This window comes from Coleofasciculus sp. LEGE 07092, from assembly GCF_015207375.1.
Lineage (GTDB): Bacteria > Cyanobacteriota > Cyanobacteriia > Cyanobacteriales > Coleofasciculaceae > LEGE-07092.
On record NZ_JADEWY010000008.1, the window covers coordinates 1 to 57671 of the forward strand.

46 protein-coding genes (1 of these 46 running past the window's edge) are annotated in these 57671 nt (G+C 46.4%); 19 read left to right on the top strand and 27 right to left on the bottom strand.

The window, feature by feature from the left end:
- Nucleotides 1-224: 224 nt before the first annotated feature.
- Nucleotides 225-11009, top strand: a complete 10785-nt coding sequence (locus IQ257_RS03275) for a CARDB domain-containing protein (RefSeq protein ID WP_322744164.1) — start codon at nt 225-227, stop codon at nt 11007-11009.
- 127 nt (nt 11010-11136) lie between these two features.
- On the opposite strand, the gene IQ257_RS03280 is transcribed toward IQ257_RS03275, so the two are convergent.
- Nucleotides 11137-13803, bottom strand: coding sequence for a DEAD/DEAH box helicase (locus IQ257_RS03280; RefSeq protein ID WP_193872018.1), 2667 nt, complete (start codon nt 13801-13803; stop codon nt 11137-11139).
- A gap of 435 nt (nt 13804-14238) precedes the next feature.
- Here IQ257_RS03280 and IQ257_RS03285 point away from each other — a divergent pair, with 435 nt between their 5' ends.
- Nucleotides 14239-14382 carry a hypothetical protein gene (locus tag IQ257_RS03285; protein WP_193872020.1) on the top strand — a complete coding sequence of 48 codons (144 nt, stop codon included), beginning with the start codon at nt 14239-14241 and terminating at the stop codon, nt 14380-14382.
- A gap of 127 nt (nt 14383-14509) precedes the next feature.
- Here IQ257_RS03285 and IQ257_RS03290 read toward each other — a convergent pair whose 3' ends face one another.
- A complete protein-coding gene (locus IQ257_RS03290; RefSeq protein ID WP_193872022.1) occupies nt 14510-16195 on the bottom strand; it encodes a vanadium-dependent haloperoxidase in 1686 nt (561 codons plus the stop codon).
- A gap of 393 nt (nt 16196-16588) precedes the next feature.
- Between IQ257_RS03290 and IQ257_RS03295 the strand changes: the two genes are divergently transcribed.
- A complete protein-coding gene (locus IQ257_RS03295; protein WP_193872115.1) occupies nt 16589-17386 on the top strand; it encodes a dienelactone hydrolase family protein in 798 nt (265 codons plus the stop codon).
- Between the two features lie 87 nt (nt 17387-17473).
- Here IQ257_RS03295 and IQ257_RS03300 read toward each other — a convergent pair whose 3' ends face one another.
- The 11 genes from IQ257_RS03300 to crtO form a co-directional block, all read right to left on the bottom strand.
- A complete protein-coding gene (locus IQ257_RS03300) occupies nt 17474-18106 on the bottom strand; it encodes a GTP-binding protein (RefSeq protein WP_193872023.1) in 633 nt (210 codons plus the stop codon).
- A gap of 174 nt (nt 18107-18280) precedes the next feature.
- The gene (locus IQ257_RS03305; protein WP_193872024.1) at nt 18281-18652 is read right to left on the bottom strand and encodes a roadblock/LC7 domain-containing protein; all 372 of its coding nucleotides are present in this window, start codon (nt 18650-18652) and stop codon (nt 18281-18283) included.
- Between the two features lie 57 nt (nt 18653-18709).
- Nucleotides 18710-19258 (bottom strand): protoglobin domain-containing protein, encoded by a 549-nt coding sequence (locus tag IQ257_RS03310; protein WP_193872025.1) that lies wholly within the window; start codon nt 19256-19258, stop codon nt 18710-18712.
- Between the two features lie 701 nt (nt 19259-19959).
- Nucleotides 19960-20424 carry an AAA family ATPase gene (locus IQ257_RS03315; protein ID WP_193872026.1) on the bottom strand — a complete coding sequence of 155 codons (465 nt, stop codon included), beginning with the start codon at nt 20422-20424 and terminating at the stop codon, nt 19960-19962.
- A 156-nt stretch (nt 20425-20580) separates the two neighbouring features.
- The gene (locus IQ257_RS03320; protein ID WP_193872027.1) at nt 20581-20949 is read right to left on the bottom strand and encodes a roadblock/LC7 domain-containing protein; all 369 of its coding nucleotides are present in this window, start codon (nt 20947-20949) and stop codon (nt 20581-20583) included.
- A 128-nt stretch (nt 20950-21077) separates the two neighbouring features.
- Complete coding sequence (locus tag IQ257_RS03325) at nt 21078-21563, bottom strand: hypothetical protein (RefSeq protein ID WP_193872028.1); 486 nt, start codon at nt 21561-21563, stop codon at nt 21078-21080.
- Nucleotides 21564-21865: 302 nt separating this feature from the next.
- Nucleotides 21866-22414 (bottom strand): GTP-binding protein, encoded by a 549-nt coding sequence (locus tag IQ257_RS03330; protein WP_193872029.1) that lies wholly within the window; start codon nt 22412-22414, stop codon nt 21866-21868.
- A gap of 237 nt (nt 22415-22651) precedes the next feature.
- Nucleotides 22652-23023 (bottom strand): roadblock/LC7 domain-containing protein, encoded by a 372-nt coding sequence (locus IQ257_RS03335; RefSeq protein ID WP_193872032.1) that lies wholly within the window; start codon nt 23021-23023, stop codon nt 22652-22654.
- A 164-nt stretch (nt 23024-23187) separates the two neighbouring features.
- Nucleotides 23188-23742: a protoglobin domain-containing protein gene (locus IQ257_RS03340; protein WP_193872034.1), complete on the bottom strand. Its 555-nt coding sequence runs from the start codon at nt 23740-23742 to the stop codon at nt 23188-23190.
- A gap of 791 nt (nt 23743-24533) precedes the next feature.
- Entirely contained in the window at nt 24534-25625 is a 1092-nt protein-coding gene (locus IQ257_RS03345; protein ID WP_193872036.1) for a saccharopine dehydrogenase family protein, read from the bottom strand.
- Between the two features lie 140 nt (nt 25626-25765).
- Nucleotides 25766-27460 carry a beta-carotene ketolase CrtO gene (gene crtO, locus IQ257_RS03350; protein WP_193872037.1) on the bottom strand — a complete coding sequence of 565 codons (1695 nt, stop codon included), beginning with the start codon at nt 27458-27460 and terminating at the stop codon, nt 25766-25768.
- Nucleotides 27461-27967: 507 nt separating this feature from the next.
- Here crtO and IQ257_RS03355 point away from each other — a divergent pair.
- Complete coding sequence (locus IQ257_RS03355) at nt 27968-28294, top strand: STAS domain-containing protein (protein ID WP_193872039.1); 327 nt, start codon at nt 27968-27970, stop codon at nt 28292-28294.
- Between the two features lie 180 nt (nt 28295-28474).
- Here IQ257_RS03355 and IQ257_RS03360 read toward each other — a convergent pair whose 3' ends face one another.
- The gene (locus IQ257_RS03360; protein ID WP_193932926.1) at nt 28475-29491 is read right to left on the bottom strand and encodes a PP2C family protein-serine/threonine phosphatase; all 1017 of its coding nucleotides are present in this window, start codon (nt 29489-29491) and stop codon (nt 28475-28477) included.
- A gap of 184 nt (nt 29492-29675) precedes the next feature.
- Here IQ257_RS03360 and IQ257_RS03365 point away from each other — a divergent pair, with 184 nt between their 5' ends.
- Both IQ257_RS03365 and IQ257_RS03370 read left to right on the top strand, forming a co-directional pair.
- Complete coding sequence (locus IQ257_RS03365) at nt 29676-30158, top strand: ATP-binding protein (RefSeq protein ID WP_322744165.1); 483 nt, start codon at nt 29676-29678, stop codon at nt 30156-30158.
- A 55-nt stretch (nt 30159-30213) separates the two neighbouring features.
- A complete protein-coding gene (locus tag IQ257_RS03370) occupies nt 30214-30510 on the top strand; it encodes a Uma2 family endonuclease (protein WP_228060384.1) in 297 nt (98 codons plus the stop codon).
- A 117-nt stretch (nt 30511-30627) separates the two neighbouring features.
- On the opposite strand, the gene IQ257_RS03375 is transcribed toward IQ257_RS03370, so the two are convergent.
- From IQ257_RS03375 to IQ257_RS03385, 3 genes are all read right to left on the bottom strand, one after another.
- Complete coding sequence (locus IQ257_RS03375; RefSeq protein ID WP_193872041.1) at nt 30628-31242, bottom strand: DedA family protein; 615 nt, start codon at nt 31240-31242, stop codon at nt 30628-30630.
- A 135-nt stretch (nt 31243-31377) separates the two neighbouring features.
- Complete coding sequence (locus IQ257_RS03380) at nt 31378-33348, bottom strand: hypothetical protein (RefSeq protein ID WP_193872043.1); 1971 nt, start codon at nt 33346-33348, stop codon at nt 31378-31380.
- A gap of 189 nt (nt 33349-33537) precedes the next feature.
- Complete coding sequence (locus IQ257_RS03385) at nt 33538-33639, bottom strand: cytochrome b6-f complex subunit PetL (protein ID WP_193872045.1); 102 nt, start codon at nt 33637-33639, stop codon at nt 33538-33540.
- A gap of 91 nt (nt 33640-33730) precedes the next feature.
- Here IQ257_RS03385 and aroB point away from each other — a divergent pair, with 91 nt between their 5' ends.
- Nucleotides 33731-34825 carry a 3-dehydroquinate synthase gene (gene aroB, locus IQ257_RS03390; RefSeq protein ID WP_193872047.1) on the top strand — a complete coding sequence of 365 codons (1095 nt, stop codon included), beginning with the start codon at nt 33731-33733 and terminating at the stop codon, nt 34823-34825.
- Nucleotides 34826-34927: 102 nt separating this feature from the next.
- Here the strand turns inward: aroB and IQ257_RS03395 are convergent, their stop codons facing one another.
- From IQ257_RS03395 to IQ257_RS30625, 3 genes are all read right to left on the bottom strand, one after another.
- A complete protein-coding gene (locus IQ257_RS03395; RefSeq protein ID WP_193872049.1) occupies nt 34928-36358 on the bottom strand; it encodes a protein adenylyltransferase SelO in 1431 nt (476 codons plus the stop codon).
- Nucleotides 36359-36673: 315 nt separating this feature from the next.
- A complete protein-coding gene (locus IQ257_RS03400) occupies nt 36674-38962 on the bottom strand; it encodes a peptidoglycan-binding protein (protein WP_193932928.1) in 2289 nt (762 codons plus the stop codon).
- A 29-nt stretch (nt 38963-38991) separates the two neighbouring features.
- The gene (locus IQ257_RS30625) at nt 38992-39117 is read right to left on the bottom strand and encodes a hypothetical protein (RefSeq protein WP_265584437.1); all 126 of its coding nucleotides are present in this window, start codon (nt 39115-39117) and stop codon (nt 38992-38994) included.
- Between the two features lie 88 nt (nt 39118-39205).
- On the opposite strand from IQ257_RS30625, the gene IQ257_RS03405 reads away from it, so the two are divergent.
- Nucleotides 39206-39613, top strand: a complete 408-nt coding sequence (locus IQ257_RS03405; protein WP_228060385.1) for a phosphate-starvation-inducible PsiE family protein — start codon at nt 39206-39208, stop codon at nt 39611-39613.
- A gap of 211 nt (nt 39614-39824) precedes the next feature.
- Here the strand turns inward: IQ257_RS03405 and IQ257_RS03410 are convergent, their stop codons facing one another.
- Together IQ257_RS03410 and ychF are read right to left on the bottom strand one after the other, a co-directional pair.
- On the bottom strand, nt 39825-40181 hold the full coding sequence (locus IQ257_RS03410; RefSeq protein WP_193872058.1) for a phage holin family protein: 357 nt from the start codon (nt 40179-40181) through the stop codon (nt 39825-39827).
- A gap of 27 nt (nt 40182-40208) precedes the next feature.
- Nucleotides 40209-41300: a redox-regulated ATPase YchF gene (gene ychF, locus IQ257_RS03415; protein ID WP_193872059.1), complete on the bottom strand. Its 1092-nt coding sequence runs from the start codon at nt 41298-41300 to the stop codon at nt 40209-40211.
- 108 nt (nt 41301-41408) lie between these two features.
- On the opposite strand from ychF, the gene IQ257_RS03420 reads away from it, so the two are divergent.
- On the top strand, nt 41409-42755 hold the full coding sequence (locus IQ257_RS03420) for an OB-fold nucleic acid binding domain-containing protein (RefSeq protein WP_193872066.1): 1347 nt from the start codon (nt 41409-41411) through the stop codon (nt 42753-42755).
- Between the two features lie 496 nt (nt 42756-43251).
- Here IQ257_RS03420 and IQ257_RS03425 read toward each other — a convergent pair whose 3' ends face one another.
- From IQ257_RS03425 to IQ257_RS03435, 3 genes are all read right to left on the bottom strand, one after another.
- A complete protein-coding gene (locus IQ257_RS03425) occupies nt 43252-43785 on the bottom strand; it encodes a proprotein convertase P-domain-containing protein (protein ID WP_193872068.1) in 534 nt (177 codons plus the stop codon).
- A 1379-nt stretch (nt 43786-45164) separates the two neighbouring features.
- Complete coding sequence (locus IQ257_RS03430; protein ID WP_193872070.1) at nt 45165-45881, bottom strand: heme oxygenase (biliverdin-producing); 717 nt, start codon at nt 45879-45881, stop codon at nt 45165-45167.
- A gap of 207 nt (nt 45882-46088) precedes the next feature.
- Nucleotides 46089-47330 carry a vWA domain-containing protein gene (locus IQ257_RS03435; protein WP_193872072.1) on the bottom strand — a complete coding sequence of 414 codons (1242 nt, stop codon included), beginning with the start codon at nt 47328-47330 and terminating at the stop codon, nt 46089-46091.
- A gap of 200 nt (nt 47331-47530) precedes the next feature.
- Here IQ257_RS03435 and IQ257_RS03440 point away from each other — a divergent pair, with 200 nt between their 5' ends.
- From IQ257_RS03440 to IQ257_RS03465, 6 genes are all read left to right on the top strand, one after another.
- The gene (locus tag IQ257_RS03440) at nt 47531-48187 is read left to right on the top strand and encodes an ATP-dependent Clp protease proteolytic subunit (protein ID WP_193872074.1); all 657 of its coding nucleotides are present in this window, start codon (nt 47531-47533) and stop codon (nt 48185-48187) included.
- 106 nt (nt 48188-48293) lie between these two features.
- Nucleotides 48294-48890, top strand: coding sequence for an ATP-dependent Clp protease proteolytic subunit (locus IQ257_RS03445; RefSeq protein ID WP_193872076.1), 597 nt, complete (start codon nt 48294-48296; stop codon nt 48888-48890).
- A gap of 68 nt (nt 48891-48958) precedes the next feature.
- A complete protein-coding gene (locus IQ257_RS03450) occupies nt 48959-49567 on the top strand; it encodes a J domain-containing protein (RefSeq protein WP_193872078.1) in 609 nt (202 codons plus the stop codon).
- Nucleotides 49568-49780: 213 nt separating this feature from the next.
- On the top strand, nt 49781-50260 hold the full coding sequence (locus tag IQ257_RS03455) for a hypothetical protein (protein WP_193872080.1): 480 nt from the start codon (nt 49781-49783) through the stop codon (nt 50258-50260).
- Nucleotides 50261-50317: 57 nt separating this feature from the next.
- On the top strand, nt 50318-50893 hold the full coding sequence (locus tag IQ257_RS03460) for a hypothetical protein (RefSeq protein ID WP_193872082.1): 576 nt from the start codon (nt 50318-50320) through the stop codon (nt 50891-50893).
- Nucleotides 50894-51164: 271 nt separating this feature from the next.
- The gene (locus IQ257_RS03465; protein WP_228060386.1) at nt 51165-51998 is read left to right on the top strand and encodes a P pilus assembly protein, chaperone PapD; all 834 of its coding nucleotides are present in this window, start codon (nt 51165-51167) and stop codon (nt 51996-51998) included.
- Between the two features lie 58 nt (nt 51999-52056).
- Here IQ257_RS03465 and IQ257_RS03470 read toward each other — a convergent pair whose 3' ends face one another.
- A complete protein-coding gene (locus IQ257_RS03470; RefSeq protein WP_193872083.1) occupies nt 52057-53502 on the bottom strand; it encodes a serine/threonine-protein kinase in 1446 nt (481 codons plus the stop codon).
- A 245-nt stretch (nt 53503-53747) separates the two neighbouring features.
- Here IQ257_RS03470 and IQ257_RS03475 point away from each other — a divergent pair, with 245 nt between their 5' ends.
- The 4 genes from IQ257_RS03475 to IQ257_RS03490 all read left to right on the top strand — a co-directional run bounded on the left by IQ257_RS03475 (nt 53748) and on the right by IQ257_RS03490 (nt 57135).
- Nucleotides 53748-55082 (top strand): S8 family peptidase, encoded by a 1335-nt coding sequence (locus tag IQ257_RS03475; RefSeq protein ID WP_193872085.1) that lies wholly within the window; start codon nt 53748-53750, stop codon nt 55080-55082.
- Between the two features lie 90 nt (nt 55083-55172).
- Nucleotides 55173-55412: a ketohydroxyglutarate aldolase gene (locus tag IQ257_RS03480; protein WP_193872087.1), complete on the top strand. Its 240-nt coding sequence runs from the start codon at nt 55173-55175 to the stop codon at nt 55410-55412.
- Nucleotides 55413-55551: 139 nt separating this feature from the next.
- Nucleotides 55552-55827, top strand: coding sequence for a hypothetical protein (locus tag IQ257_RS03485; RefSeq protein WP_228060387.1), 276 nt, complete (start codon nt 55552-55554; stop codon nt 55825-55827).
- A gap of 141 nt (nt 55828-55968) precedes the next feature.
- Entirely contained in the window at nt 55969-57135 is a 1167-nt protein-coding gene (locus IQ257_RS03490; RefSeq protein WP_193872089.1) for an NAD(P)/FAD-dependent oxidoreductase, read from the top strand.
- Between the two features lie 501 nt (nt 57136-57636).
- Here the strand turns inward: IQ257_RS03490 and IQ257_RS03495 are convergent.
- Nucleotides 57637-57671 carry the end of a hypothetical protein gene (locus tag IQ257_RS03495; protein WP_193872091.1) on the bottom strand. 199 nt of this gene lie beyond the right edge of the window, so 35 of the gene's 234 nt are visible here — the last part of the coding sequence; its start codon lies off the right edge, out of view; its stop codon occupies nt 57637-57639.

Below are 57671 nucleotides of genomic sequence, written 5' to 3' on the forward strand. Positions count from 1 at the left end.
TCAGTGACTTTTCCGGCTCCACAGAAAATCGTAGTCTGATTACCACCTTAGGGGCTGGCACTTATTGGCTTAACGTTTACACCCACAATAGTGAGCAAAATACTGCCTATACCCTCACCGCCGAATCAACAGCTCTCCCTACAGTTATTCCCGAACCAGGCAATGACTACAACACCGCCCTTGATATTGGTGTTCTAGGGACGCAGCAAACCTTCACCGATGCCGTGGGGAGTCTTGACCGCAAGGACTTCTACCAATTTACCCTCAATCAGAATAGCCAAGTGAGTCTCAACCTAAGTGGGCTCAGTGAGCCGGCTCAAGTGGCGATTATGGCGGATTTGGATGGAGATGGCATCGTAGACTCCAATGAGAGTGTGGAATTCGATACCATCAGTGACTTTTCCGGCTCCACAGAAAATCGTAGTCTGATTACCACCTTAGGGGCTGGCACTTATTGGCTTAACGTTTACACCCACAATAGTGAGCAAAATACTGCCTATACCCTCACCGCCGAATCAACAGCTCTCCCTACAGTTATTCCCGAACCAGGCAATGACTACAACACCGCCCTTGATATTGGTGTTCTAGGGACGCAGCAAACCTTCACCGATGCCGTGGGGAGTCTTGACCGTAATGACTTCTACCAATTCAGCCTCAATCAACCCAATCAGGTTACCCTACAGCTAATTGATTTACAAGAAGATGCTGATTTAGAACTTGCTGTTGATATCAACGCTGACGGCAAAATTAGTTTCAATGAAGTGCTCGACAGTGCAAGATTTAGTGATAATCGCGATCGCACGATTCAAATTGACCTCGCCAGTGGCACTTATTTTGCAAGGGTCTACACGGACTCAGTGAATAGTAACACGAGCTACACCCTTGTTGCATCTGGCTCAGGAACGACTCTCAATGCGCCTAACCTAGTTGTTACGAATGCGACTGCACCCACTACTGGGGGTATTCAAGACACTATAACTGTAGGCTGGACGGTTGAAAATCAAGGAGAGATTCAAGCCTCAGCCAACTGGTACGATGCGGTTTACATCTCTGATGATCAGATTTTAGACCTTTCAGAAGGTAGCTCTGATACCAGGCTGACGACCAAACTGACAGGAGTACACACGCCCTTAGCAGCAGGAGCTAGCTATACCGAAACCATCAATGTCACTCTTCCGGATAGTGGTATAGGCGATCGCTATTTACTCTTTCTAGCCGATAACTATGGCTACCAGGGGGAAACTCACGAAGATGATAACCTCTATGCGCTGCCGATTACGGTTTCAGCACCGAACTTAGTCGTTTCTTCGGCAACCGCACCAGACACAGCGGGTTTAAATCAGAGGATTGATGTAGGTTGGACGGTAGCAAACCAGGGGGGAAACATTGCAACCGCGAATTGGTATGACCAAGTTTATCTGTCTGATGACCTGACGCTGGATGTGTCTGATACTCGACTAGCGTCTACCTGGACGGGAGCGAATACACCGATTGAAGTCGGTGAAAGTTATACGGTTAATCCTAGTGTCTTGATTCCTGGGAATACGGCGGCTGGCGATCGCTATCTACTCTTCGTTGCGGATGGTTCTAGTCATCAAGGCGAGACAGATGAGACCGACAATATTCTAGCTCGACCGATTAGCATTGCAGGTCCTGATCTGATTCTGTCCAATGCTTCGACAGCCACCAGTGCTGTGCCGGGTGAAGTGATTGAGATGAATTGGACGGTGCAGAATCAGGGGGTTGCCACCGCCTTGGCGAACTGGTCGGATTACATTTATCTCTCGACTGATAATGTCCTTGATGCAGCGGATCAACGCATTGCTACGGCAGCAACGGGTAGCGAAACTCCTCTAGCGACAGGAGAGTCCTATACGATTACACGGGATGTTCGCATCCCAGAAACGGTACTGCCAGGAAATTACCATCTCATTTTTGCCGCAGACGGGAGTCGAAACCAGGGGGAATCGAATGAGGCGAATAATCAGTTTGCTCTGCCACTTCAGGTAACGGGTCGAGATTTGACGATTTCCAGTGTAACTGCCCCTAGCACAGGGCAACTCGGTAGTAAGGTATCGGTAAGCTGGACAGTTGCAAACCAAGGCGATGCGGCGGCTATAGCTGGCTGGGTTGATCACATTTATCTGTCGGATAATACAACCTTAGATCAGAGCGATCGCTTAGTCAGCTCTGTGTCAACCGCGAATCAGATGCCCTTGGTGGCTAGCGGTAATTATACCCTGAATGCAGACCTTTATCTGCCCAACGACACCGCTACAGGAAACCGCTACCTGCTGTTTGTTACGGATGGCAACAACAAGGAACGAGAACTGAATGAAAACAATAACATCCTGGCTCAGGGCATTACGCTCAATGGTCCAGACTTAGCCGTGACAGAGGCTACGGCTCCTGAATCCGCCAGTCTGGGGGATGAGGTTGCTCTGAGTTGGACTGTGATTAATTCAGGGAGTCACTCAGCGTCCGCCCCCACTTGGTCTGACCAGATATTCTTATCTAGTGATACCACGCTAGATGCCACTGATACGCTGATTGGGACTCACATCCGTACTAATAACATCACTTTAGGAACAGGTGAAACCTACACCCAGCAGCAGATGGTAACGATTCCCAATACCGTAGCGGCGGGTAGCCAGTATCTTCTTTTTGTCACCGATGGTGGAGATGCTCAAGGCGAAACCAATAGTGGGAATAATGTCCTAGCCCAATCTATTGACCTGGCTGGACCTGATCTGACATTTACAGCTACACAGGCTCCTGCCACGGCTCATCGAGGCGAACTGGTTGACGTTTCTTGGACGGTGGAAAATCAAGGCGCAACAGGACTATTGCCGAATCAGTGGTACGACGCAGTTTATTTGTCCAGTGACGCAGTTTGGAGTAGCAACGACCAGTTTATCACTGCCGAGCCGATTACCCCTTCGGAGACTATTGTCCCTGGAGCGGGTTACACAGTCAATCGCTCTGTGTTTATCCCCACTAATGCGGCGACGGGCGATCGCTACTTGCTCTTTGTCACTGATCAGCAGGGAGTCCAAGGGGAAGCCAGTGAAGGGAATAATGTGACGGCGGTTCCCATTAATATTACGGCGGGGAACCTGACTGAAGACATCACCTGGAGTGGGGTGATTGCCCTTTCTGGATCACTCACAATTCCTGAAGGGGTAACGCTAACCCTAGAACCGGGAACAGTGGTTAAATTTACGGGCGCTTTCGCAGGCTTAAATATTAAAGGGACGCTGGATGCTAAGGGAACGTTAGACAATCCGGTGGTGTTCACTTCCTGGCTGGATGATACAGTGGGTGGGGATAGTAATGGTGATGGCTCCACGAGTTTACCGGAAGCGGGAGACTGGCAGGGGATTACGTTCTCCGGTGGCAATGCAGTGGGGACGTTCAACCACGCAATCGTCCGCTACGCCGATCAAGGGATTCTGGGTATCCAGCAGGGTGTCAGCGTCACCCTAGAGAATTCCCAACTTACCCATAATTATCAGGGAATCTATGTCTACACGCCTCTGATTGAAATTAACGGGGATAATTTGCTGATTGCCCGCAACCGCTATAACGGTATTTTCATGCGGGCTGATTCCAGAGGGGTGTTTCGGAATAGCACCATTGTCGAGAATGGTTTCTATGGGTCGGGCTGGACAGCGGCTGGGATTCATCAGGGGGCAGCCAACCTTACCCTAGAAAATTCTATCGTGGCATTTAACCGCAATGGTTGGGATCACAGTGGTGATGTGCCGCTGACGAATATTAATCATTCAGTTTTCTATAATCCCGGTGGTAAGGAAGTCGTGTGGGATGGAGATCCCGGTGAGCCAGATTTAACAGCAAATGGGAACCGTGTAGCTGATCCGCTTTTTGTGAATCGGTTTGAGGAAAATTATCAACTGCTTCCAGGTTCTCCGGCAATTGATGCTGGGGTAGCGACCGATGCCCCACCCCAGGATTTACTGGGACAGGAGCGGTTTGATGATGTTGGTATTGCCAATCGTGGTACAGGTTCTCTCGACTATATCGACATCGGAGCCTATGAGTATCAGGGTCGCACTAACAGTGCTGATTTGGCGGTTACGACGGTCACGACTCCAACGCCAACAGACGTCAATATCGGAGACACGTTTACCGTCAGTTGGACTGTTGCCAATGAAGGGGAGATAGCCACTAACGCGACCTGGAGCGATCGCGTTTATCTTTCTGCTGATTCGGTGATTAGTCCAGATGATATCTTACTCGCCACTCGACAGCACACCACACCTCTAGCTCCGGGAGAAAGCTACACAGAAACCTTAACCACCACCGTTCCCGTTACAGCCGGACCCCAATATCTCCTAGTGGCAACGGACGTAACGGAGGTTGTCACAGAGTCCGATGAAATTAATAACAGTCGTGTCTCCTCTGAACCCCTAGCTGTGAATGTGCCAGTGCTGGCTGTCGGAACTCCTGCCAATGGAGCCGTGCAGGTGGGAGAGTGGACGTATTTCCAGATTACAGCAGAGCCAGGAAAAACCCTGCGACTGACTCTAGATAGCGCCACAACTGCTGGCACGGTAGCCCTCTATGGTCGTGCAGGTGCGCCACCAACCCTGACCGAGTATGACGCAGTAGCAGCGAACCAGCAACCGGATCAGACCCTGAGCCTACCAGATACTGCTGGGGGAGACTACTACATCGGGGTGTATGGGCAGTCCTTAAACGGGGCAACCCCGTTTTCATTAACAGCGGAGAATCCAGCTCCGGCTCTCTACAGTGTGACCCAATCGACGGTTACGGCGGGGGGACAAACTACCCTGGAGTTGGTTGGGGATAGTTTGACCGCCACAGATACGATTAAGCTGGTGGCTCCAGATGGCGTGACTGAACTGACTCCCGTTTCAGTACAGTATCAGGATTCGACCCGCACCTTTGCGACATTCAATCTGGCTGGGGTGGATTTGGGAGCCTACAGCGTGGTGGTGGAGCCTGGGAATGGGACAGCGCCGTTGCAATTGCCCGATGCTGTTACGGTGAAGTCAATGGCGAGTCTGCAAAGTCAGATCTTTTCAGCGAATCTCTCCGCGCCTAACTATGTGCGACCTGGGCGGGAAGTTACCCTGACCGTAGACTATCAAAACCTCAGCGGTTCTGACTTGCATAGTCCGCTGTTGAGCCTCACCAGCGACCAGGAAATTGAGTGGCAGATTCCGGGTACAGATCAGTGGGTGAGGGACACCTCGATTAGCTTTCTGGGGTTGAGTAATAATGGTCCCACGAATTTCTTGCAAGCTGGAGAAAAAGAAAGCATCAGCTTTAAGATTCGCACCCCCCTGAACACCGAACCGTTGAACTTTGAACTCTATGCCCTGCAAGGGGATGGCAGTGGTAACTCTAGCCAGCTCATTGATTGGGATGAATTGCAAACTCAGAGTCGTCCAGCCGGACTCAGCGATGAAGCGTGGGACGCGATTTGGGGCAATGTGCAGGCTCAAACAGGGTCAACTTGGGCTGATTTTGTGGCAATGCTGGGGGATAATGCCGCGTACCTGGCTAAGTTAGGACGCACCGACTACAACGCCCAGGATTTGCTGGCGTTTGAGGTATTGCAGGCTAATGGTTTGAATCCGGAAACCTATCTGGCGGCTGGGGAGGATGCTTTTACCCCTGCACCGGGTTTAGATGTGCGCTTTGTACGGGTCTATGGGCAGTTCCTCGGATCTCGTTATACCGATGGGCTACTAGGCTATGGCTGGACTCATAATTATGACCTATTTGTAGAAGAAACGGATGATAATCGCGTCCTCGTCCATTGGGCAGATGGCTCCTTCCGTAGCTTTGTCGCGGATGGAGAAGGGGGATATGAGGGCGTACCTGGAGAAGACGGTATTCTTACCCGTAAGAGCAATGGCACGTTCCAACTGCGGGAACCGTCCGGTCTGACCTATGGCTTTGGTGATAATGCTAAGTTGGCATCCATCAGTGACACGAACGGCAATACCATCACCGCTAGCTACGCTGATAATCAATTGACTCAATTGACCCATTCAGCCGGACAAAGCCTCACCTTCAGTTACGCTAATGGCAATCTGACCCAAGTTAGTGACCAAAATGGTCAAACTACCACCTATCAGTACGACAGCACGGGTAACTTCTTAGAACAGGTTACGACTCCCGATAACCAGACTACCACCTACGCCTACGACACAGCCAATCGCGCCCTCACTTCCATCACCAACGCCACGGGAAACACCCTCACCTACAGCTACGATAATCTGGGACGCTTACAGACGGCGGCGCTCAATGGTGGGGCAGAAACGGTATCCTACAGCTATGATTCTGCCGGAACGGTGACGGTTACGGATGCAGCAGGTGCTACCTCCCAACTCTTTTTTGATGAGCGGGGAATTCCCAGTCAGATTCAAGATGCAGAAGGTCGGGTGTATCAGTTTGGTACATCCCCTGATGGGAACTTGATGCGGATTACTCAACCTGATGGTTCCGATGCAGAAATCCGCTACGATGGGGCAGGTTATCCAACGCAGATTGTGGATGCCTCTGGTAATACCATTGCTCTGAAGTTTGACCCAACCTACGGTAACTTGCAATGGATTCTGGATGCCAGGGGTAATACCATGCGCTATGAATACGATAGCGCTGGGAATCTCACACAAATTAAATATCCCGATGGCAGTACGGAAGGGTTTACAGTAGATGCCCAAGGCAATCTGGCAAGCTACATCAACCGTCGGGGAGAAACGATTACCTACAACTATACCGAAGATGGGTTGATTGCCCAGCAAACGAATCCTGGAGAAACTCCAGCTCAATATACCTATGACACAGAAGGCAAGCTGCTTTCTGTCACCGATGCCCAAGGAATGACAACCTTAGACTATGATGCCAATGACCGTCTAGCAACCATTACTTATCCAAATGGTCGTTTCTTGTCCTTTGAGTACGATGCAGTAGGTCGGCGGACGCAACTTACCGGGTCGGATGGGTACTCAGTTAAGTATGCCTATGATACGGCGGGTCGTTTGCAACGGCTAACGGATGGCAGTGATGCGCTGATTGTACAGTACAGCTACGATGCAGTAGGGCGTTTGGCGCGGGAAGATAAGGGTAACGGTACTTACAGTACCTACGAGTATTTTACAGACGGTCAGCTTAAAAGTCTGGTTCACTATGCACCAGATGGGTCAGTTAATTCTCAGTTTGACTACACCTATGATGCTCTGGGACGGCAAAATAGTGCGGTGACATCGGATGGTGTCTGGACGTATGAGTATGATGCTACAGGACAATTGACCCATGCTGTTTTTGTCTCGATTAATCCCCAAATCGCTGACCAGGATTTGACATATATATACGACGCGGCAGGCAACCGGATTCGCACCATTCACAATGGGGTGACAACGGAGTACACAACTAATAATTTGAATCAGTATGAAACGGTTGGGGATGCGACGTATTTATATGACGAGGATGGAAATTTAATTGAGAAAACTGAGCAGGGGCAGACTTGGCAGTATGGCTATAACAGTGAGAATCGGTTGGTAAAGGTTACTGCACCGGATGGGTCGATTACGGAGTATGAATATGATGTTTTAGGTAATCGTACTGCCACGATTCAAGATGGACAGCGCACTGAGTATTTAGTCGATCCGTTTGGTTTGGGTGATGTTGTTGCTGAGTATGGCGGAGGTGGTTTAGCGGCTCAATACACTCACGGTATAGGACTGGAAAGTCAGATTGCGTCAGGGAGTTCTAATTACTACGACTTTAATGCGCTCGGGTCTACAACAGGCTTGACTGGATCAAGCGGAGGTTATCTCAATCGCTATACTTATCTGCCCTTTGGGCAGGATATTTCGGAGACTGAAACTATTGCCAACGCATTCGAGTTTGTTGGGCAATGGGGAGTGATGGAAGAGGCAAATGGTCTTGATTTCATGCGGGCACGTTATTACGCAACTGACCTTGGACGTTTCTTGGCGGAAGATCCACTGAATTTAGAAGGAGGAAATAGTAACTATTATTCGTATGTAGTTAATAGTCCTTTAATAGCAGTTGATCCTCAAGGACTTAAACCTAATTTCGGTGAAATTGTAAGCACAGGTATAGGAGGTGCAGCTGGTGGTATCGCTAGTGATGCACTTGGAGGTAGCTCTGGTGCTGTTGCTACAGGAATTGGTGCTATTGCTGGAAAATTAGGTGGATTCTATGGTGGAAGAGTTGGTCAGCTTGTTGGACTAAATTTAGGACTTGGAGTTGGTTCTCTTTTGGCTCTTCACCCTGTAGTAGCAATGGCTCTAGCGCTATCTTGGGCATATGGTGGAGGGGTTCTTGGAGAAGCAATTGCAGGAGGAATCGCGGGAGGAATCGCAGGGGCGCTGACAGCAAGATTAGGTGAACTCATAGCAACAGAGCGTATCGGTAATATCTTCTCCCTCACCCCCGAAGACAAATTCGGTCCTGCAGGCTACGACGCCCCCGACACCCCCATAGGCGAAGAAAAACGCTACATCTCCCCCGACGAAAACTTCCACTACCGCATCGACTTCTGGAACGACCCCGACGCTACCGTTCCCACCCAAACCGCCATTATCAAAGACCAACTCGACCCCAACCTCGACTGGAGTACCTTTGAATTTACCAACTTCGGCTTCCTCGACTGGAACATCGATGTCCCCGGCGGTCAAACCATCGACACCCGCGTGGATATGCGCCCCCTCTTCAACCTCGCCGTCGATGTCAACGCCACTTTTGACCCCGAAACTGGCGAAATCGAATGGATATTCCAAGCCGTAGACCCCATCACCGGCGAACTTCCCGAAGACCCCTTCGCCGGATTCCTCCCCCCCTTCAACGAAGACACCAAATACGAACTCGGCTGGGTCGAATTCACCGTAGACCCCAAAGACGACCTCCCCACCGGCACCCAAATCGCCAACCAAGCCTTCGTCCAATTCGACCTCGTTAATAACTTCAATCCTGCCCCCAAAGAAGGTCCCTGGATTAACACCATTGACGCTGACGCCCCCAGTAGCACCGTCAATCTCTTACCCGCAACCACCACCAGCGAAGAATTCCTCGTTACCTGGTCGGGTACTGATAACGGTAGCGGCATTGCAGGCTACACTGTCTACGTCTCCAAAAACGGCGAACCCTTTACCCCCTGGCTAGAAAACACCCCCCTAACCGAAGCCACTTACATGGGTGAAATCGGTAACACCTACGAGTTTTATTCAGTCGCCCTTGATAACACTGGTAATGAACAAAACATCCCCACCGCAGCACAAACCATCATCACCCTAGAAGAACCGCCAGTCGTACAAGAAACCATTGGAGAATATGGAACCCTCACCAATCTTGATCACAATTGGCAAACCATTATCCTCAATCAGAACTACATTAACCCCGTCGTCATCGTTTCCGACCCCACCTTCAATGGGCCCGATCCAGCAACCGTCCGCTTACGGAATGTCACCGGAAACTCCTTTGAACTGAGAATTCAAGAAACCAACTACAAAGATAATATTCATACAACAGAAATTGTCTCTTACTTAGTGGTAGAAGCCGGAGACTGGGAACTGAGTGATGGCACCCGAATTTCAGCTCGAACCCAACACTCGAACTTACTCTCCTCTCAAGGATTTGAAACAATTCCTCTCTATGGGTTTAACCAAACACCAACGCTTCTAACCCAAGTCCAAACCTATAATGGCATCGACTGGGTAACTACCCGTACTCAAAACATTACGGCTAATAGTTTTGAGTTTACCATGCAGGAAGAAGAAGCCTTGAATGGCGGAGCTCATTTAACAGAAACGATTGGTTGGTTAGCCATCGACCAAGGAACAGGTGAAGACAGTCAGACCCTCTTCCAAAGTGGTTTAACCAATATCAGTTATGATCACAATCCCCAAAATACACCCTTTGAACCAGGTTTCTTCACTACCACACCTACCCTCTTAGCCAAATTAGGCTCCTATCAAGGACCTGACCCGGCTAATCTCCGTTTAGACCATACCATAACTAACTCAGGATTTACAGCCAGAGTTTATGAAGACCAATCCTTTGATTCAGAAATCACTCACGTTAATGAACAAATTGCCTTCTTAGCTTTAGAAAACTCCGAAACTAGTGATAAAACAATTAATGCTACTGCTCTGGATTTAGAAGTCAATTTTGGTGAATACGGAACCCTCACCAATCTTGATCACAATTGGCAAACTATTATCCTAAATCAGAACTACATTAACCCCGTTGTTATCGTTTCCGACCCCACCTTCAATGGACCTGATCCAGCAACCGTCCGCTTACGGAATGTCACCGGAAACTCCTTTGAACTAAGAATTCAAGAAGCTAACTATAAAGATAATATTCATACCACAGAAACTGTCTCCTACTTAGTGGTAGAAGCTGGAGACTGGGAACTGAGTGATGGCACCCGAATTTCAGCCCGAACCCAAAACTCCAACTTACTCTCCTCTCAAGGATTTGAAACCGTTGCTCTATCTGAATTTGCTCAAACACCAACGCTTCTAACCCAAGTCCAAACCCATAATGGCACAGACTGGGTAACTACCCGTACCCAAAATATTACCGCGAATAGTTTTGAGTTTACCATGCAGGAAGAAGAAGCCTTGAATGGCGGAGTTCATTTAACAGAAACGATTGGTTGGTTAGCCATCGACCAAGGGATTGGTAATGATGGAGATAGTCTCTTACAAGGAGGGTTAACGGAAAGCACCTACACAGATAGTCCAGAAATCGTTAATTTTGAACAGGCTTTCAATGAAATCCCCATTGTCTTCGCCAAACTCGGTTCATATTTTGGTAGTGATCCTGCCAATATTCGCTTAGGATCAATTAGCAATTCTGGATTTGAAGCCAGAGTCTATGAAGACCAATCTTTTGATGCAGAAATTCTCCACACTAATGAACAAATTGCTTTTTTAGCCTTGGGTGATAGTTTGGGATTGTTTACTGGAAGCTTAATTTAGCGTGAGTTCGACAGGTGGAAAAAAGCGCCCAAAACAAAACTACATTTTGACCCCAATATACCAGTAACAACTTCAGCCTAACAGGAGAGAGGAGTAAGATTTCCTACACCTCTGCTCCCCCACACTCCTAACGTCCCGAAGCAGCAACCTCATTAACTGGGAAGCGTTCGAGTAACTGGATAGCCCGAATTGCATTGCGTTTTAAGGAATTGGACAAGGGTGGCACATGGGGAATTTGTGATAAAAGCTCTACAGTGCGGCGCAACATTCGCACGATATCCCCTTCATCCAAGCTAGTGTTTGCACATAGCTCTGTCCATTCAACACCTAATGCCCACTGTTCCACAATCCCGATCAAGTCACGCTCTAACCAAACGGGTAACGCAACATCATAGCGGCGCTGTAGCTGAAAGAGCTGACGCCGTGTCTGCTTTAATGCCTCTAGTGCCTGTATGACTGGCTCAGGTGGTAAGTAGTTTGTCCAGCTATCGGGACGAGGTGTTTCAGTAACCAGAGCGCAAGCTACTGCTGCTAGATGGTGAGGGTCTAGCTCATCAAATTCCCCTGACATCATAGCTAAACCTACCCATAATTCGTTATCGCCTCGAATCGCGGCAGCAGCTTGCCCCAGAGAGGTGGGCGTTACATTCTCTAAGCAACCAAACGCCCTCAAAATTTCCATCAAATTCAGAAATTCTCGCCAGTTCTGAGCCTGATTTTCTCGAAATTCGGCTTGACGCTGGTTAATTTCCTCTTGTAGAGCTAATCGGCGTTTGTGACGCTTGAGCAGTTGTGAGGGATTGCCCCACTGCTGCATGAGATGATTTTCAATTTGAGCGGCTACCGCCTCTACAACCTGCTGTTGAGCAACCACTTCGGGAGGCACCGCTATCTCTACAGCCCTGGGAATTTGAGCAGCGATGGCTTCTGTTTCTGGGGAGCCGCTCCTAACTTGACCGGGCTTCAGACTTAGTTCTATGGGGGGGACTAGGGCAGCAATCCCTCGTACTGGCAGTTCACCATACCAGCCACTTACATCAGCCGTTGTTGCTACATACCAGCGATTGTCAGCACTCAAGCAGACCAAATAAGGGAATTGTCCGCGACCTTTTTCCTTGGCAATCAATACGGCTGGAATGGGAGCGGGAACTGGCACGTATTTTCCTTTGAGAGCGAACAGAGTGCCAGGGTGGGTATCTTGCAGGGCGTGGGCAATTTCGCTAGCTTTTACGGCTTCGGCTTGCCGTTGCAGGGTTTTGAGCAATCGCCGCTCCTCTTTCAGGCGTTCCTTTAGTTTTGCGTAGTTGGAGAGGGCTGCTAGATCTACAGGTGCTAATTGAATATCCAGTTTCGTCAGTTCTGTTGTTAGCTCAGTAATTGCCTGTTGCTGAGGTTTTAGGTACAGAGTTGCCAGATATTGGGCAAAGCTGCGTTCTACTAAGTCTTTGGATCGATTTAAGGTGTGGGTTTGTAGCAAATTCAGCACCATACCGTAAGTAGGCGTGAACTGGCTTACAAGAGGGTCGGCACCGGTGGTTGCTAGATAGGCTGCTTCTTTTGCTCCTTCAAATGGTGTTTGCAGTGTTACCACATAGCCGATAGTATCCATTCCCCGCCGTCCTGCCCGACCCGCCATCTGCAAAAACTCAGAGGGTGTCAGCAAACGGTGTCCCCGGTCGGTACGCTTGGACAGGGAAGAAATAACTGTGGTGCGGGCAGGCATATTAATCCCGGCTGCTAGGGTTTCGGTGGCAAATACGACCTTAACCAAACCCAACTGGAACAGTTCTTCCACGAAGGCTTTCCAAGCGGGTAAGATTCCGGCATGATGAGCTGCAATGCCGCGAGAGAGTGGTTCCACTTGTCCGGCGCGACCCACTTCAAGATTGTGACTCAAGAATCTATCAATACGCTCTTTAAGGTCGCTTGCTTCTCGTTGGTTAACAAGGGATAAGTCACCCAATTCCTCTACGGAGCGATCGCAACCCCGGCGGCTGAAGATAAAGTAAATAGCTGGCAACATATCGCGTTGCCGCAGTTGTTCGATGACGTAGGGAAGGCTGGGGCTTTCTGGACGCCCGCCTCGACCCCTACCTTTTTGACGTTTGGGTTTAAGGCGAGGATTGATTTTAGTTTGGCTGGAGTCCAACAGAGGAAACAGTCCCTTAGGGTTGCCAAAGCTGAACTGCAAGGGAACCGGTCGGAAGTTGGAGTAAATCAGTTCAGTTGAGCCGTGAACTAGATTTAGCCAGTCCGTTAACTGGTCAGCGTTAGCAATGGTGGCGGAGAGGGCAACGAGCTGGATCTCTGGTGGGCAGTAAATAATGGACTCTTCCCAAACCGTACCCCGTTGTCGGTCATTCATGTAATGGCACTCATCAAGTACCACTGCTTCCACCCCTTCCAAGGACGTGCCAATCTCCCCAATGGGTGTGCCGTAAAGCATATTACGGAAGATTTCCGTGGTCATCACCAAAATAGGAGCGTCCCGATTAACGGAGATATCGCCAGTCACCAGACCCACTTGCTCTACCCCAAACGCGGCGCGAAAATCTCGCAGTTTTTGGTTAGAGAGGGCTTTTAGGGGGGTTGTATAGAATACGCGACCGCCCCGCGCTAGGGCTCGGTAAATGGTGTATTCCCCGATTAGTGTTTTCCCGGAACCCGTAGGAGTACAAACCACAACCGAGCGACCGACGTTGAGAGCAGCAATCGCCTGTTGCTGAAATTGATCGAGTTCAAACGGAAATAGATTTTTGAGGTCAAGCTCTATCGAGCGAGTAGAAACGTTCACACAAGGTCTTTCCAATCAGTGGCTCTAGAAAATTCCCAAACTTTGACTTGAATTCATATTGTGTCATTACCCACATTTTAGGAAGCCTAGAGCCGCATGGCAGAGATATATCTTTTGTTTCGATGAGGGAGTGGGGGTGGAGGGGGCAAAGGAACATAACACCTCAAGAGTTTTTTTATCTCTTTATCTTTTTATCTCCCCACTCCTCACTCCCTACTCCCCACTCCCTACTCCCCACTCCCGTTCGGACTTCGGCGTGAGCGCTCAGTCGAACGCTGACGCTCACGGCAAAAGCCCACTCCCTAGTAAGACGTTTTTTCTCCCAACTAAGTCGATGTCGCTATCTAAAAATTCAATGAAATTTTCCGATTTCGTCCTGATAGTTCATATTTTGATCTGAAAGAAACAGTAGAAACTCTGACACGGAGATCTACTATGTGCAGTTATGAAAGCGGGTTTTTGGGTCAATCCCGTTTGGAGAAGGGCAGTGAAACCCCTGTCTTTCTATGGGGTCAGTTAGTTGGCAATTTAGCTTTTGAATGCAAAGGTGATGATGATAATCGTGGTAGTGGTCGCTAAATAGTAATACCCGATAACGGGCATTAAAACCGCTGATACTTTGGGGATAATAAAAATCGAATTTAGCAATTAAAAAATAACCCAGCCTTTTGAGCTGGGTTTTCGCTTTTTTAGTTATTTACTCTCTTTAGATAGTGATTGCTGTACCATCAAACTTGGTGAGAGAGAAACAGCCATCTTCGTTGTAGGTTAGCTTTTGCTCTTGTAGAATACCAATAGCGATCGCTTCACCTAGTTTTACCGATTCGGTGTAATCGGTGCGCCAGTGAACACCAGCCATATTGCGACCAATGGAGATGTTAGCAGCCAGCTTATTTAGCTCACCGCCTACGGTTAACTCCTCCGTACCAGGTCCACTGTAAGGAATGTAAGAAACCAATTGAGTGCCATCTGCATTCGGTACGACTGGCTTCGGCATTACATAGGACTCGTCAAACCAGGCTTTCAGCATGGTTACGCAAGCGCCAGCAACCGTAGCGTGTCCTGCACCGTAAGCGGGATGGGTGGGTGACCCTTCTGGGAAGACTTGCGGTAGTAGGTAAGTTCCGTTCTTATTAAAGATTTCCTGAACTGCTTGGGAGTTGAGAATTTCCTGATCGATGGGATACTTTGCCTTTCCGGTCAAGTGGTTGTGAATCAGTCCTCCAAGGGCTTCCGGGCGCAGCCGCCGATGCACAAACCACTTTTGATACCAAACGGCTTTAAGTGCTCGTGTGGCGACTTCCGTCACGAGACTAAGGATATGAGGTCCGCCAAACGTCCCAAACCCATCCTGATTACTGGAAGTAATATAGGGATTGCCTCGATCAAAAGGAGCTTTTATATCCAGCAAAATCAAACAAGCATTCAGGTAGGCTTCATAGAGGGCATCAAAATGAACGTAATTCCCTAAATCCCGCATATTACGGATATAGCGACGAACCGAGTCAAATTTATCCTGACCGCTGAAATCAAAGCCATTTTGCACAGCCAGCCACATTTTGTAATCCGTCATAAAGTCTTTCTGAGGGACTACGGTTCTCTGGCGTTGATTGATTGTGAGTGTGCCGTATTGGATATCTTTGAGCAAAAATTGAGAGAGGAAAGGACCCACCAAATCCCCTGGCGTCAAGCCTCGGAAAATAGTGTCTGGCGTCACCTTACAATCTTCCTTGGGTCCCCGGAAATCCGAGCAGCTCGATAGCTCTTCTGCCGCTTTGTCAATACCATTGTTGTCGCGAAAATCCGTAAAATTTACATCTCGCAACAGTGCCATCCAGTAAAGTTCTATGGCTTCACAGGAGTTTTCTGCTCCATCAATACGGGGTGCGGGTGGAATCGCTAATGACTGAGCATCGGGTCCTTCTAGGTCAAAGGCTAATCCGGCTTGAGGATTTGTAAATCGGCGACAAGCAAGGGATTTCTTTTGTTCTGAACTATCTTCTGGTTTATCCTCGGGTGGGTATTTTTCCAGCAGCTTCGGCTCTCCTGGTTTAGTTTGTTGAGCCAACTGATGCTCGGATTTCAGAGATTCTGGTAACTCGATCTGGCATTCTTTAGAACAACCTCGTGGTATTTTTTCAAAATCTTCATAATTTCCACTACACAAGGCTTTGAGCATGATTCGGTAGGCTGTGGGTTCCACCTCACCGAGTTGGTTGTGGGGTAAGCCTTTGGAATAGTTCGCAATATAACTTAACTCGTTGTTAGAGTTTCGGTAAGCCGACTCCTCACCATTATTTAAGTGTTCGGGATGAGGTCGCAGAAACGCAATTTCAGCGGATTCCTCACGAACTTCTCGGGCTAAGGTACGACGAGAAAAATGTTTTTTCATGTCAATTTCTCCCTATGACAATGACCTGAGTTAGATTATGGGATATGAAGGTTGCAAAATGAGACTTAAAAGCTGTTGGATTACAAGAGCTTAATACAAATATTGCGAAATTTTACGATACTGGTGTGGCACTCCCAGTCTATGCAACCTTCTGTTTGATTCCTAATCGTACTGACTGGAACGTACACACAGAGATGACCTGACCATTGAATTTTACTGCAATGCGTGAGTCGTCTGGGAAGGGTCAATTAACTATCCCCAAATGATACCGTTTTTCGAATCGCTTGTGTGGTTTTTCTTAAGGAAAGTGGTGTGATACGTTTGAAACCAATCAAGATGTCATACTTTATACGGATGAGCCAATACAGAACAACGCGATCGCACCAATTTGACATGAAAAACCTACTGCCATCAATTCTCCTAACCCCAATTTTCGCCCTACTAGGTTCAGCAGTTGCCCTCGCTGAAGTCCGCACTGAGGTGATTGAATACCAACACGGCGACACCGTACTCGAAGGCTTTCTCGCTTATGATGATGAGATTGAAGGCAAGCGCCCCGGTGTCATGGTAGTTCACGCTTGGAAAGGATTGGGAGAATATGAGAAGGAACGGGCGAAACAGCTAGCCGAACTAGGGTATGTTGCTTTTGCTGCCGATATTTACGGCAAAGGCATCCGACCTCAAACCAATGAACAAGCAGCCGCCCAAGCAAAGATTTATCGCTCTAACCGAAAGCTATTGCGCGATCGCGCTAATGCCGGATTGCAAGTTTTGCAACAATACTCCCTAACCAACCCCAATCAAGTTGCGGCAATTGGCTATTGTTTCGGTGGGGGTACGGTATTGGAGTTAGCCCGGAGTGGTGCGCCTGTGGCAGGGGTTGTCAGCTTCCACGGCAACCTGGATACACCCAATCCCGCAGATGCCCAAAATATCCAAGGTAGAGTACTGGTTTTGCACGGGGCAGCCGATCCCTATGTGCCAGAGGAACAGGTTGCAGGGTTGAAAGAAGAAATGAATAGTGCCAATGTAGACTGGCAGTTAGTTATGTACGGCAATGCTGTCCACAGCTTCACTGAACCCAAAGCTGGCAACGATCCCTCAACGGGTGCGGCTTATAATGCTGATGCAGATAAGCGTTCTTGGGCAGCAATGAAGCGGTTTTTTGCAGAGATATTTATGGAGAAATAAAGGGTGCGGTTTAAAAGCAATTTTTAATACATAAAAATACGGAACTGGAGTTTTCTAAAATTCCCCATTCCCTAAGTAAGTCAAACTCTAGGACAACTGACGCTTGGGCCACTGATAAGCAGTTCTGGAAGTCGGCGAAGTTAAAGGAGTAGTTGCCTCTACATTTCCGAGTGGAGACTTACCATGACTCCTTTGGAAGATTTGGTGAGCCATTAAAACCATCAGTGCTTCAAAGACTGACGTTTTATCATTGGGATTGACTGTTACAATGGGTGGTCGCACCTTGTCATTCATAAAACCCAGACCAAACAAGACGTGTTCGTGACCCAATGCTCCTGGTAAATCCATGCAGGTTAGACCAATAATCATCGGGATTTGAACTCGCTGATTCATAAAGGTCATAATTTCGCGAGCATCGTTGAAAGAACTAGAACGATTAGCTGCCACCAGCAGAATATAAGCATGGGCTCGGCGAATCAACAAATCCCACATAAAATCAAAGCGTGATTGACCAGGAGTACCATAGACTTGCAATTCTATGTCTCGTCCCAACATCCGCGTACCGAAATCGAAAGCAACAGTAGTTTTTCTCTTCATCAATGCTGTATCGTCGGTGGCTTTACGTTCTGTGTCTACAACTGCAGTTTGACTGAATGTTCGGACAAAAGTAGACTTTCCAGCGCCTACCGTTCCGCTTACTACTAAACGCATTGTTTCCATTTATTTTACTCCGCAAAAAACTCGCCAAAACGTCTTAATTAAGTCAATGAATAACTAGTGAGGTACATTTAGTTTTTGTACCTACTCTTTACTCTTTACTGCCTATTTCCTACTCCCGGAAATCCAGGACTTTGTACCTCACCCGATAAAGAAACGCTATACAGACTGCCTCAACTACAGCAAAGCTGATTTCAATTCAGAAAGGGTGCGTTTAATTTCCAACATCAAAACACCCTGTTTTGCCGCCTTGCTTGCTAGCACCAAAAAGACTGCATCCTCTCCACAACTGGTGAGGATGCTAAACCCCTCTTCACCCTCAACATAGATGCGATCGATTGCACCCCGCGCCAGTTCTCGACCAATTCGTTCGCCCAAGGATAGCATCGCGGCTGACATGGCAGATACCCGCTCATCATCCATACCTCCCGGCAAGCTAGAGGCTAGAGGTAAACCATCTGGAGTAACCATAGCTGCACCTTGAACATCTGATGTTGCTGTCACAAAAGTTTGGAGAATATATCCCAATTTTTCAGTATTGATTGCCATTGTTGTAATTTGGGTCAAATGTTAGAGATTGCAATACAATTAACTCACAGTTCGGGTCTAAGCAGCACCGCTTGCAATCAGACGCTTAAACAGACTCTCAGTCCATCCAGTTTCTTTCAAAACAGCCGCCTCACTGACTTCTATATAGGCTTGCTCGATAAAGGCTAAATCAATCATGCAAATTCGGCTGAGAGCCTCCTGAAGTGCTTCAGGTTTTTCATCTGCCTTGAGGCGCTTTCTCACTTCACAAACTACTGCTGCCATTGCTGGAACAACGTGTTGAGGTCCGATTCCAACCCGAACGTGTATTAAACCAATTCGCCAACGACGCTCGGCGTAAGACTTTCCCCAATGATCTATGCCCGTGAACATTTCGCTAAACCATTCAATAAAGGTGTCCCTTAGGCGATGGATACGTTCTTCTGTACTATTTAAAATAGCATTCATTTCCGGGTCACTCCCCAAGTAAGCATAGAAACTAACTGCCATTTCAGGAGCGATTTCTCTTCCCCAATCTGCATAGGAGTTTAGAATAGCTTTGTCTTCACTTGTTAAACTAATTCGCTCCTCCAGCTTGGATAAGAATGCATGGGGATCTAAGGTCATAACCTTCTCCTCTATAAATTAATTTATCAGAATTACACTATTTAAGTTGTAGCAAGTTAATTGGATAAATGGTTGCTATTTGAACTTCCTGTATATGAAGTTTCTGTTGACTTTTCGTGATTTTTTTAAAATCAATCTCTCAATAAAAAAAATCGAGAGGGGATATTTTTTAAGCTGAATACTCATCCCGGATAACTTGCTCTATAAATCTTTTCAGGAAGTTAGCCCTTAAATCCGGATGGTTGCTGTACGAGTAAGCTATTTTTCGTTTAGTTTGTACAAGTTAGGACACTCAAGATGCCCATCTGACAAGAATTTTAATACTGTATAGTTTTACGAATTTAAACAACAAACAAGTTGTTTAAAATAAGAAAAAATCCTTTGAGTGTTATATCAATCAATGATTAGTAAGGAGTAGGAAATAGGGAATTACAGCGGTTTTCAAGTTAATGGACTACATTTTGACCCCCCTAGCCCCCCTTATCAAGGGGGGAACTGCACCACACCGACTTGAAAAGTACTGTGAAATTTCTCTCATTACATTTTTGACGGCAACTTGGTACGGTAAATTTCTTCTGCAAAAGATTTTTACCGACTCCAAAAGAACAAGAACACCCCCAGAACACTCGCCAGCACCAAACCGCCAAAGAGATAGAGAAGGCGACGGCGAGGTTGAAGCTTCCCAGTTTTGGGAGATGTATCTAACTCCTGTCCTTTGAGAGAGTGTAACCATTCTGCGACTCGTTTAGACTTTGGTAAGTCTGGGTGTAGCTTAAAAAACCAGCCAGCACCTCCAATGGTTCCAAGGGCTGACCTTCCGTACCCCGGAGGTTAACGTAGAGTTGAGCATCGGGAAAATCTGGCTTTAATTGATGGGCAACATGAAGCGCCAGAGCAGATTTACCCACACCTGCCGCACCCGTTACTACAGAAATCAGGGGCGTTTTTTCTTGTCCGAGGGTTGCTTGTCGCAGTTGAGCCGCCACCCTATCCAATTCGGCTTGACGACCGATAAAGTCAGTAAGATCAGAAGGAAGATGATGGGCGAATGTGGGTTGGGTTACATTCCCCTGAAGAATCTGCTTAACTTTGCTAGGGTCAACGGCTATTGCATCTTGTACTAAACCGTGAAAGTGCAGTTCGTATCTTGATATCTCTCCAGCCATTTATTACTCCCTACTCCCGTTCGACTGACGCTCACGGCAAAAGCCTACTCCCTACTCCTAATAACTAAAATCAAAGATTCCCCTACCAATTTACAGCAGCGGATGTTTGATAATAAGGGAACCTTTGATTATCGGGGTAATTTACACCTGAAATGACTACAGTGCCAGTTTTAATTCGCCCAGTGTCCGTTTAATTTCTAACATTAAGACCCCTTGCTTGGCTTCTTTAGTAGCCAGGACAAGGAAGACAGCATCCTCACCACAACTGGTCAAAATACTAAAACCTTGATGACCCTCAACATAGATGCGATCGATGCCACCTCGGACGAGTTCTGTCCCAATCCGCTCACCCAACGATAGCATAGCGGCAGACATCGCCGATACACGCTCATCATCCATGCCTCCGGGCAGGCTAGATGCTAAAGGTAAACCATCGGGTGTCACCATTGCAGCACCTTCAACATCACTGGTTCCTGATACGAAGGTTTTGAGGATATGTCCTAGTTTTTGGGTATTGATAGCCATTGCTGTACTCCCGTTTCAATTTCAAATAATACGAAGCGATTAGAATTGATTCGGTAGAAGCAACCTGAAATTGAGTGATGAATAGCCCTCTTAAGACTGTGCGATAGGGGTTGTTCGTGTTAATTTACTTACCCCATAACACTGTATTGAAGAACGTCGTGAGTGCCACCGCGCAAGACAGATTCAGTTTGTGTTCCCCGCAAGCGCTTACCGAAAAAGGCTTCTAAGAATCCCTGAATGGCTCCCATAGTGTAGGTACACTGACGGGATGAACCTTCTTCTTCACCAGCCGAGCAAATGGTTTCTCGCGTATAGACTTTGTACAACTCGCCTTCTTGCTCGACTTTATCCACAATGCACAAACGAGTCCCGTCTTTACCGATGATATCGTTAACTTTTGATGCCACGTCTGTCAGGGCAACTCCCTCACCCTTGCCAACTAAGCCAAGCTCTTCAGCCAAGCTTTTACCACGCTGGCGTCCCGCTGAAATCAGAGCGATCGCGGCGGCTTTTTCTCCGAGAGCTTCTTCAACACCAGTAACGATCGCTTTCGTGCAAACAACGCTACTAAAATTTCCTAGTTCGTGACGCAATGCATTTTGTGCTATTGACATAGAATTTACCTCTCTTTAGGGGTTAATCTGAATGGACTGAATGGGAATAAATCTGACAATAATTCCCTGGAAAATTCGCTATTAGTAGATACAATCCTAGGTCTAATTCTCTATTACTATTTTAGTAGTTATTATCTGCTACTGTCTGCTTTTTTTGAAATGATTTTGTTAAGAAAATCTATTCTTGTTTATTGATTTATAAAAAAATAACCGACTAGCATGGTTAATGCTTCGGTCATTTAATAAATAGCAAGCTTTTTTGAATTTAAAACTTGTTCCAGCTCATTCCATTCAGTATTGAATCAGAATTTATCTGTTACCTCAGATTTATCAGTTAGCTTGAGCAAAACTTTTAAAGCTTCAACGACCGAGGTTTTAACATGAGGATTAACGGTGAGAATGGGGGGGCAATTTTTATCATTTACTAAGCCCAAGGCTACCAAAATCTCTTCTGAAGCTAATGCTTCTGCACAGTCCGTATGAGTCAAACCCACAATCATCGGGACTTGTACTCGCTCTTTCATAAACGAAAAAATTTCGTGGGCGTAGGAAAAACCACTAGGTTGATTGGCAGCGACTAATAGAATATAAGCATCAGCTCCCTTGATTAAAATATCCCACATGAAATCAAAGCGAGATTGACCGGGAGTACCGTAGATGTGCAAATCCATATTGGCACCCAGAACGAGTTTCCCAAAATCAAAAGCAACCGTGGTTGTTTCCTTAAATGAAGAGATTTTATCTGTGGCACGACGTTCTACTTCTACTACATCAATTTCACTAGCTGTCCGCACAAAGGTAGACTTGCCAGCTCCGACAGTTCCTGTTACAACGATACGCAGACTTTCCATGGACTTTTTCTCCGCAAAAACCTACCCAACTGATTGAGCTGTTAATGATTGAAGGTAGGGCGGTAAGCTGAAACACTTAATCTGCAATTTTTTTATCTGAGAGGAAGAGTTTTATTTTCGCTTCAGCTAGGTTATACAGGTTAGATGTACAGCAACTTATCGCCTAGCTTAGTTCAAGATCCAATAACCAGGAGGGCTAGAACCTAACTGCCTGCTCCTGGAAATTTTTCGACTTGACTAGCCTATAGCTGACTTTAGTTCTGTGAGCGTCCGTTTGATTTCTAACATCAGAACTCCCTGCTTTGCCTCTTTAGTCGCCAACACTAAGAAGACAGCATCCTCACCACAACTTGTCAAAATGCTAAAGCCTTGATCACCCTCAACATAGATGCGATCAATGCCACCTCGAGAGAGTTCTTTGCCAATTCGTTCACCCAATGACAGCATAGCAGCAGACATAGCGGAAACCCGCTCATCATCCATGCCTCCGGGCAAGCTAGAAGCTAGCGGTAAACCATCGGGCGTAACCATAGCTGCACCCTCAACATCACCGGTTGCCGTCACAAAGTTTTTGAGGATATACCCCAGTTTTTCAGAATTGATAGCCATTGTTGTACTCCTGCTGAAATTTTTACAGATTGCGATGGAGTTATAACAATCCTAAATAAGGAACCAACTGGAGTTGTCAGTATCAGGTTCCCTGTGGAAACAAAAGGTTGCCCATCAAATAGGATTGCTACAACTCGTATACCTTGGAACGGAAAACTCTCAAGTTACATAGAATTTGCGCCAGTGGCAATCAAACGCCGGAACAAACCTTCCGTCCAGCCCGTTTCTTTGAGAACTGCTGCCGAACTCACTTCAACATAAGCTTGCTCAATGAAAGCTAAATCAATCATGCAAATCCGACCGAGAGCATCCCGCAATGCTTCATCTTTACCAGACGCTTTTAGCTTTTGACCCACCGCATTAACGACGATTGCCATTGCTGGGACAACGTGTTGAGGTCCGATACCAATTTGTACATGAACTAGACCAATTCGCCAACGGCGATCAGCGTAAGCATTTCCCCATTCATCCATGCCCGTAAACATTTCGTAAAACCATTGAACGAAGGTTTCACGTAGACGATGAATCCGCCCTTCTTTGGCATTAATAATGGCACTCATTTCTGCGTCACGACCTAAATAATCATAGAAATGGTCTGCCATTTCTGAGGCAATTTCTTTGCCCCAATCAGCGTTCTCTTTAAGAAGAGTTTTGTCTTCGCCTGTAAAAGCAATGCGCTTTTCCATCGTACTCATGAATTCATGGGCATTTAATGCCATTTCTATCTCCTGTTGGTGTTAAATGAATGGTGATTTCCCCTTTTAGTTGTAGCAATTTAATCTCAACGATGTCCATTTTTTTGATGTAGAGTTGATGAATTTATTTCTAAATTCTTCACAAATACTTTGCAATCGGATCATCTTAATATCCTGATTTTTATTTAATTAAAGAATCAGAATATTATTTTTTTTGCAACCGTTTCTACTTCTAAAAGGTTTATCCCCTAACTTTTTCATCAGTTAGGAATTAAATCCGGAGGTTCTGTCACCAATACGCTGCCTGAATTGAGTCAAAGCACTGACTAACTTAATCAAACTAGCGGTTGATTTCTGCCAAATTGCACCAAGCAGGTAGGTCAAACTCAACTAACCCATTTCCTAGAACTTACTAGAGTGGGCAGCTCATTTGCTGATGCTTACCTGTTCAGCTATTTTTAGTTTGAAAAGAGGTGTTAGGGGTCTCCAAACCCAGGGAAGGTATTCTTCATCCCTTTGTTACTCTGTCATGACCTCTGTCTTTATAAGCCTTTTTCGTTTCTATAGCCGTTATCTTTTGGATGAAATACAACGCATCTCAGTTTTAGAACAAGGAGGAAACCTGCAAGAGTATTTAACCAAAAACTGCTATAGACATAGAAGCCCTGCTAATTAACCTTTTCCAGGCGTTAGGGGTTAAATCCGGATAATTTTTTCAGTGAATTAGTTTAGCGACATCTGTAATTTCGTATATTTTGATAAAGATTAGTTAAATTATGATTGTATTAATGCTTTATAAGGGAACTGCAAGAAGTCTAATGAATCTGAATGCCTCGGCTTTGCATCGTTTGTTCAAATAACTCAGTAGAAAGTGCTTGTTCCACGGGGCAGACACCTGGTTGGTGAAGTTGATCTGTCAGTATTAACTGAGCAATACTACCCGTACCAGCACCAGCCGCTACAGCCGTATTTTCATGTACTAAGGTCGAGCAGACTGTAATAGGTTTTCCCTCTTTTTGACCCTTCACTTCTGAGCGAATGGCAACACCAATACCGCTGAAGCGATCGCTCACTTGAGTCATCTGGTGGCTAACTTGAGACAAAAACTCCACACCCTTAGGATTTTTGATCCAGGATGAGGGAAATATATGGGCGGCAATCCAGGTGAGATGATTGTAAAAATCAGGAGCCGAACCAAATTTAGTAATGACGGTTTTTACCGGGAAAGAGTCTACCAGGGTAAAAGCTTCTGGCATATCAAACCAGTAAACTCCAACTTTGCCATAGGGAGCAGGAAATTGAATGGTTTCGCGATCGCTATAGGGCTTCACCAATTGCCACTGGTTATCAGTCCAAGCCTCAAACGGCTCTTGTAACCCCAGAAAGGTAGTTCGCATCACTGTGACTCCAGCACCGCCAGAACCCGCTACCACATAACTCAGATGAATTCGTTCTGCCTCATCGAGTTGTTCAACATCATGGCGCACCATGCTATTGGAAATGCCCGGAAAAATGCCAGTATTGACAATGGCGGTAACATCAGCCGCCGCTGCTGCTTCACTACAGGCTAGCGCTTTTCGGGTGAAAGAGCGATTGTCGCTGACATCTAGATAATTGACACCTTCTTCGATGCAACTTTTCAGGACACTAGTGTCGCGGTAGAGAAATGGACCGGCACAATGGATAACTAAGTTGTGAGAAGCGATCGCTCTTCTCAACCCCTCGTGATCAGCTAAATCCAAGGCTAAAAACTCCACTTGGGGCTGTGCCTTTTGGCTGACAGCAGCTTCTGGTTTCACCTGACGCCCCGTTACAGTAATTTGCGCCTGCGTGTGGGCAATCAGGTCTTGTGCTACACTGCTGCCAATTCGTCCCTGTCCTCCCAGAATTAAAACCCGGTCTGTCATCGTCCTACATTAGTAACATTCTGTACTTATTGCATCACGTTTACCTTGTTTAAATCATCGGCAGCTAGGGAGACATTTGCTCTGCGGAAGGATTGATGTTACTGAAAGAATAGGTTAAGCGGGCGTTGACACTTTTTGGATCAAGACTCCTTAAAGACCCACTCTATCCTCGACTTTAGGAAATTGCTAGCTTCCTTAAGTCTTTCATTGAACGGCTGCTGATGCTTCAGAAACACCCGCGCACAATTGCGTCCCGGCATTCCAGAAATGGAACCGCCGGGATGGGTTCCGGCACCTGTGAGAAATAACCCTTCAATGGGTGTCTTGTAATTAGCCAGTTCCGGTAAAGGGCGGAAGAACATCATCTGATCGAGGGTCATATCGAGGTGGTAGTAGTTTCCCTTATAGGCACCCAAGCGTGCGCCTAATTCGGCTGGGCTTTCTACGCGACGGGCGATAATTGCCTTTTTGACATTGGGGGCATAATCTGCCAATTTGTCAATTACCCGATCTGCCACCTTATTTTTCAATTCATCCGTCCAACCCGTACCATTCAAACCCGTCCCCTCAGCCCCGGCAATCTGATAGGGGGCAAAGAACTCAATCCACAGGGTGTGCTTGCCTTCTGGAGCCATGGACGGGTCTAGCACCGTTGGTACATCCAGATACATGGAGGGGTTAGAGTCGGGAATTTGTCCTATTTCGGCTAAGGAGTGTGCCTGTTCTACATGGGCTACCGAGTCAGCAATTAATACTGAACCCACTAGATACTCGTCTTTGTGGTCATAAGCCTCAAAGCGCGGCACCTCTGACAGAGCACAATCAATTTTAAGAATTGTTTCGTTATTGTTGGCAGTACGCCGCTCTACTCTATCGCGCAGTTTAGGATCGGCTGAATCGATATCTGCTGAGTCAACGAGTTGGAGGAATAAGCGTTTGGCGTCAATATTGGAAATTACGCCTTTGTTGACGCGATACTCTTTACCATTGGCAACTCTCACCCCCACAGCCCGACCGTCATCCACTAAAACCTGCTTAACGGGCTGGTCGCACAAAACAACTCCGCCCTTACTCTTCACCAAATTTAATAGAGCTTGGGTGAGTGCGCCTGTGCCGCCACGGGGTCGAGCCATGCCGGGATTGTGGCGCAGTGACATCATCATTGCACCAATGGCAATAGTTTTTTGGGAAGGGGGCGCTCCCAGTTCTGATGCGAGTCGGGCGAGTGGGGCTTTGAGGAACTCCGAATCAAACCACTCCTCAAGGATCTCCTTGGGACTGGTTAGCATATCGCGTACCCAGTCTAGGGTTTTGTCAACACCGCCGATTACGGATAAGAGGTCTTTAAGGTTTGTCCAGCCGTAGTTGCCTGCAATATCAATGATTGACTTGGGCGGCGCATTAAACATGGGAGCAATTGCTTGAGTCACCCGCTGCCAGTAGTCCGTAAATTCTGCATATTTTTTGGCATCGCGATCGCTGTAGCGGGCAATTTCAGCACAGGTTTGCTCTACCGAACGATGAGCCAAAAAGTACTTGCCGTCAGGATGGGGACAGAAAACAACGGGATCGCAGAACAGATACTCTAACCCATAGTGATGTAGTTCTAATTCCTCGACTACTGGTCCGAGGTGAATGAATTCGTGGTCGATGGCACACAGATTAAACTTAAATCCCGGAGCTGCCTCTGGCAAGGCTTCCTCCGTCGTTGCGGCACCGCCTGGGACAGAACGCGCCTCTAGTAGCAGTACGGTATACCCGGCTTTGAGCAGATAGGCGGCACAGACTAGTCCGTTGTGACCTGCGCCAATGATCGCGACATCATAAGATTCCATGAACGAAATGCTTGCATTCGTGATAATTTCTTGATTTTAAGAAATCGAAAAGCTTTGCTAGTCTATCATGGGAAGTATATGGTAGCGTGCAGGCAATATTTGTCAGAGGCGACAGTCTCAGCGTTGCTCCATTTCTCAAGTCTTACAGGGTGTGCGGTTACATCAAGTGAGCTTCAGTTCAGGTATACTCTTTTAGCAATGAGGTACATTGAATAGACCTACCGAAACAATCCGGAGCGATACGGTTTTCTTCGGTAAGGACTAGAGTATCTCGAGCAAAATTTGAGATAAACCCTATCCTTGACCAACGCTGGTAGCTAGTTCAGGGAAAGCCGCAAGTTTTTGGGTTACCTCAACAGGCTAGGGTATAGTTTTGATGAGGTTATAAAATTTCCTGAACCCTGCATTCTACAAAGCACTAGAGTCTAGCTGCTCTGGATGAATTGAGTTGTCGCAGCTATACTGGCAAAGTCTGGATATTCTTGTAAAAGCAGTCTTAAGTGGTATATGAGTCCTGTGGTTAAAATTGTTCAACCCTCTGGCATCTTAGATGGCACAAAAGCCGGTCAATTTCGTCAAGAGATTAGTGACCTTGTGAAATCTAATGTCGATATCGTATTGATTGATTTCCAAGATGTTACTTTTATGGATAGTTCCGGATTGGGAGCCCTTGTCTTAGCACTGAAAACCGTTCGTGCTGCTGGTGGCAAGCTCTTTGTTTGCTCAGTCAACGAACAAATCAAAATGTTATTTGAACTAACGAGCATGGATCGGGTTTTTGAAATCTTTCCAACTCGAGCAGATTTTGAAGAATCTGTAGTGTCTGCCAGCTAATTTTAAGGGTGCTACCTACAGAATCTATACCCTATACCCTACCCACAAGCCTCAGAATGGTCTAGAACGGAGAACTTGGGCGATGAGTTAGGGACAAATAAAAGGTCAGTTTAATTTTGGAGTACGTCCCGTAGTGCAATAGCTAATGCCTTACGAGAGCGATCGCTCCCATTTCTGAGGCTAAGGGTATGAAGGCTCTAGTCCCCAGATCGAGCCATCCGGTTGGTTAATTTCATAAATCCCATCGCTGAAGACGTAGAGGGTACTTGATTGGGTCACATCACAGCAAGCATCAACATAATCTGCTTCTAGGAACATACCGACGGGTAGTCCTGCTGTCTTGAGAAGCTTCGCATCCGTGTAGGAAGAGGGTGTACCACAGAACAATATAGCTGGTGGATGTCCAGCGCTGGCGTAAGTGAGTTGGCGATTGAGGCGATTGTAAACTCCGTACCAAAGAGTAAAGTACTTATCGTTACGCTGAGTCATTTGGAAGGTGTGGTTTAGCCCTCGCAAAACATCGCTGGGTTGGTAGTAATTGATATTAGGCAAGGCGCGGGACTTGAGCAGATTGATCACTGAAAGCGTGGGCAATGCAGCTCGCAAGCCATGTCCAGCCGCATCCAACAGGTAAATCGCTAAATGGTCTGAATCAAGCCAGTAATAATCAAAGCCATCGCCCCCCAGTTGCCGAGAAGGAATGAATCGGGCGTCGATAGTAACCGGCGGTTCGGTCATCCGGTCTGGAAGGATAGAACGGACATATTCGGCAGCTTCAGCTAATTCCATCTCTAATAGGTGCTTTTGGTGCTGCAAATCGCGACTGAGTTGATGCAGTCTCAAGCCAGACCGCACTCGTGCTTGCAACTCCGCCATTTCGATAGGTTTGCATACAAAGTCATCCGCACCTGCATCCAACCCCTTTACCCGATCCTCAATTGAGCCGAGAGAGGTCAGCAGAATGAACATGGTTGTTGACAGTTCGGGTGTTGCCTTAACATGGCGACAGACCTCCAAACCGTTCATGCGTGGCATAATCCAATCGCAAATGACCAGTGCCGGACGTAACTGCCGTGCTTGTGCTAAACCGTCTTCGCCATTGCTGGCAACAAACACCTCGTAACCCTGATTGTGAAGGGTTCGTTTTAGCAAAATTTGAATGGCGGGGTCATCATCAATAATTAGAATTTGGTTCATGGCATTGAGGTAGTACAAGTCACTCAAGAAGATTGCAGATGCACTGGCTGACAACGAGGATGGCAACTAGATGCAGTTGAGTGTACTTTCATAAGAAAGTGATAAAGATCCCAAAGTAAGTCAGTCAATCGTAGAGCAAGGGTTAAATCTAGGGTAAACTGGATTTTTCAACAGTAGAGTATCGGTGCATTTAAAACCAGGCTTTGGTGTCGTTGATTTGAAAGGCTTTGAGCAGTTGAACGACCTTAAAAAATTTACCCGAAACTTTCCCTCCGACCTCAATGCGCTAGATCAGGTTTTGTCATGGTTCGATCAGCACAGAGTACCATCCATTCCTAAAAAAGTATGGTTACAGTGCCAGTTAGCGCTCGCGGAGGGCTATACCAACGCCGTTCGTTATGCCCATAAGGGTTTACCGACCACTATTCCCATTACTATTGAAGTTACTCTATTCTCCGAATATCTGGAGATACGCATCTGGGATCAAGGACCGCCTTTTGATTTGGAGCAACGGCTTCAGAGTCCGCCTCCCTTGGTAGACGCACAGGCTGGCGGTGGACGGGGTTTACTCATCTTACAAAAAATTGCGGATAAGCTCAGTTATACACGCACGGATGATGATCGCAACTGCTTGCTAGTGGTGAAATGCTATAGCAGTTCTAGTTGAGCCGTGAACAACAAGAGTTTACTGGGGTGTAGGGCGTGTCCGAGGCTGCACCGATATGGACTTAGAGGTTTACCCACCCCCTGATCTTGCCATTGAGTCTGATGTGACTTCCAAGACTACCTTGGACGCCTACGAAGCCCTGCGGGTTCCAGAAGTGTGGATCTATCGCGATCGCCAACTTAGGATTTACTTACTTCAGAATGGTAACTATACCCAGTCGTCTATCAGCCCCATCTTTCCTAAACTACTCATCACCGAAATGATTCCCCAACTCGTGCAAAAAGCCATTGATGAGGGAACCAGTCGGATGCTGCGCGAATTGAAAGTACAACTGTGTCAGTTAAAAGATTGAGTTATGGCGGATAGGTTATTACCCGCAGGCTAGGATGACTTCTTGTGAGGATGAAAGCCGAGAGAGTTCATGGTGAGGAGCGATCGCTTTTTCTGGCTCTCAAATAAACAGTAATCCCTACTCCCTATTCCCTATTCTTCGTTTTCTACGTTTCAGAACCCAAACCCCAAACGCCACAATCAGCAATACAAATACGATCGCAGAGATCGGACGAATGTACTGCTTCACAATGTCATAATTCTCACCCAAGGCATATCCGGCAGATGCCAACACACTTGTCCACCCTAACGTACCAATTGCCGTGTACAGCAAAAAAGGCTTTAGATTCATCTCACTCAGCCCTGCCGGAACTGAGATCAAGCTGCGAATTCCTGGGACGAAACGACAGAAAAGTACTGTTTTGTCACCATGTTTATCGAACCACCGATCTGCTCTAGTAATCTCTTTACTGGATAAGGTTAGCCATTTACCATATTTATTCGCCCAACGCTTTAAGCGCTCGTCGCCTACATATTTGCCGATGTAGTACCAGGGTAACGCACCAAGCACGGAACCTACCATCCCTGCAACAATCACCCCTACTAAATTCAACTCACCCTGCTTGGCTGTGAAGCCAGCCAGAGGCATCACTACCTCTGAGGGGATGGGAGGAAGAATATTTTCTAAAAACATCAACATCAGAATTCCCAGGTAGCCTAAAGAATTCATGATGTTGGTTATCCAGTCAAGCATTGTTTAGTTAGAACCGGGAGTCTCTCAAGTGTGCGGTTATTCAACCTTGTATTAACCTATCTCTAGGCTGAATTTTTGATATTTTGATGATAGAGCCAATCTATTAATTTAAGCATAAATAGAGTATCAGAAGCCCTACCCTCTATCCTGGGGAGGTATTCTTGAAGGTTTGGGTTTTTTTCCAACGTTACTGACATCCATGACTTTACCCAACATGTCATACCAAAATGACGCGCCCATTGAAATGGCTAAACCACTTAAAAACCAGCCGACTAGGTATCTCACATCCCAAGGAATTTGCCGATTTTGGCGTTGATGCCTACGATTGAATTCACTCCAACCAATGGGTAGAGATAGATTATCTACAGCACGATCAATCTTGTCTAAAGTTTCTGGCGTTAATTGGGTATCGCTGGCAGCGATGTCATTCGCCGTTTGAGTAACGACAGTCCTTAAGGCTGAGTCTTTAGTTAACCGACTCACCATATATAAAGTATCAGCATTGGCAGCCACAGCAACGGTACAACCAATTGCGATCGCAACCAATTTGGCATTTCGCTTGTAAACACCGCTAGCACGTTCCATTGAACGATCAAACCAGGTTGCTACTTCCTGCTCAAATTGATGGAAATCCTCCCGAACATCCTGTAAATTGCTTTGCGTTCGTTCTGCCAGAATACTCAGATTTTCTGTGATAGATTTAGGTAAATTCAATTCTAAAACATGATTTAGCAATTTTTCTAAGTCATCTATCAGTTTAGTATTTGGCAAATTGGCAATACAACCCAGCGTTAAAATAAATTCTTTAGCGGCTACAGGCAGTTGCACTGTATTTTCTAGCTGAATATCCTGCTTAAATTGGTTATAAACTTCCTCATATTCATTATTAAATCTTTCTTCGTAACTAGCAATAATGGTATTAATTGTGTTGATAATTTTTTCCTTAATTAAATGTCGAGACTCATCTAAATTTAGAATAAAGTTGATGATTGATTTGTAGTCATAAGCCGAATGACTTCGCTGGAGAATTGCTTCAATGTCATTACAGATATCTTGCACTTCCGTCGCCATCAGTTCAGGTTTGAATTGATCGACATCTTGCTTCAATTCTTCAAGATACTGTTTGGTTTTTTGGGTAGCTTCTTTTGTTGCTGCAATTGGAGCTTCTCGATCGGTAAGCTGTTTGTCATTCTTATAGGTTTGCCAACGCTGGGTAATTTCACCACATGACTCAATTATTTCCACTAGTTCAAAAATAGTTAACTGCAAGTCTTGTAACACATATAATCGCTCGTTTTGGTTTCTACCAAAAATTTCCCCGTTTAAGCGATCGAGTTGTGCAACCTGCATTTTAGGTAGATAAGTCTGAGAAAATTCAAAATATCGTTCTAGATTATCGGCTATGCGATTAATAGTTATAGCTAAATCTGCTTTATTACTCTCGAAATTGAGAATAATTTTATTAAGATTGTGCTTTAATTTATAGAAATCATTTAATATTAATAAAGTTCGTTTAGAAGAGTCATTTTTGGGGGTAAAAATTTTAAGATAGCCGATGAGTTCACTTTCAGAATTAAAGTCTAGAGTAATTCTGTTGATCAATTGACTTTGGTCATGTAAAATAGATGCAATTCTAACTATCACGTTTTCTTGTACGAACCATTGCAGGTTGAGAGCAGTAATCTGGTGATGAAGTTCTGGTAATTTCAAGCTTTCTAGCAAACTAGCGGCAAAGAAATGTGAAGGGATGTAGGAAGGTCCGCTGTGTTTTTTATAGCCAAACATACTTTTCCGTCCAAAGCGGACGATAAACCCTAAAAGGTGATTAATCTGTCGGGGAATAGTGGCTAAAAATCCTTTAGCTTCTTGATTGAGTGTTTTGATTAGAGGACTTTTATAGAGCTCGTTGGCAAGAGTTTTAACCGATTTCAAGTCTTGTTTTTTATTATTTCCTGCTAAAAGAGTTTCAATTGATTCTTTTAAATGAACGGCTCTCCATTGGAGCAACGTAGCAATTAATTCTTGAATTTCAGAAGCGAGAAGACTTAAAATCAAATAAATAAAAATTAAACTAAGGGCAATTTCAATGATAATGGGAATAGTCATTTAGGGAATGGGGAATGGGGAATAGGGAATAGGGAATAGGGAATGGGGAATCAGTTAACTTCTAGACTGTTTCCCCTTCTTCTTTGTAGTATTGAGTTTTTCTTTATGTCGGTAGCTACCCGATCGCTTTTAACGCTGCAATCGAGTAAACTATCTGCCAAGTAAGTCAGTAACTGGCTGAAAGCGTCATTAAATCAACTTAACAGCTCTCAAACCAAAAAACAGGGCTAGGGCAACCGCCGAGGCAGCGCCGAGGATTAAAAAATAGGCGATGATTCCAGATACAGACATTTACTGTTCTCCACAAGAGGTTCTATTAGTCCATTGAATCATTTTGTGGGCTAGAATACAGCCCACGGTTGCTTGGCAAAAGGGTTTGATAATGAAATCTGTGATTCGTGTTGATGTACCGCCCCAATCTTACGAGATTGCGATCGCACCAGGACGTTTGGACGATTTGGGTGTCTGGATGAGTCGCCTGAAACTTGGCAAGAAGGTTTTGGTGGTATCGAATCCCGCAATTTTCCGCCGATATGGAGAAAGGGTGATGGCAGCACTGAAGCTGATAGGGTATGAGGTGTCTCACTGCACCCTACCCCCTGGAGAACGCTACAAAACCCTCAAGTCAGCGCAAAAGCTCTACGATGGGGCACTAAAACACCGTTTAGAGCGTTCTAGTACGATGGTGGCATTAGGGGGGGGTGTGATTGGCGACATGACGGGGTTTGCGGCTGCTACTTGGTTGCGAGGAATTAATGTAGTACAGGTGCCAACCTCCCTACTGGCGATGGTAGATGCGGCAATTGGTGGCAAGACAGGCGTCAATCATCCCCAAGGTAAAAACTTGATTGGCGCATTTCATCAACCACGATTTGTTTTAATTGACTTCCAAGTTTTAAAGACATTGCCTGCACGGGAATTACGGGCGGGGATGGCAGAGGTGATTAAATATGGCATTATTTGGGATGCGGAGTTATTTGCCAAGCTCGAGAGTGCCAAGCGTCTCGACCAAATGCGTTATCTGGATGAGGAGTTACTGTCGTATATCCTCTCGTGTTCCTGCCAAGCGAAAGCGGATGTCGTGAGTCAGGATGAAAAAGAAGCAGGGTTAAGGGCTATTTTAAACTACGGTCATACCATTGGTCATGCAGTAGAAAGTTTGACGGGGTATAAATTAGTCAACCACGGGGAAGCGGTGGCGATTGGCATGGTGGCAGCCGCTGAAATTGCAGTGCAACTGAAGATGTGGACGCCAGAGGAGGCACAGCGGCAGAATGCTTTAATTGAAAAAGCGGGATTACCGAGTCAGTTACCTGCGGGATTAGAGATTGAAGCAATTGTCGATACCCTGCAAACGGATAAGAAGGTAAAAGATGGAAAGGTACGATTTGTGCTACCAACTCAGATTGGTGCAGTAACAATCACCGATCAAGTGCCAGCCGATGTGATTCGACACGTTTTGGAGAAGATGCAGTAATTCCGGCAGACTGTTCATGAAGGCAGATCCCCGACTTCTTAGAGAAGTCGGGGATCTAAACCGCAAAACGCAGGAGTTATTAGTAGTCGCTAGTTTATAGGTTTACTCTTTCGCCTGTAGCCGCCTTACCAAGTCATAAAAAGGCTCCCAGTTATCATCTCGATCGATAATACCCCAAACGTCTTCAATCACAGGTCGCAATAATGCCGTTTTCGGATTCTTATCCCGCAAGCGCTTCCCAACAGCCTCCAGTTCATAAGTTGACAAATTCTGCAAAACATGATGATAGAGCGATCGCCAATTTGCCAGCAATGACGGCTGCTCACCTGATTCTAGAAATGATGTATCGCTAAAAATGTGCTCTTCACTATCGCGCCATCGTGGGTTAAACTGCTGGGCTAATTGAGCAAAGAATTCGTGATAACCCACCTGAGTTTCCTTGAGAAACTCAATCGTGAGATTCAACAACTCATCGGCTTCCGGTTCACTCACTGACTCAAACCCCAACTTATTAAGCATAAGCTGGCGATAAGCTGTAGAATAATGGGTATCAAACCGTCTTAACCCCTCCTCCATCTCAGCAACAGGAATAATCATCCCTAAAGGCTGCTGAAGCATCTCCAAATTCCCTTTACAAATAGCAGGTTGCCTACCGTAACTGTAGCGCCCATAATAATCAAAATAAGCGGCAGTAAACAACGAGCTATAGGTGGGGATAAAGGCATAAGGTCCGTAGTCAAAACTTTCTCCAGTAATCGACATATTGTCAGTATTCAGCACCCCGTGACAAAAGCCTGCTGCCATCCACTGCGCCGCCAATTCTGCCACTCGTTCCACTAACTCAGCATAAAACTGCACATACTGCTCCGTTTTCTCCCCCTTACTCACAGGGATGACGTGAGAATAGTACTGTTCAATTACGTGATCTAATAATTTTTCAATTAAATCTCGACGCTTGAAATAGTACAACCGCTCAAACGTGCCAAACCGGATATGGGAACGACTCAACCGTACCATCACTGACGAACGAGTCGGAGATGGTTCGTCTCCCCGCCACAATGGTTCTCCGGTTTCAATCAAGCTCAAACAGCGAGAGGTACGCACCCCCAACGAGTGCAGCGCTTCCGCCGCCAAGACTTCCCGCACCCCACCCTTGAGGGTCAATCTGCCATCTGCCCCTCTAGAATAGGGGGTAGTACCAGACCCTTTAGTGCCAAAATCGTAAAGTTCCCTATCTCTCCCTCGTACCTGTCCGTAGAGAAAACCCCGACCATCTCCTAACCTAGAATTATATTCCCCGAACTGATAGCCGTGATATCGCAGGGCTAAAAAAGGTCGAATCCCAACAAATTTGCCGAACGCTTGAATAAAATCTGCATCCGTAACCTTTTGAAATTCTAAGCCCAACACGGGTAATAGTTGATCATTACGAAACCGTAAGATGTGGCGAGGAAATTCTGCGGCTGCCACTTCATCAAAATAGTCATATCCCAAGGATTCCAATGTTGGTTCATAGTCGAGGGAGAGGAACATAGGCAATTCAAGTGTTAAAAAATTTATAGCGTTTCTCTATCTGGTGAGGTATACCCTGATGAAGGCAGAGAGTGGGGAGTGGGGAGTAGGGAATGGGACTGTATCTCATGTAAGTGAGAAGCGCTATATATAGAGTTTCCTCGTCTTGTTAGGTACGTCCTTGAGCTTCAAGTCCCCCTTTATAAGGGGGATGCGAGGGGGTTGTATTGTATCTCACATGAGAGGGAATCGGTATAATCGCTATTTTTGACGCTGACTTTGATAATGCTGGTGCAAACGATAACAATTGATGCCACCGATACTATGATAGTTCTCTTAATCTTGAAACACCATAATACTGCCCGAATAGCAAGCTACCCAAACCTGCCTAGTTTTCGGGTCGTAAGTAATACCAATAGGATTAGCATTTGTATTAACCGTTTGCAGTACCTTCATATCAGTTGTGCGAACTTTACTGACCGTATTGGAATGGTAATTCACCACATAAAGCAATTGACCATCATCGGATATCACCATGCTCCGAGGAGCACTACCAGTCGCAACTTTTTTGAGTACCTTACCTGTGGATAAATCTATCTTCGCAACCATCCCTTCACTGTTCAAGGTTGCATAAAGATACTGACCTGTGGGGTCAATACTCAAATGACGGGGTGAATGACCGATATTTTTTAACCAATCTACTGAGAAATCATTGAGGTCTACGACAGCAATGTCATAGGAACCCATGACGGCAACATAGGCTTTTTCTGACGTTGAATCAACGACAATTCCACGGGGATATCGACCCAATTTAATTCGTTTTATTTCGCGGATTTCTTCAGGGTCTACGACGCTCAAATCCCAGCTACACCAGTTACTAACCAGTACCAAGCGGTTATCGGGTGAGGTGGCAACAAATTTAGGAACCGAGCCGACTTCAACAACTTGGTCAATTTCTAGACTGTTAGTATTAACACGATACAAAAAACTATTGTCAGTCTTTTGATTAGAAGTGCATTGGTCGCTACCTGGTTTGTTAAAGCCTGACCCGTACATCTGGTAATTAGATATCCAAGCATACTGACCGTTATGAGAAAACGCGGCTTCAACGGGAGCACCTTGATATTTCCCGGTAAATTTTGAATACCCGTATTTTTCTAAGTTGACGGTATCGGCAAGAGTTTTGACTAATTTATACTTCCGGTCATAAACCGTGATGGTATGGCTATACATCATGTTTTGGGCAAAAAATAAACCCTGACCGGAATGTACAATTGATTTGGGTGAAATCTTGCCAGAAATGGTTTCTTTGAGTGTCATCTCAGTACCAAGACTCGACTCATTTTCTTGGGTGGTGTCTTGTTGACTCTGTTCATTGATGAACAAGTCTTGATTAAAGGGTTCCTGCTCATTCTGTTCGTTCAGGGAAGAGTCTTCATTTTGCTCATCAATAAATGAGTCTTCATTAAATACAGAATCTGAGCTGTCGGGTTGAGAGGAGGTCGATGTCTGGGAGCCAGATTCCAAAACTATTCGGGTATTGGAGCCAACAATGCCATCGGGGGTTAGACCCTTGGCTTTTTGGAATTTCATCACCGCCTCTTGAGTCATGGAGCCGTAATAACCTGTGAGCGGTCCATTAAAATAGCCATCGTCTAGCAGCTTTTTCTGGAGGGCGGTTACGTCAGAATTGCGATGTCCTCTCCTGAGAACCAAACCGGGGTTAGCAAATCCGATACGGTCATCGGTGACGGTGGGAGAGGGGGCAGGCTGCAACGCGGGCATCGGTACTGGGGAACCCGATTCCATGGCGGCGCGGGTTTTGGGACCTGCCAGACCATCGGGGGTTAAGCCCTTGGCTTTTTGGAATCGAATGACGGCCTCTTGGGTTGTGGAGCCGTAATAGCCTGTAATGGGTCCTTCAAAGTAACCGCCAATTTGCAGATTCTTTTGAAGGGACGTTACCTGAGAACTGCGATTGCCTCTTGTGAGGACTAAAGAGGGTCTAGCGGATACTACCGCTTCATTCCTGTCTGCGCCGGGTGGGGGAGTAACTGCGGAAAATTCTGGTGATGGGGTTTCGGGGTTGACAAACGTATCATCTGATGGTGGTCTAGATTCCGGCGTTGTCGGAGTTTCTAGATTGACAAAACTATCGGCTGGTGAGACAGGGCTAAAATCCTGTGTTGTTGGAGCTTCGGAGCTAAAACTACTATTATTATTTGATGCTGAAGAACCCGACTCGATAGCGGATCTCGTTTCAGATCCAACAATACCATCGGGGCTTAGACCTTTAGCTTTCTGGAATCGAATGACCGCATCTTGGGTCAAAAGTCCGTAATAACCTGTAACAGGTCCATCAAAGTAGCCATCTTCTTGCAGACTTTTCTGAAGGGCATTAACATCAGAACCACTATTTCCTTTCCGCAGAGCCAGAACCGGGCTAGCCAAACTGACGATGAATAGCGCAATGGTCAAAAAAATGAATGGAATCCAGGCTGCACTCAGGCGCTTTTTTCGGTCGAGTTCTGGGAAGAATAACCTGTAACTGGGGATAGTTTCGGGTTCTGAGTCTGCCCATGCCTCATCTGTTACAGCGTGATGAAGGGAGGCAAGTTTTTCCATGGTTCTTTGTTTCTCTACCAAACATTCCGCTATCCTATACCAGAGGCTTGAGCTTGGGCTACCCCATCTGAGTAGGACACAAAAATAGAAGGGGGTAGAGCGATCGCGTAAGTCCCACAGACTACAGCCTTGAACCCTGCTAATGGTAATATCATTTTGACAGGGTAGCTTCCCCAACACAGAATGCAGCAATTGAAAAAAGTTCTCCTTCTCTTCCGAGATTCTTGTCGGGACAACTCATTTATGGGTGCCATCGAACAGATTGAGGGACTCGTCTCCAAGATTTTGTCCATAGTGATGATTGCCGTCATACTAGTGGCAATGTTTGACCTGGTTGTCGTCCTCTCCAAACAATTGCTAGTTTCGCCCTACGGCTTCTTTAACCAAAGCTTATTTGAAATTTTTGGGCTATTTTTAAATGTCCTAATTGCCCTGGAAATTCTAGAAAATATCACTGCCTATCTCCGTAAGCACGTTGTTCAAGTTGAACTCGTTATCGTTACCTCTTTAATTGCCGTCGCCCGGAAAATTATTATTCTCGACCTCAAAGGAACCGAAGGCAGCAAAATTATAGGATTAGCCGTCGCAATTCTTGCTCTCTCCATCAGTTATGGAATTATTCGCAGTACCAATGCTAAAAAACCCCATTAACCAGTGGGAATTAGCGCCCTCACCCCCAACCTCTCTCCTACAGGACGTAGCTTGCTTCTCCGAAGGAGTGGGGAGTAGGGAATGGGACTGTACCTCATGTAAGTGAGAACTGCTATAGCGATCGCAAAACTCTATGGAGGACGCTTAGGTTATGCCAAGCCAGGTGACGAAGGATAATCCTCACCCGTTAACTTTAATTGTACCGACTGACTTAACCAATGGCTCCCAGTAGCTGATAAATCAGCGAGTTAATGATACCGAGGGCAATAGCTCCAATTAAAGCACTCCAAAATCCCCAGCGCAATCGAAATCCCTGTACCAAATAAGCCGCCAAGCCAAAAACAATCGCATTCAGAATAATCGCAAATAAGCCAAAGGTAAGAAAAGTAATGGGGAAGGCTAAAAACCCCAGGATTGGACGCAAAAAGGCATTTAAGAGTCCAAAAACCACTGCCGACCATAAGGCTTTCTGAAAACTGTCAATTTCGACACCCGTGGGCAGTTTGGAAATAATGAACAAGCTAACAGAGGTAACTAGCCATGCAATGATCAGACTAACTAGATCCATTTGCGTAACTCCCGCTCTTCACTACCCCTATACATTAAACCGAAATAGCATCACATCTCCTTCCTGCACAACATATTCTTTACCTTCCGATCGCACTAACCCTTTTTCCTTTGCTGCATTCATTGAACCAGTCGTCACCAAGTCCTGATAAGCCACTGTTTCGGCTCGAATAAAGCCCCGCTCAAAGTCGGTGTGAATGGTTCCTGCGGCTTGAGGGGCTGTCATGCCAGTTTTGATTGTCCAAGCGCGAGTTTCCTTGGGTCCAGTAGTTAAGAAAGTCCGTAAGCCCAACAGTTCGTAGGTAGCGCGAATCAGGGATTTGAGTCCCCCTTCCGTTACACCTAGAGATTGCAAATAGTCAGCGCTTTCTGCCGCCGATAACTCGACAAGTTCAGACTCAACTTGAGCAGAAACCACGACAACTTCAGCTTTTTCAGTCGCTGCCACTTGCCGAACTTGCTCCACCCATTCATTACCCGTTGCCAAGTCATCTTCAGACACGTTAGCCGCATAGATAATCGGCTTGGCAGTCAGCAATTCCAAGGGCTTCACCAACTCAGCTTCTTCTGCCGTTAAGTTAATATTCCGCGCCGATTTGCCTTCATTGAGTGCCGCACTCAACTTTTCCAATGCTCCCAGTTCTACCTGAGCGTCTTTACTCGAACGCGCCTGCTTGCGAGTGCGTTCCATCCGGCGCTCAACTTGGGATAAATCAGCTAACGCCAGTTCTAGGTTAATCACATCAATATCGCGTACTGGGTCAACGGAACCCGCAACATGGATAATGTTCTCATCGTCAAAGCAGCGTACCACATGGACGATCGCGTCCACTTCCCGAATATTGGCTAAAAATTGGTTGCCCAATCCTTCCCCCTTACTCGCACCTTTGACTAACCCAGCAATATCGACAAACTCAATGCGAGTTGGCACAATTTGCTCGGAGACAGAAAGCTTGGCGAGAACCTGCAACCGTTCATCCGGTACGGCAACAACGCCGACATTCGGCTCGATTGTGCAGAATGGGAAGTTCGCCGCATCCGCCTTAGCATTGGCAACCAGGGCGTTAAATAATGTAGATTTACCTACGTTGGGCAGTCCAACAATTCCGGCTCTTAGCATATTCCGTGTAAAAATCAGTGGTGTTAGCAGGAGTCAAGTGTAGAGACGCGATAGATGACGTCTGTTATATCTTCAACATTTCAGATAAGGGTTTAAGGATATCGGAACATGGTTAAAATTATCGGTCGCAAAGCCTTGGGTACTCAATTAGTCTATGACATTGGCGTGGAGCGCGACCATAACTTTATTTTGGCAAATGGGCTAGTGGCTTCCAACTGCTTCAACAAATCTCACTCCACCGCTTACGGTTACGTCACTTATCAAACCGCTTATCTAAAAGCTAACTATCCGGTTGAGTACATGACAGCGCTGCTGACGGCTAGCAGTGGCAATCAAGATAAGGTGCAGAAATACATCGCCACCTGTTCAACAATGGGGATTGATGTGTTGCAACCGGATATCAATCGTTCGGATATCGATTTCACTCCCTTATCCGGCAAAATTTTGTTTGGGCTATCGGCAATCCGGAATTTGGGGGATGGGGCGATTGACTGTATTTTAAAAGCTCGTGAGAAGGATGGTGCGTTTCAGTCTCTAGCCGATTTGTGCGATCGCGTAGATTTGCGAGCTGTCAATCGCCGTGCGCTAGAATCGCTAATTTACTGCGGTGCTTTTGATAGCATCGAACCCAATCGACACCAACTTATCAAAGATTTGGATGTAGTCATCTCTTGGGCGCATGATCGGGCGAAGGATCGAGAAAGCGGTCAGATTAACATTTTTGATTTCCTGGAAAACACCAGTGGCAGTCAAGAGGAGAATGGCGAGGCGTGGAAATCTGCCCCCAAAGCGACTGGGGTTAATGATTTCTCGCGTCAGGAAAAATTACAACAAGAAAAAGACTTACTGGGATTCTACATCTCTGACCATCCCCTCAAATCTGCACGCCAAGCGACTAAAGTCCTTTCTCCCATTAATCTCAACGAGTTGGGCGAACAGAGCAAGCGAACCCTTTTAAGTGCCATTGTCATGCTCAGTGAGGTTAAGCACCACCTCTCGAAAAAAAGCGGCGAACGTATGGCATTCGTACAGATGGAAGATTTGACGGGTCAAGCCGAAGGCGTTGTTTTCCCCAAAACTTACAGCCGCATTGAACAACTCATCCAAACCGACGCTCGTTTGATTGTCTGGGGCAAAGTCGATGAGCGAGATGAAAAAATTCAAATGATTATTGAAGATGCCGAGCCGATTGAAAATGCACAAATGGTGATTGTAGAACTGATGCCCCAGGGAGTTAGTACCAGTGAACTCAACCGTCTTAAAAGTGTTCTTAAAGAACAATCTGGGGAGAGGAATCAGGCAAAAGTGCCAGTGTTGGCAAGGGTAACGGCATCAAACCAAAGTCAAGTTGTGCGCTTTGATTCTAAATATTGGGTGGGGGATTATATAGAGACTGTTGCAGCTCTTACTAGGGAAGGCTTTTCTGCTCATCCTGTGCCCCTGACGGGGGGGTAAGTTTTTCCTAAGCTGAATGTCTCTGAAATTATCGCTCTTCTGTCAAAGTGGGCTGAAACTAAAGAGCGATAGCAATTCGGATAGGTCAAAAATAACGATGTAGTGGCTGCCATAGTTGATCAACCCTACCTCCAGAGTTATTTTGCCTACTGTCTCCCTTATAATAAGGAGAAACAGTCAACTTGTATCAAGTGGAGCTGCAAACCTAAGTATGTGCTGTGAGGGGATACAGCAATATCCCCCAACAACCTAAAGCTCCACTGAGTGTGGCAAAAGCAGAAATCAACCCTTCAGGTTTTTTGTCACAGGCTGACTCGTTCTGAACAACAAAAAGCTATGCTTCCCCGCTCTGGGTTTGGGTGCTTTCTTCACCTTACCCGCAGAGATTGGGGAATCTCTTTTTGATTTTCTACAAACATCACTCGTTCCAACTGATGAGCAATTTCTGCCTTAGTGTATCTCAAAGCCAATTTATTTTATAGAAGTTGCTTTCTTTCTATACCAACTCCAGGCTCCAAGACCCAAGAGAACCTGAATCACCAGCAGAGCAATCGTTAACAATCAACTGCCAGCTACCAGCCGATGAGAGTCCCTTCAATACTGACAAGGGTTGAAGAGGAGCATAGCTGCCGCTGGGGATAACATCATTTTCTGCTGCCACAGCATCAAAGTTACCCTTAAAGGTGTCACTAAAGCTGTAATTGCCGTTGAGGTCGCTGCTATAGCCACTGGAAGAAAATTGGGGTTGCCCCGGTCGTCGCAACAAATCAACGACAGTACCGGTTTCTATGTGACGCAAACGCACAACGATATCACCCACCCAAGTATGTTCTAAATCGTTGAGGGTAACGGTGACACTAGAGACTTTGAAGTTATCAGCAACAACAATTTCATCTTGGAAGCTACCCATCCCATCAGGGATGATGCCCCCACGACCCACAAACGTTGCAATACTAACTGTAGAAGTTGCACTGTTAGCCAATTCAACTTCTACAGTAGCGGTTGATGCCTGGTTCATGAGCTTAGACATAAGTTAATGGCTCCGAAAACTAAAGGTTGACAAAAGTAAAACTTGATTGAGCGATCGCGAAATCAATGGTTAAGAAAATTTACGCTTTGTTTGCTTTGGCTTTTTAGCTTTGCTATAGATGCGACCCTGACTTTTCTTTAATTTCGCCATCAGACAATACTCTCCTCTTGATTAATAATGGCATTGTTTTTGCTTTTCATCTAGTCCCTCCGAGATATCTTTACTGAAATAAAACAATTGAAATCTTTTATCGATTTAGCTCTAATTTCTCTGAATTCCTTTTCAGGCAAGGTTTTTATCTGACACAAGAAATAGAGGGTTTTTAAATCTTTATGTGAATTTTATGTAAAGTTACTTCAGCTATAACTTTGTTTAATCTTTGCCTAAAGGGTAAAAACTTGTACCAAAAACTACTTCGACTTTTCGGCTAAGTTGTCCAAAAACAAGCTCAAAAACCTGCCCCAAAATAGCTTTAAGGAAGTCAACAAAGCTAATCAGTCTTGGTTGTGTTAAGTTTAAACCTTTATTTTGTAAATTTCATTCTTTTTTAGTAAAGATTTGTTTCAATCGACTCCAAAATTTGTTTTCTACGTCCCACTTTTTCAATGAACCCACTGACCCTTTCCCCTCTAATTGATTGACTTTAATCTGTTTTTGATGCAGGTTTTCTAGAATCAGTTGTGGTGTCTCCAACTCGTGTCAAGTTAACAACCCGTCTGAATTGAAACCGGAGTTAACTTATTGCCGGGGTTGGCTCCGCAATACAGAACCTAAAACCATTTCAAACCGAACGCCCCACCCTTTGTCGCTACACTAGCTGTAGGGGTTTACAACAAATTGAAAACGCTATATATAAGATTGACCTATGGATTTCCTACTCTTTGTACAGTCAGTAGGGGGTCAAACACTGTATATAGTGTTTACGCAAATGATGGGAATTCTGGGAGAAGTGAACTTTGGTGTGACACGTAGAAGAACGGATTCAGGCTAAAGCTAGAGAAAGACACGGGTCAGTCTCTTGCTAGCTGCTGGTATACCTTCCTATCTGTCATACACTGGTATGACAGGTATTACACCATGTTGAATATTATTTCAATTCGCTAACTTAGGCAACTCTTTGTCTTGCTTAATTCCATCTTTTTTAGGTTAAGATTTGTTAAGCAAGTCAGCAAGGTATCTCAGACAATCGGTAAGAACCACAATAGATAAAAAGGCTCCCCTTGGGAACCCCTGCTTCTAGCTTAACGACTACCTAGGTTTGCGTTCACATCTATTAACAAAATTTTAACAATCCCAACGAAATTTGCGGCGCTTCCTACCCTATCCCCTCGAAAAGACAGAACTGGAAACGCCGCTTGGCTTGCTTTTAAGGTCGTTTTTTATTCTGCTGTTGCTAGTTCGGTATTACCAGAAGAACGACGGCGTGTCAAGGTATTGAAGAGCATTTGACCAATAGCTTTGATCAAGTTACCCTCCAGTTCATTGAACAGTTTCATATTCATGCCAAAGGCCGCATTTGCTTCGTCAACAATGCGATCAGCCGTTGCTTGATCGATAGGTAAATCGTTCAGGGCTTGACGATACTCATCCTTGAACGCCTTCTCATCGGGAATCTCTTGGAATTCATAAAAGGCAGTACCCTCGCCATCGGCTAAATTCATGGCTCGTTGGGCAATCTTTTTCAGAATCTGCCCACCTGACAAGTCTCCTAGGTAGCGCGTGTAGGATTGGGCAACTAACAGTTCAGGTTCTGACGCCGATACTCCCTGAATTCTCTGGATGTAGGCTTGAGCTGCGGGTGAAGGCTTGACTTCCTCACGCCAATTGGAACCGTAGTAGTAATACAAGTCTTGCTCTAAGCTCTTTTTCCGGTTGAGTTCTGGAAAGTATAGTTTAGAGAGGACTGGGTGCGTGCGGTGGCGCTCCATCTCTTCTTCGATTGCCGAGTAGACGAAATAGAGGTTGCCAACTAGCTTCCGGTAAGAGTTTTTTTCAACGACTCCTTTTAAAAAGCATTTGACAAACCCAACATTTTCTGCCATCGTGTGGGCTTTTTTAGTACCCTCACGCAGTTGGGTGGCTAAATTGCTACTCATGCTAAATTTCCTGTCCCTAACGTTGACGACTAGTGTCTTTTGCTTAACAAAAACGTAAAAAACGTTTCAAATGCTTAGAGTAAACTGATTTGATGAGAGATGCTGTTAAGAATTCTTACACCAACGTGTTGGGGGAGCTGGGGAGTAGGGGAGCAGAAAAGAGAGTTCAGTTGGAGTCGTGTGAAGTTTTTGCTTTTCTTCTAAATGTCACTCTTGTAACACAGTCTTGGAAACAATACGGGTTTTCTTACGATCGGCTTCTGAGAGTTCTTCCCCAGCTTGTAAGCGAGTGGCATTGGTTTGCAGGACGGTGGCGGCTCCATTGTCTCCCATTTGAATAGCAGTTTTAGCAGCCGTTTGTAGCATTGTGGCGGCACCAGCCCGATCGCCTTGTTGCAATTTGGCTTCGGCAATTTGAGTTTGTCGATACTTGGCTAACGCCAGAATGGATTTTTGTACGTCTGTATTGGTAGCGGCTTGATAAACACCCTGAACGTTGGCTTCAACCGTTATTAGTTCAGACAGCAATCCTTCTTGGCTGGTGGTAGGGTCATCGTATATGATTTGCAGGTTAGCGATCGCTTGACGACCCTGAGACAGTTGACCAATATAAAGGTTAGCTAAAATCACCCGCTCGGCATCGGTCATCAAGTCTCCCAACCGAACCATAAAGCGATCGCCTTGTTGTTGCAGGGGTAGTTCAATGGTATCAGGAGCAACTTGGGCAATGGGTTTGAGTTCGGCAAAGCGTACCTTGGGCATTAGGTCAAACAGCAAGTAAGCATTCGTCAATCCCACCGACTGAATGCGGGTAAATAAGCGTCCAAACTCTTCCACTGCTTGTTCCGGTTGTTCGATGTAACAGAGTGTCCCACTCCCGGCATCCGCAATTTTCTCGAGAATGTCTTGGTTCCAGTTAGCACCAAATCCCAAAGCGTTTAGCGTTAGTTTATAATCAACAGCCAGTTGAGCTAATTTCAGACAGCGCTTATTATCACCGTGTTCGTTCTCACCATCTGTAAGCAGGAACACCTGAGAGACACTATCCTGTTTACCCTTAGCGACTTCTTCAATCCCTAACTTCAGACCCTCATCAATCGCCGTACCCCCGTCGGCTGAAAGTTGTTGGATTCGCTGTTTAATTTTATCTAGGTCGTCAATTGCCTGGTTGGGAACCAGCACTTTAGCTCGGTGATCAAATGCTACCACCGAAATGCGATCACCAGGGTTGAGGCGCTCAATCAGTCGCACCGCTGCCTGTTTCACCGTTTCGAGGGGACGTCCGTGCATCGACCCACTGTGGTCGAGAACCAGGCATAAATTCAGGGGGACTGACCGATCTACCGAATCAGCGATCGCTCTTACCGCAATGGATAGCTGACGCTGACTGCTGGGTTGATTCCCATCAACATTAGCGTCATTGAGGGCAGGATGTAAACCAACTTTCATGCCTAAGACTCCTGAGTAAGCAAGCTGTAATCATACTAACTTCACGGAAATACACCCGTACTACGGAAACATCGAAATTCAAACTAGACAATTCCCCTGTGCAACATAAATGCAGTAAGTAGAAAGAACCGCCCCAGCCAGATTCACCAACACGCTACTATGTTTTATAAAGATAGCGCCATTATTGCAGCCCAAACACCATGAAATTACCGATTCAGGCTGTTCAATCCGCCTACTATGGTCGGTCTTCTTTCCGAACACCGCCACCGGATTTACCCTCGTTGTTGTTGAACGAGCGGATTGTCTATCTAGGTCTGCCTTTGGTGCCACAAGTCACTGAGCTTATTGTTGCCCAACTACTGTATTTGCAGTACCAAGACCCGGATAAGCCCATTAAAATTTACATCAATTCGACAGGGACTTCCCGTAACGATGGCGAGCCTATTGGCTTTGAAACAGAAGCCTTTGCCATCTGCGACACGATGAATTATATTAAACCACCGATCCATACCATCTGCATCGGTTCAGCTATGGGTATGGCAGCGATGTTGCTATCAGCAGGAAGCAAAGACTGCCGAGCCAGTTTACCCAATGCCTCAATTGTCCTGCATCAGGTCAAGAGCTACGCTCGAGGTCAAGCGACGGATATCCAAATTCGCGCTAAGGAAGTGCTGGCGAATAAGACAACCTTGATAGATATTCTATCTCGCAACACCGGTCAGCAACCGGAAAAAATTACCAAGGATATGGAGCGGATGTTGTACATGACGCCCCAAGAAGCGAAAGAGTATGGCTTGATTGATCGAGTACTTGAAAGTAATGAGGTGCCTGCGGCTGTAGCGGCTGGTGTCTCTTAAATCAAGACGTGTTAAGTCTGTTATCCTGCCGCTGCCATTAAGTTTGCCATGCCTGATTAGGCAATCGTTTCACCCCTCAATTTAGTACAATAGTTCGGAGCAAATTATGCCTATTGGCGTTCCCAAAGTTCCCTACCAGATGCCCGGATCGCAGTATACCGAGTGGATTGACATTTACAATCGTCTCTACCGGGAACGGATCATTTTTCTAGGGAAAGAAGTCGATGATGACATTTCCAACCAGATTATTGCCGTCATGCTTTATCTGGACTCGGAAGATAACAACAAAGATATTTATCTCTACATCAACTCTCCCGGTGGTTCAGTAACAGCAGGCATGGCAATTTACGATACCATGCAGCACATTAAGTCTGATGTCGTGACCATTTGCGTGGGTTTAGCCGCATCGATGGGTTCTTTTCTGCTGGCAGCCGGCAAGAAGGGCAAACGACTGGCGTTGCCTCACTCGCGGATTATGATTCACCAACCTTCCGGTGGTGTGCGCGGACAAGCTACCGATATTGAGATTGAAGCTAGAGAGATTCTGCGCATCCGACGTCAGCTTAACCAGATTTACGCTCAAAACACGTCTCAAACCATCGAAAAGATTGAAAAAGACATGGATCGTGACTTTTTCATGTCAGCCGAAGAAGCGAAGGAGTACGGATTGATTGACCGTGTCATTGAGGAAAAGGCACCCTAAGATAGATAAATTCGGTAGGGCAGTTGGTGAAGATGCTGCCTCTACACTCATCAGTGCTGTTCCTTTAGATGAAATTGGCTGATTGTTATCACTTGTTGGGTTTGAGGGAGGGAGCCTCCAGCGTTGAAATCAAAGCGTCCTATCGGCGTTTGGTACGCCAGTATCACCCGGATGTCAACGCTGGAGACAAGCTTGCCCAAGCAAAATTTATTAAGTTGACGGAAGCGTACAAGCTTCTCCTCAACGCTACTAAACCGTCTGAGAGCGATCGCAACTCCTCCCAGACGGTTGTCACTGAAAATGAACAGAAGGCAGCTAGCGTTCCGCAACCGCCGCCACCGACAACAAAGGTGACTCCTAAGCCACCACCGCTTTCTGAGGTGGAGTATCAGCTCAAATGGAATTCCTATGAGCATTTACAACAGTTGCTTAAGGAACGACGATTTGCGCGGGCTATTGCATTAGTGGAAGGGTTGGCACAGCGAATTCCTCAAGATCCGGAAGTGCGTCAGTGGCAAGCGATTACTTATCAATGTTGGGGACGGCAGCTTGTCAAGGATGGGCAGTGGCACAAAGCCAGAATTTACCTGAAAAAAGCCCTGCGTACCGACCCCCATAATCGCTCCCTTTGGGCTGAGGTGGAACGAGATTTCCGCCGCATGGAGCAGATGGTTTAGGGAGTGGCAAAAGCATAAATCACAACAAAAGGACTTATAGAGGGACGGTATACCGTATCCCTAGGGTTCCCCATTTTCAAGTTTTCATTAATTTTGCCAGGGGAAGGTTAACATTCGGTGACATTGCCGGTAATTCTGGCTAGGATAGTGGCAGTCTAAGTCTCCGAGATTCTACGGAGGTGATGAGACGCTGCTACCCATGAGGAGCTTCAAATGTGGCATCGTGATGCCGTTGTATCAGCTTTGACGCTGGCAAGTGCCATGGCTGTCAATTCTACAGCACTAGCTCAAAACGTTGACATTCCATTCACGGCTAATGTTCCCATTCAGGTGAACTTTGGAAATGTTGTCTCGGGTATAGCGGAGACAACGACGGTTGGTAGTTCTACTCAACTACCAAATGTTATTGAATCGGTCACTCCGGCTACGGTTACAGTGCAGTCTAATACCCCTGCCACTCTGACCATTTCGCCGCCTCGCCTAATATCTGGGTCAACACCCGATCCGGATGAAACAAAGCATATTACGTTTTTCAGCTTTGGCTCACAAAATGTGACGGTTGATACAACAGATGTTACAGTTAATCTCCCGGCTGGAATTAGCGATTTAGAGCTAGATATGCGTGTGGAAAGACCTGTGCCATTTCCGGCTGGAAGTTATGACTATGCAGTGACTCTGACCGTTACGCCGTAACCCGCTTTCTTTGTGAGGGTTGGGTTAGACGTGCATTACCTTTAGGAGGAATTTTCAATGATTCGTCGTTTACTCTTAACATCCGGACTCGTGCTGGCTGGTGCAGTCGCTTTCAGTCCGAAAGCGTTGGCTCAATCCGTTGATGTCATGTTTGAAGGGAATATTGGTCCTGAGTGTAGTTTTGCAGCTCCTGTGCCGGGTACGTTAGTGTATGCTGGGGGACCACAAACAAATCCTGGACCTCTATCTGGACCGATTACCTCTGATGCACCAGGAGGCGTATCGGGTAAGGTTGATGTTTCCTGTAATACACCAGGGGTAGATATTCAAATTAGTGATGCTCGCTTTGTGTCATTCACTCCCACCAATCCCGATCCTGGTGCCCCTCCCTTACCTCCAGGTGCATTTGGGAGTCCTTTGGAGGTAAGGGCAAGAGTTCCAGGTGCGCAGACATTCTATTTTGGTTCTGCTGAAGGTGGTGGTACTCCCAGTCCATCCATGGCACTTTTTCCTATTCCTCTTGCTCCTAACCAACCACTTCAGCAAACAGTGGAAGTGGATATGTCGGTTGACACCCCAAATCCAAAAGCAGGAATCTACACCTATAAAGCGACTTTAACCATCGTGCCGTAGGAGATTCGTACTTTGTTAGCAGGGGGCGACCAAGCACGATGGCTAGGACGATAATCGTTATGTAGTAGCCCTGGTTGACTGACAAAACTTAACCCCCTCATCCCCTTCGCCCCTTCTCCCACAAGGGGCGAAGGGGAGCCGGAAGAGTTGAAGCCTCTCAAAGTCCCTCTCCCGCTTTGGGAGAGGGATTTAGGGTGAGGGCAAAGGACTTTTGTCAGTCAATCAGGTAGTATCCACGGGTCGCCCCTACCTTTTGTTACTAAATAACTTAATGAATAAGACGGCTATGGCTCTGGGTTCTAATTCTGTTGTCGCAGCAGCTTCCCGCATCAGTAGCTGGGCATTATTATCCGCTGCCTTGCTTTGCGGTAGTGCAGCTCAAGCCCAGATGAGAATATCGCCATTAGTTATTGAGGCGCAAGCGAATCGCGGTCAAGCTCAGGGTATTATTAATGTCACGAATAATAGTAACGAACCGTTTCGCGGTCGCGTCTATGCTGAACCGTTTACTTATGGGGATAATGGCTTTCAAAGCCTAACATCTAGCCCCAGCGACCTGACTCCCTATCTACAATTTTCACCCAGAGAACTCACTGTACCACCAGGAGTGACGCGCCGGATACGCCTGATTACTCGCTTTCCGCCTAGTTTGCCAGAGGGAGAATATCGAGCGGTTGTTTTTACAGAAACCCTACAAGAAACCACAGATAGCAGTGGTAATAGTGTAGCCCTGACTGCAAGAATTGGCACTACAGTTTATGTGCGTCAGGGAGATTTATCCCCGAATCTAGCCGTGGAGAGTGCTAGCTGGAATCCTGAGCAAAAAAAGATACAGCTACGAGTACAGAATACAGGACAGGCATCGGCTCGACCTGCTGTGAGTTGGACGTTGCAACAAGGAAACACAGAAGTTGAGACAGGTACTCTTGATCCAACGGGTATTGTAGCTGAGAGCGATCGCAATTTCCTCTTAAATTATTCGGCTCAAGGTCAACCTGCACCGACTGCTGGAAAATATCAACTTACGGGTGAGTTAGTTTGGGCTCAAGGGGATAATCAACGTACTCAACCGTTCAGTGTTAATCTGACGATTCCGGCAAATTAACACTGATAATCCACCAGCCAATTTACTCCCTACTCCCCACTCCCTAAAATCTAAACTTTTAATCCCCAATTCCGCCCATTCCTCCCATAGAACCCATTCCTAAAACCATCCCAATTAAAAACAGTGCAAAAATCAACGCCAGCAAAGCCGCAAAACTGCCGACAATCACCCAGGATGCGATCGCCCAAAATCGCTGATGCCGTTTAAAATCTTTAATACTCCGCCATCGTCGGCTTTTCCAAGCCCACTCATTACCCTTAACACCCAAAACCACACCCACAATAGGCCACGTCGTTCCGAAGGTGACAGGCAAAGTGATAAGACTCAGATCAGCCCAAGAAATTAGTCCCACCCATACCTGATTAGTCAAACACCAGAAACCCGGTAGCCAAAACGCCCCCCAGTTCCAACCTTTAATCTCATCGGGTACTTTAAACGATTCATCAAAGATATGCCCGGTACCAGAATCGTTCGTAGGTGCTGACTGATTAGGGATTTCCTGTAAATCTGCGGCAACAGTATTTGTGAGTTGGGTTGCTGGGAAACCAGACGGTGCGGCGGGTAGCTCTTGTAGAAGTTCATCAACGGACTGGAAGCGATCGCAAGGTTGCGGTGCCAGCATACGATGGAGAATGTTACTCATTGGCTGGCTGAGGTTCAGTTCTTGCATCCAGCGCCACTCTAATGTATTTGGATCGAGCAGTTCTGGAGGCTGTTTACCAGTCATCAAAACCAGTATCGTGACACCCAAGGCATACAAATCGCTGTGAGGGGCAACAATACCGAGGCGTAGCTGTTCGTCTGGGGCATAACCCACTTTACCCAAACGAGTTCCGCTGCTAGAAACAGAAGAATTAGTTTCCCTGACAACAGTCGTCACGGCTTTCAAGGTAACTTGCGCCACACCTCCCAAATCAATCAAAATCGGCAATCCATCGGCAGTACGGCAGATAATATTATCAGGAGCAATATCCCGGTGAATGATACCGTAGGAGTGAAGGTAACTCACCACTGGCAGCAGTTGCTGTAATAGCTGTACTATTTCAGCTTCGCTTAAGGTTTGCCCTGCTGCGAGGCGTTCTTCTAATAAAACCTGATAAGTTTTGCCTTCAATATAATCTTGCACTAAAAACAGCCGTTTTCCCTCTCGAAAAAATTCCCAGAATCGGGGAATCTGCGGTGATGACAGTTTGTGCAATATTGCCGCTTCTCGCTGAAAAAGTTCCTCTGCTTTTTGGAGAATGTATGTTTCCTGAGTCGCAGGTGTTAGTTCTTTAATGGTGACTAAATCATTAAAGCGTCCTGTGTCTTCAGCGAGGTAGGTTCGGCTAAACCCTCCCCGCCCTAGGGGATGGCAGATAATGTAGCGATCGCGCAATCGAGTTCCGGGGGTTAAGTTGCCACCAGCTAGACTAGGTTTGGGTAGTGTAGCACCGCAGCGAGAACAAAAACGCGCATCACGGGGATTGGTTTGCTCACAGCTCGTACAAGCAATCGAATTCATGAAAATACTCTCGCTTACTATCGATGTGTCTAATCTCGCTGCTGCCAGACTACTGAACGATATTCCTCAATTTTAGCTAGACCAGCACAGCGAAAATTTCCTACCAGTTCTTTACTCCCCACTCCCCACTCCCCCTTCATCTAACCTGCCTCAGTTACAAGAGTACGCCTCTAACTCTCCAGGAAGATGCGATCGCCTTTTTCCTCTGTCTAAATAAGGATGTTGGTATAGGCGATCGCAGTCCTATGAATAGCCTCAATCCTTTCCTGATTCAGCCAGAAACAACCGGCAGATATTTAGTCTTGCTGCCTGAAGATGAGATTGAAGCAGGTATGCAAACCCTACGGGATTCTGCTGGCATCAGTAGCGTTGCCAGAACAGCAGAGAGTGAAGGCAACGCTTTACCCCCAGAACAGCTACAAGGTGCAGATACCGTAGTTTTCGACCAACTCGGCGTTGCCGTTGTCACCCTAGAACCGGAACAACTGCGATCTATCAACGCCGCCACTACAAACACCAGTCCAATTCTCGCTCTCGAACCCGAACGGGTAGTCTACGCCTTGAGCGATATTCAACCGGGGCGCATGGGGCAACCCCCCTCCAGTGCGCTGACTCATTTTTCTGCCGATTACCTGCGCGGATATCGGGATGCCGTTGTTCATCTAGTCGATAACTTGCTGGGTGAACAAGCTGAGGCTTTAGTAGCCCCCCTTAATGAAGTTGAAACAACCTGGGGACTGCAAGTGACAAAGGTTGTAAACTCACCGATAGGCGGTCGTGGGATTCGAGTTGCAGTTCTAGATACTGGGTTTGACTTTACCCATCCCGATTTTACTGGACGCTCGATTATCGGCAAGTCTTTTATCCCGAATGAAGATGCTCAAGACGGCAATGGACACGGCACCCATGTCATCGGTACTGCCTGCGGTTCTTTGAGTCCCCCGATTCCACCTCGTTACGGGGTTGGCTACGAAACCGAAATTTATGTGGGCAAGGTTTTGAGCAATCAAGGCAGTGGGTCAGATAGTGGAATTTTAGCAGGTATTGAGTGGGCAATTAGCAATGGTTGTCAGCTCATTTCCATGTCTCTTGGAGCACCTGCCGTTTTGGGTCAGCCCTATTCTAGAGTATTTGAGCAAGTGGCTCGCCGCGCCTTACGCCGGGGAACGTTAATTATTGCAGCAGCGGGTAACGAAAGCGATCGCCGTACTCGTCTTGTTAACCCTGTCGGGCATCCTGCTAACTGCCCGTCTATTATGGCAGTTGCCGCTATTGATCGCCAGTTGCAAGTCGCCTTTTTCTCCAATGGCGGACTCAATCCCTTGGGTGGACAAATTGATATCGCTGCGCCCGGAGTTGATATTTACTCTAGTTGGCTGATGCCCCTCCGCTATCGCACAATCAGCGGCACTAGTATGGCAACCCCCCACGTTAGTGGTATCGCTGCCCTCTACGCCCAGACAATGGGAGCCACAGGACAAGAACTCTGGAACCTGCTCATCCAGACAGCTTTGCGCCTCCCCCTTCCGGCAACAGACGTGGGTGCTGGCTTAGTACAAGCACCGGTTGATGTGTGCTAGAACATCGGTTGAGTACGGTGCAGCAGAAATTCACCTTCTGTCTTCTGTCTTCTGTCTTCTGCCTTCTTCACCCTAGCCCCTGTGATTCCCATGTCCAAGATAAATGTGTCAGTTTCCCTTGATGACGAGCATATCGATCAAATACTTGAAGTTGCTCACAACTTAGAGTCTGCTGGCATGAAGGTTGAGAATATGATGTCTGGGATTGGAGTTCTAACGGGTTCGTGTGACTCGGAAAAAATCGAGGTACTGGCTCGAGTTGAGGGAGTCTCGGCAGTTGAACCAGAACGACGAGTTCAAATCGCACCACCGGAGTCGGAAATCCAATAAATTGAGTCTGGTTTTTGGCATTGACTGGCGACAGTTTGTTCCGGTAAAGAAATGGCTGAAGCGATCGCAAGCGAAGCTCACCTTGCTAGAATCAACGCAATACTAACTCCGTCCGACCAAGCTAAATACAGAGGGTGACATGAGAACATTTCGCAATATGTGTGATAACCAGAAAGACTCCTCACCGAACGATTCTGGTTCGATTCCCAATAAAGATTTGAAAGCAAGCGCCTACAGTATGGACGCTTTAATTCCAGGCTTTTACTCTTGGTTTAGTCCACTTCACCTCTATGGAGGTGGCAGTGAGGCAGAAGAAACTGATCCAGGTATGCTCCCTAGTTTTGGTGGTACGGCGCTAGTTTTACCCACGTATCGGATATTCCACACCTATCAGGGTGACTTCGACCCTCGATAAGCGTGTAGTTACTGAAGAGCTAGACTCAATAACCATTTTATTGATTAAACCTGCTTATTTTTATACCTAAAAAGCAGGTTTTCGTGTACAAACTGATGGAAGTCAATAAAGGTTATTCCACAAAAAGCGATCGCGAGGGCTATGAAAATCTATGACTGGATTGTGGTGGGTGGTGGTATCACGGGTGCAGCCTTGGGTTACGAACTGCGTCAAAAGGGCTTCAGCGTCCTTATAATCGAGCAAGATGCCACCTTTCAAGGAGCGACCCGATACAGCTACGGTGGACTCGCTTACTGGTCTGCCACCTCTGAGTTGACGCGAGTATTGTGTGCCGAAGGTATCGAACGCCACCGCACGTTATCGGCAGAATTAGATACGGATACCGAATTCCGGGAACTGGATTTAGTACTAACGATTGCCGCCGATCGCAATCCAGAAGAAGTTGCGACCGCTTACCAAAATTTTGCCATTCCTCCAACACTTCTGACTGTAGAAGAAGCCTGCAAGTTGGAACCCCTGCTAAATCCAAATGCGATCGCAGGAGCACTCACCGTCCGTCATGGCCATATCAATCCCGAACGCACGACCCAAGGCTACCTGCAAGCCTTCCACCGGGCTGGGGGCGAACTGGAATTCGCTCCTGTTGTGGAACTGCTGCAAAAGGGCAATTGCATCCAAGGCGTCAAAACAACGAACCAAATCTATCACGCTGCCAACACGGTTATCTGTGCTGGTGGACTCAGTCGTGCCCTACTCCAAGCCACTGGCATTCATGTCCATGTGTATTTTACCCATGCAGAAATGATTGAAACACCAAAAGTTGACTTGATGCTGCGTACTCTAGTCATGCCAGCAACGATGCAGCGATTTCAACTTGAAGACAAAGCCAGTACTTTAGAAGTAGACCCCCTGTGGGATGAACCAGGACACGAACCCGTCCCACCAATTTTAGATGCCGGAGCAATTCAATTTTTAGATGGCAGTTTGCGGATGGGTCAAATCAGTCGGGTGCTGACTGACCCTAACGCTAGGATAGACTCGGTAAAAAGCGAAGCCGCCATTCGTACCTCTGTGGGAAACATCTTACCGACCTTGGAGAATTTACCCGGAACCTGGCATCACTGCTTAGTTGCATTCAGCAGCAATAGCCTTCCCCTAGTTGGAATACTTCCCGGTGTAGAGGGAGCCTACCTATTCTCCGGCTTCACCAATCCCTTAGTGTTCGTGCCGCCTCTAGCCCAGCACTTCGCCAACTGGGTGGCTGGGCAAGAAGACAAGATTGTCCCTCAGCTATCTCCTACGGGTTAAGTCAGGGAACGTAAACTTAATTGACTGTTTCTTGTACTTTTTAAACAAAAATAAAATTCTGTATCATTTGCTTGTGTTTCACAGAGAGAGGGGTATTATTGAAAATAACGAAGCAAATAAAGCTTCATCTGACAGATATTACAAGTGAGTAGAGCGTTAATTTAAGGAGGAAAAACTACCTGTTTTATATCGGATCTGTTTCAGTAGTATCTGTCATACCGAGTGACACTATCTTAATTAACAACAGCAGCACTCAAGTAGAAAACCGATCATTCCTCAGCTAGTAAATTGAGAGCGATGCAACTGAATAATGAAATTCAGTGCAACTCTATTTAGTATTTTTTACAGGAGGAAGTTATTCGGTAAATCGAAGAAGGAGTGCTGCTGTTGTTTTAAGTATTGTTTGAAAATAATGATTATTATTATCAAATAACTCCGTTCTGAAAAGGACGGAGATTTGTTTTCAATGGGGTGTATTCAAGTCCTGTCTTTAACCGCCTCTCATCCTATCGTTAAACTGTCGGGGGTACTCAGCG

Bases quoted from the DNA above. Each gene is read 5' to 3' on its own strand.
- IQ257_RS03285 (WP_193872020.1), top strand. From the start codon at position 14,239: ATGTGCAGTTATGAAAGCGGGTTTTTGGGTCAATCCCGTTTGGAGAAG.
- IQ257_RS03290 (WP_193872022.1), bottom strand. From the start codon at position 16,195: ATGAAAAAACATTTTTCTCGTCGTACCTTAGCCCGAGAAGTTCGTGAG.
- IQ257_RS03295 (WP_193872115.1), top strand. From the start codon at position 16,589: ATGAAAAACCTACTGCCATCAATTCTCCTAACCCCAATTTTCGCCCTA.
- IQ257_RS03300 (WP_193872023.1), bottom strand. From the start codon at position 18,106: ATGGAAACAATGCGTTTAGTAGTAAGCGGAACGGTAGGCGCTGGAAAG.
- IQ257_RS03305 (WP_193872024.1), bottom strand. From the start codon at position 18,652: ATGGCAATCAATACTGAAAAATTGGGATATATTCTCCAAACTTTTGTG.
- IQ257_RS03310 (WP_193872025.1), bottom strand. From the start codon at position 19,258: ATGACCTTAGATCCCCATGCATTCTTATCCAAGCTGGAGGAGCGAATT.
- IQ257_RS03315 (WP_193872026.1), bottom strand. From the start codon at position 20,424: ATGGCTGGAGAGATATCAAGATACGAACTGCACTTTCACGGTTTAGTA.
- IQ257_RS03320 (WP_193872027.1), bottom strand. From the start codon at position 20,949: ATGGCTATCAATACCCAAAAACTAGGACATATCCTCAAAACCTTCGTA.
- IQ257_RS03325 (WP_193872028.1), bottom strand. From the start codon at position 21,563: ATGTCAATAGCACAAAATGCATTGCGTCACGAACTAGGAAATTTTAGT.
- IQ257_RS03330 (WP_193872029.1), bottom strand. From the start codon at position 22,414: ATGGAAAGTCTGCGTATCGTTGTAACAGGAACTGTCGGAGCTGGCAAG.
- IQ257_RS03335 (WP_193872032.1), bottom strand. From the start codon at position 23,023: ATGGCTATCAATTCTGAAAAACTGGGGTATATCCTCAAAAACTTTGTG.
- IQ257_RS03340 (WP_193872034.1), bottom strand. From the start codon at position 23,742: ATGGCATTAAATGCCCATGAATTCATGAGTACGATGGAAAAGCGCATT.
- IQ257_RS03345 (WP_193872036.1), bottom strand. From the start codon at position 25,625: ATGACAGACCGGGTTTTAATTCTGGGAGGACAGGGACGAATTGGCAGC.
- crtO (WP_193872037.1), bottom strand. From the start codon at position 27,460: ATGGAATCTTATGATGTCGCGATCATTGGCGCAGGTCACAACGGACTA.
- IQ257_RS03355 (WP_193872039.1), top strand. From the start codon at position 27,968: ATGAGTCCTGTGGTTAAAATTGTTCAACCCTCTGGCATCTTAGATGGC.
- IQ257_RS03360 (WP_193932926.1), bottom strand. From the start codon at position 29,491: ATGAACCAAATTCTAATTATTGATGATGACCCCGCCATTCAAATTTTG.
- IQ257_RS03370 (WP_228060384.1), top strand. From the start codon at position 30,214: ATGGACTTAGAGGTTTACCCACCCCCTGATCTTGCCATTGAGTCTGAT.
- IQ257_RS03375 (WP_193872041.1), bottom strand. From the start codon at position 31,242: ATGCTTGACTGGATAACCAACATCATGAATTCTTTAGGCTACCTGGGA.
- IQ257_RS03380 (WP_193872043.1), bottom strand. From the start codon at position 33,348: ATGACTATTCCCATTATCATTGAAATTGCCCTTAGTTTAATTTTTATT.
- IQ257_RS03385 (WP_193872045.1), bottom strand. From the start codon at position 33,639: ATGTCTGTATCTGGAATCATCGCCTATTTTTTAATCCTCGGCGCTGCC.
- aroB (WP_193872047.1), top strand. From the start codon at position 33,731: ATGAAATCTGTGATTCGTGTTGATGTACCGCCCCAATCTTACGAGATT.
- IQ257_RS03395 (WP_193872049.1), bottom strand. From the start codon at position 36,358: ATGTTCCTCTCCCTCGACTATGAACCAACATTGGAATCCTTGGGATAT.
- IQ257_RS03400 (WP_193932928.1), bottom strand. From the start codon at position 38,962: ATGGAAAAACTTGCCTCCCTTCATCACGCTGTAACAGATGAGGCATGG.
- IQ257_RS30625 (WP_265584437.1), bottom strand. From the start codon at position 39,117: ATGATATTACCATTAGCAGGGTTCAAGGCTGTAGTCTGTGGGACTTAC.
- IQ257_RS03405 (WP_228060385.1), top strand. From the start codon at position 39,206: ATGGGTGCCATCGAACAGATTGAGGGACTCGTCTCCAAGATTTTGTCC.
- IQ257_RS03410 (WP_193872058.1), bottom strand. From the start codon at position 40,181: ATGGATCTAGTTAGTCTGATCATTGCATGGCTAGTTACCTCTGTTAGC.
- ychF (WP_193872059.1), bottom strand. From the start codon at position 41,300: ATGCTAAGAGCCGGAATTGTTGGACTGCCCAACGTAGGTAAATCTACA.
- IQ257_RS03420 (WP_193872066.1), top strand. From the start codon at position 41,409: ATGGTTAAAATTATCGGTCGCAAAGCCTTGGGTACTCAATTAGTCTAT.
- IQ257_RS03425 (WP_193872068.1), bottom strand. From the start codon at position 43,785: ATGTCTAAGCTCATGAACCAGGCATCAACCGCTACTGTAGAAGTTGAA.
- IQ257_RS03430 (WP_193872070.1), bottom strand. From the start codon at position 45,881: ATGAGTAGCAATTTAGCCACCCAACTGCGTGAGGGTACTAAAAAAGCC.
- IQ257_RS03435 (WP_193872072.1), bottom strand. From the start codon at position 47,330: ATGAAAGTTGGTTTACATCCTGCCCTCAATGACGCTAATGTTGATGGG.
- IQ257_RS03440 (WP_193872074.1), top strand. From the start codon at position 47,531: ATGAAATTACCGATTCAGGCTGTTCAATCCGCCTACTATGGTCGGTCT.
- IQ257_RS03445 (WP_193872076.1), top strand. From the start codon at position 48,294: ATGCCTATTGGCGTTCCCAAAGTTCCCTACCAGATGCCCGGATCGCAG.
- IQ257_RS03450 (WP_193872078.1), top strand. From the start codon at position 48,959: ATGAAATTGGCTGATTGTTATCACTTGTTGGGTTTGAGGGAGGGAGCC.
- IQ257_RS03455 (WP_193872080.1), top strand. From the start codon at position 49,781: ATGTGGCATCGTGATGCCGTTGTATCAGCTTTGACGCTGGCAAGTGCC.
- IQ257_RS03460 (WP_193872082.1), top strand. From the start codon at position 50,318: ATGATTCGTCGTTTACTCTTAACATCCGGACTCGTGCTGGCTGGTGCA.
- IQ257_RS03465 (WP_228060386.1), top strand. From the start codon at position 51,165: ATGAATAAGACGGCTATGGCTCTGGGTTCTAATTCTGTTGTCGCAGCA.
- IQ257_RS03470 (WP_193872083.1), bottom strand. From the start codon at position 53,502: ATGAATTCGATTGCTTGTACGAGCTGTGAGCAAACCAATCCCCGTGAT.
- IQ257_RS03475 (WP_193872085.1), top strand. From the start codon at position 53,748: ATGAATAGCCTCAATCCTTTCCTGATTCAGCCAGAAACAACCGGCAGA.
- IQ257_RS03480 (WP_193872087.1), top strand. From the start codon at position 55,173: ATGTCCAAGATAAATGTGTCAGTTTCCCTTGATGACGAGCATATCGAT.
- IQ257_RS03485 (WP_228060387.1), top strand. From the start codon at position 55,552: ATGAGAACATTTCGCAATATGTGTGATAACCAGAAAGACTCCTCACCG.
- IQ257_RS03490 (WP_193872089.1), top strand. From the start codon at position 55,969: ATGAAAATCTATGACTGGATTGTGGTGGGTGGTGGTATCACGGGTGCA.